Here is a 53989-nt window from a genome sequence, read left to right on the forward strand (position 1 = left end):
GATGCGGTCGGCGAACGGCGCCGTCGCCGTCCGCAAGGAGACGCTCCGCGAAGAGCGGATCATCGAGTTCGACCTCGACGCCGTCCGCCACGCGGCCGTCTACGACGGATCGCTCGACACCGGGTACGTGTACCGGGCCAGAGACGGCGCCGAGAGCGACGGGACCGACGGTGCCGACCTCGAAACCGCGACGCTCTCGTGGGAGGACGGAGACGTCGTCGTCGACGGTTCCGTTCACGCTCCCGACTCGCTGCCGTTCGAGCGGGAGATCGCCTTCGACGCCATGTGGTTCGCTTGGTACGGCTACTACCCCATGACCGACCTCCACCGATGACCGCTCGCGGCGCACGTGCGACGGTTTCCGGTGTCCTCGGGGACGTCGACGGGGCGGTGCGACTGGCTCTCGGCCGCCGCGATAGCGCGGCGGTCGTCGCCGCCGTGACGGTCGGCTACCTGCTGGCGTACCTCTGGGCGACGGGCGATCTGTCCCTTCGCACGGGGGTCGCTCCCGGCGTACTCGTGATCGACGACCCGCTCGGTCGCCTGTTCGCCCGGACCGGGCCGGCGTCGTTCGGCGCGATCGCCACGGTCGACACCGGCGTCGTTCGGCTACTGCTCTCACCGGTCGACGTCGCGATCGGCGCCGTCGTCGCCGGGCTCGTCGGGATCAACCTCGGGACGACGTATCTCGCGGTTCGGCGGCCCGCGGAATGCGGGATCGGAGCCGTTTCGGGCCTGCTCGCGTCCGTTCCCGCCCTCCTCTCCGGGACGGTCTGTTGCGGCCCGGTCGTGCTGCTCGCGGTCGGCGTCCAGGCGACCGCCGTCGTCCTGACGGCGTTCGTCTGGCTGTTACCGATCGGGATCGCGCTGCTCCTCGCCAGCCTCGCGTACGTCGCGACGAAGATCGATCCGGGGCGGCCGATCGAACCTTGATCACCGATCGGGTCCGGGACGACCGAGAGAGTCGCTCATGGACGGGGTAGACGAGGCCACGGCATAACGCCGGGTCGGTCTGGCGCCTCGCGCACCAGACCGCGTCACCTATTCGCACGGGGTGATCGATGTCCGTTCATGGTCGCTCCAGAGTCGACGCCCGCACCGGACTCCGACCGGTCGCCACCTGACGACTCCGACTCTGCGTCCGCCGCCGCCCCCGCTCTCGTCGCGGACTCGCAGCGGTTCCTCCGCGCGGTCCGAACTCCCGACGACCGCGGGCCCGCGCTCGATACCGTCAGAAACCGGATCGCGGACGCCTCGCCCGACGAACTGGACGCGCTCGCACCCGACGAGCGGATCGCGTTCTGGCTCAACGTCTACAACGCCGCGACGGGGGCCGCGCTGCTCGCTGACCCGGACCGCTTCGAGGAGCTTCGTCGGCTCTTCGGCGAGCCGATCGTCACCGTCGCCGGGACTGAGCTGAGCCTCGATCAGATAGAACACGGGATTCTCCGCGGCTCGCAGTGGAAGTACGGGCTGGGCTACGTCCCGAATCCCTTCCCCTCGGCGTTCGTCCGGCGGCACCGGGTCGCCGACCCCGACGCGCGCGTCCACTTCGCGCTCAACTGCGGCGCGGCCTCCTGTCCCGCGGTCGCCGCGTACGACGCGACCGACGTAGACGACCAGCTCGACCGCGCCGCCGGCTCGTATCTGCGAAGCGAGACGGTCGTCGAGGAGGGGACCGCCCGCGTGCCGCGCCTCCTCCTGTGGTACCGCGGCGACTTCGGCGGACGGTCGGGCATCCGCGCGCTCCTCCGCGAGCACGACGCGATCGACCCCGACGCGGTCTCACGGATACGCTACCGCGAGTACGACTGGTCGCTCGCGCTCGACGCGTTCCGGACCGAGGAGGAAGGCCGATGAGCGACGACGGCCTGCTGGAGTCGCTGTCGGTCGTCGGCCTCTTGAGCCTCTGTTGTATCGGGTTCGGCGGGGTCGCGGGCGGTGCGCTCCTCGCCGGGGGCGGCGCCTCCGCGACCGTCCTCACCACGGGCGCGTCCAGCGCTCGCGGCGCGTTGATCTCGGGCGGCGTCACGTTCGCGGCCGTGTTCGTCGCGGCCGTCGCGATCCGCTGGCGGCTTGATCGGTGAGGGGATGGAAGGCGCGGTATCGCTACCGGCGGTCAGAGGACTCCCGCGCCGCCGAGGATCAGCCGGACGCCGATGACCGTCAACAGCCCCAGGACGACCCCGCGCCGGAGGCGTTCGCTCACGCGCTCGCGGAGGCGTTTTCCGACCGCGACGCCGGCCACGGCGGGGACCGCGGCGGCGACCGACGCGAGGACGAGCCCGAGATCCGGGTACAGCCCCAGTGCCGCGGCAGCGCCGACTCGCAGGCCGTTGATGCCGACGAACACGAGCGCGACGACGCCGACGAACAGCCCGTGCGAGAGGTCGAAGCTCCGCACGTACGCGACGAGCTGGACCCCGACGTTCGTCGCGCCGAACAGGACGCCGGAGACGGCGCCGACGGTCGCCATGACGAGCGGCGTCTCGGCGACATCCGGGTCGCTCACGACCGGGAGGGACGGGAGAGCGAAGAGACGCTGATTCGCCGCGACGAACCCGAGCGAGACGAGCCCGAGCAGGACCCGGAGCGGGGCGCCCGGGATCCGGTCGAGGAGCGCCATCCCGACGACCGTTCCGACGAGCGCGGCGACGAGCAGGGGTGCGAACCGAGTTCCACACGTTCGCAGCTCCTCGCGGGTGAGGTCGCCCACGAGCGCGACGTTCACGGCGAACATCGGGACGATCATGAACGCGACGGCGGTCGCGGGATCGAGCGTCGCGGCGAGCACCATCGTCCCGACGACGGCGAAGCCGAACCCCGCGACCCCGTTGACGGCGCCCGCGACCGCGACGACGACGGCGATCGCCGCCGCCAGTTCGACCGAGAGCGCGAGCGTCATACCGCCGCGACGCGGCGAGCGGTCATAAATGACCGCTGCGCGTGCGGGACGAAAACACAGTCGGGCGGTCGGCCCGGCCCGCGCGGCCTCGGGCGGGGTCGTTTTCGGACGTGGTCGATCGCCGAGGCCGGAGCGGTGATATCCCGTCGCCGAACGGCTCGGAACCGCGAACCCGCCGCCCCGCCTCTCCCGCTGGCCTGCCCCGCGGTCGTGTGCGGCGCGTGCCACGGCGGACGGGACTTGATGACCGCGGGTCCCGTCGACCGGGACATGCAGGAGTTCGACTTCCTCGTGATCGGGTCGGGGTCGGGACTGGACGTGGCGAACGCGATGGCCGGCCGGGGGAACTCGGTCGCGGTCGTCGAGGAGGGGCGGCTCGGCGGGACGTGTCTCAACCGCGGGTGTATCCCTTCGAAACACCTGCTGTACCACGCCGACGTGATGGAGACGATCGAGGGCGCGGACGCGTTCGAGATCGACGCCGAGGTGACCGACGTCGACTTCGCGGAGATCGTCCGGAAGGTGAACGAGGACGTTTCGGGGAGCTCGGAGTCGATCCGTCGCGGGTTGGAGTCCTCGAACAGCCACGACCTGTTCTCGGGGACCGGGCGGTTCGTCGACGACCGCACGGTCGAGATCGTCGACGGCGACGACGCGGGCGCCACGCTGCGGGCCGACACCGTCCTCGTCGCGACCGGCACGCGCCCGTCGATTCCCCCGATCGACGGGATCGACGGCGTGGACTACCTCACGAGCACGGAGGCGCTGCGTCTCGAATCACCCCCGGACCGCCTCGTGATCGTCGGCGGCGGGTATATCGCGGCCGAGCTCGGTCACTTCTTCGAGACGTTCGGCACCGACGTGACGATCGTCGGCCGGCGCGAGCACCTGCTGCCGGAGGCCGACGCGCAGGTCGGGGAGGCGTTCACCGACCGCTACGCCGACCGGTTCGACGTGTACACGGGCTACGAGGCCGTCGCAGCCGAGGAAGCGGGCGGCGAGGTGACGGTCGAGGCCCGCCCGTACCCGGAGGCGGACTCGGTCCGCGCGGGCGGCGAGCCGGTCGGCGCGCCCGACGAGGCCGACGCGGTGACCGTCACCGGCGACGAACTGCTCGTCGCGGCGGGCCGCCGCCCGAACACCGACTCGCTGAACCTCGAGGCGACGGGCGTCGCGACCGACGCGGACGGCTTCGTCGAGACCGACGAGTACCTGCGGACCGACGCCGAGGGCGTGTGGGCGCTCGGCGACGTGGTCGGCGAGTACCTGTTGAAACACAGCGCGAACCACGAGGCGAAGGCCGTGATCCGGAACCTCCTCGGCGACGAGCCGGAGCCGGTCGACTACTCGGCGATGCCGTTCGCGGTGTTCGCCTCGCCCGAAGTGGCCGGCGTCGGCGCGCGCGAGCAAGACCTCCGCGAGGCCGACGTCGAGTACGCCACCAACACGTACGCGTACGACGAGACGGCCCGCGGGAGCGCGATGGGCGCCGAGGGCTTCGTGAAGGTACTCATCGACCTGGACGGCAACATCGAGGGGTGTCACGTAATCGGTCCCGAGGCGTCGAACCTGATCGAGGAGGTCGTCGTCGCGATGACCGCCGGCTCGGGGACCGTGGCGGACATCCGCGACGCGGTCCACATCCATCCCGCGCTCTCAGAAGTCGTCGATCGCGCCTTTTCCGGCCAGTTCTCCCGCGGCGACCACGACCATCACCACCACGGCTAACCGTCACGGCGACGCTGCGCCCGACCACGGCGGCTTTCCGGGCGGCCGAGGGGTTTTGTCGCTCTCCACCGAGATCCCGGTATGAGCGACCGCGGTCACCTCCTTCGGCGCCGGTTCTTAGCGGGTCTGTCGAGCGGCGGCGCGATAGCGCTGGCCGGCTGCGCCGAGAGCGACACCGGTTCCGAATCCGACACCCGGTCCGGGAACAACACCGAGAGCGACGCCGACGGCGGCGCGAGCGTCGGATCCGAATCGGAACCGCCGGCTACCGACGACCTCGACCTCGAAGAGGCGAACGTCGTCGATGTCGCGTTCGAGGCGACGGGCGGCGGCTACGCGCTCGACGTGACGCTCCATCACGACGACGAGGGCGAAGAGGGGTACGCGAACTGGTGGCAGGTCGAGCGGCTCGACGGGTCACGGCTCGGCCGCCGAGAGCTGCTCCACGCGCACTCCGAGCAACCGTTCACGCGGTCCGAGACCGTCGGTGTCCCGGCCGACGTCGACTGCGTTGTCGTTCGTGGCCACGATGCGACGCACGGCTACGGGGGTGTCGCCGCTCTCGTCTCCCTCAGCGATGGCGCGACGCGGTTCGCTGACCAAGGAGCTGCGCCGCGGTCGTTCAGCGAAGCGGACTGCCCGTAGCGCGCCCCGACGAGCCTGACAGGCTATCGCGTGTCGAGATGGCGTTCCGGATACACACCCGCGGACGGGTTTTGTACGAGTGTGTTATATAAGGGCGTACGATGGCAAAAGCAGCAATCGTGATTCTCGCCGGCAACGAATCGCACTCCGACTACGGTCGCCTCGCGAACGCGCTCGAAGCGGCCAAGGAGTTCGCCGAGAACGACGACGACGAGCTGGAACTGATCTTCGACGGCGCCGGGACCCAGTGGATCCCGGAACTGGAAGACGAGGAGAGCGACTACCACGAGCTCTACCAGGCGGTCCGCGACGACGCGGCGGTCTGTGACTACTGTTCCGGGGCGTTCGGCGTCGAGGACGCCGTGGCCGACTCCGGGCTCGTCACGCTCGACGAGTACGACGGCCACCCGAGCATCCGCTCGCTCGTCGACGACGACTACGAGATCATCACGTTCTAAGGCGCCGAAGGGACATCACACCTCCCGGACGACCTCCGTTTTTTGAATCCTGCCTCGAACGACGACGTATGGACGCGTCTGCCTTCGTCGCTCCCGACGATCGGCCCGTCACGGCGGTCACGGTCGCAGAGATGCGGGACGTCGACCGGGTCGCCGTGGAGGAGATCGGCCTCGACCTCCCCCGGATGATGGAACACGCCGGTCGAGGGCTCGTCGACGCCGTTCTCGCCGCTCGACCGACCGATCTCCCCGTCACGGTGCTCGCCGGCAACGGCGGAAACGGCGGCGGCGGACTGGCGTGTGCTCGACATCTGGCGAACCGGGACCGCCCCGTCCGGGTCGTTCTCGACCGCGCGCCGACCGGAGTCGACGGCGTCACCGCGGAACAGCTACGAATACTGAAAGCGATGGACGTACCGATCGAATGGGTCGACGCCGACGCAGACATCGACGCGGCGCTCGACGGTCTCGTCGTCGACGCGCTGATCGGCTACGGACTGACCGGGGCGCCCCGCGGCGCCGCGGCGGAACTGATCGAGGCCGTCGACGGCGCGGCGGAGACGATCGTGTCGCTCGACGTCCCCTCCGGCACAAACGCGACGACCGGAGAGGCGCCCGGGGTCGCGGTCGAACCGGACCGCACGGTCACGCTCGCGCTGCCGAAGACCGGGCTCGCGGCCGTCGGCGGTGACCTCCTACTCGTCGACCTCTCGATTCCGGCGATGGTGTACGACCGCCTCGATATTGAGTACGACAACCCGTTCGGCGACGAATTCGCCGTCCCGTTGTCGCGGACGGACGCCGAGTAGAACGGCCCGTCGGTTCACGCGGGTTACCTCGGACTCACCGGAGCGTTATACGGTTCGGTGTAGTGTGTCCGTTTATCAATGACGCCAGCGACCGGTGACGCGGCTGAACTGACGGACGCGGACGCGGGGCTAGAGGCGAGGAGAGAGCGACCCGAACCGACGAGACGGCGAACGGGCCGATGAGCGCCGAGAGCGCACGCGACCCCGAGCGGGTCGCGACGTGGAGCGACCTCGGAGACCGGGAGCCGACGCACGCCCGGGCGGCCGGCGTCGACCTCGTCGTGGTCCGGTACGACGACGAGGTGTCGGTGCTGTACGGCCGGTGTCTCCACCGCGGCGTGCTCCTCGGCGACGGCCACGTCGAAGGCGAGGACCTCATCTGCGGGGTCCACGGCTGGGACTACCGGTACGACACCGGCGTGAGCGAGTACGACAACTCGGAGCGGTTAGAGAAGTTCCCGGCATGGATCGAAGCCGACGGCGACGGCGAGGAGGCGGTGTACGTCGACGCGGCGGCGGTCGCCGAGTGGGCCGACGACCACCCGGAGCCGTACGACCTACCGGAGAACGCCGACGAGGCAGACGACGTGGACGCCGCGGTGAACCCCGAGTTCTACGGCGAACCGGAGGTCGAGACCGAGCCGCACACCCACTACATCCAGACGCTCGCCCGCGAGGGTCCGGAAGGGATCGGCGAGCACGGGAGCGTCTCCGCGATGGGCGTCCCGCGGACGGAGCTGCCGAGCTGGGACGACCTCCAGATCCTCACCGCCCAGCTCGACCGGACGCCCCTCGACGACGAGGCGCCGGTCGATTCCGGGCTCGTGATCGGCCCGAACGCCGAGAACCCGCTCGAACTGGAGATCCCGGTGTTCGTCAGCGACATGAGCTTCGGCGCGTTGAGCGAGGAGGCGAAGGTCGCGATCTCGAAGGGCGCGGACGCGGCCGGGACGGGGGTCTGCTCCGGCGAGGGGGGCATGCTCCCCGAGGAGCAGGCGGTTAATTCGCGGTACTTCTACGAGTACGCCACCGGGAAGTTCGGCTGGGACATCGAGAAGGTCGCTGACGTCCAGGCGTTCCACTTCAAGGCGGGCCAGGGCGCCAAGACCGGCACCGGCGGCCACCTCCCGGGCGAGAAGGTCCAGGGGAAGATCGCGGAGGTCCGGGACCTCGAACCGGGCACCGACGCCGTCAGCCCCGCGCGGTTCGACGACTTAGAAGCCCCAGACGACTTCGCGGCGATGGCCGACCGCGTCCGCGAGGTCGGCGGCGGCATCCCGGTCGGGTTCAAGCTCTCCGCCCAGCACATCGAGGACGACATCGATTTTGCGCTGGAGGCCGGGGCGGACTACCTGATCTTAGACGGCCGCGGCGGGGGGACGGGCGCCGCGCCGGACGTGTTCAAAGACAACATCTCGGTGCCGACGATCGCGGCGATCCCCCGGGCGCGTCGCCACCTCGACGCCCGCGGCGCCGACGACGTGACGCTGATCGCGACCGGAGGGCTTCGCACCGAGTCGGACTTCATCAAGGCGCTGGCGCTCGGCGCCGACGGCGTCGCGGTCGCGAACGCCGCGATGCAGGCGATCGGCTGTCTCGGGATGCGCGCCTGCGACTCGAACAACTGCCCGGTCGGGATCGCGACGCAGAAGGAGGGACTTCGCGACCGGCTCGTGGTCGACTCGGCCGCCGAGGGGCTCGCGAACTACTTCGCCGCGACGGTGAAGCTGATGAAGGTGATGGCCCGCGCCTGCGGCCACGACGCGCTGACCGAGTTCGAGCGCCGCGACCTGACGACGTGGAAACGGGACGTCGCCGACCTCACCGGCGTCGAGTACGGGGGCGTGGGCGCGGAGGGGCGTCGGCGGTGAACGGTCGGCTCGGCCGAGGGAGTCGGCTCGGCGAAGACCGGCGGCTCAGTCGAGCGAGTCGGGTCGGTGGAACGCGTCTGGACCGTGGTCGTCCAGCCAAGTGAACGCGTACAGTCGTCGCGCCGGAACCCAGTCGAGCCGGCGCCCGTCCGTCGCGGCGCCTGTGTGTGGATTCCACGTCGTCCCGTCGCTGACAACGCCGGCGTCGGTCATCTCGAATTCGTGACCGGGGTCCGCGTACGCGTGAATACCGTCGTCCGTCGCGAAGGCGACGACATCCCGGTGGCCGACCGTCGTCCGCGCGACGCCGCCGGCCGCCCGCACCCGCGAAAAGGCGAAGCCGACCGCGTCCTCGTCGAACTCGACGCCGACAACGACGGTTTTGGGGTCGAGGTCCGCGGGTCCGTCCCACTCCCGAGTGTCGGCCGCGCCGCGGTGTGCTGCGAGCCCGAACCCCTCGCCCGCGGCGTACGCCTCGTACGGCGACTCGGCGTAGTCGATCGGGGCGGGCTCATTGTCGTCGCTCGCGGCCTCGCTCTCTCCCCCCGGCGGGTCGAGGACGACGCCGTCCGGGTACGACTCGCGGAACTCTCGGGCAGAGAGCATTGCCGCCGGGCGGACGGACAGCGAGTCGCCCTCGAACGCACCGTCGATACACTCGCCGGTGGACTGCTTCCACTCGCTGCCGGTCTCTCGATCGTACATCACGAGGTCGTCGTCCGCGAGCTTCCCGGAGACCCCGAACTCGAGCGTCCGCCCCGCGTGGCTCCGGTCGTATAGGACCGCGCTCCCGCAGAGGGGACACCACGTCACGGCGATCGGAATGCTGCCGGACGCGCCGTCAAGGGCGTCGTTGACGATCTCGTGGAACTGGAGGTACCGCACCGGATACGCGCGCGGCGGATCTGCGTCGGTCACGGCGATGACCGCGTCGTTGGCGTCTCCGTCGTACGCGCCGCTGAACCGAGGCTCGTCGACGCTCGGAATCGCGTCTCGGGGAAGGACTCGTCGGACGTTCACGTCGGCGACTGGCGCTCGCTAGACATAACTCGGTCGTCCGCGGGTTGGGGCCGCCACCGCACAGCGCCGCGTCGCTTATTCGACTGGCCGCGCACTGGCGGGTATGAAACGCGTCCGCGTCGACGACGTGGAGAACTCGCTTCAGCCGGCCGCGGTGATGCGACCGCTCACTGACGCGCTCGGGCTGACGGACATGGCCGTGAACTACTACGAGCTCGAACCGGGCGACAGCTTCGCGTTCGCGTACCACAGCCACGAGGTCCAAGAGGAGGCGTTCTACGTCATCTCCGGCACCGCGACGTTCGAGACCGAGGAGGGGCCGGTCGAGGTGGGGAAAAACGAGATCGTGCGGTTCGACCGCGGCGAACTCCAGCGCGGCTGGAACCGCGGCGACGAGCCGGTCCGTGCGCTCGCGCTCGGCGCCCCCCTAGAGTACGGCGAGATGCCGCGGCTCCGGTACTGTCCCGACTGCGACGCCGAGCGGGACAGCGAGTTCGACCGCGTCACCGAACCGGGCGCCGACGGCGCGGCGTCGGGTCGCGAGGCTGTCGTCACCCGCTGCGCAGAGTGCGGGACCGAGACGGGGCGCTGGTACCGCGGGTCGATGGACGGAGAGGTGCCGTGAGGCGATGACGCAGCAACGCCTCCCGGACTCGGTCGAGCGATTCCTCGCCGAGAACCGGACGAACCTCGTCTCGACCGCAGAGACCCTTCTGAGCCACGACACGGCCAACCCGCCGGGTCACACCGCGACGGCGGTCTCGTGGATCGCGTCGCGGCTGGAGACGGCGGGTGTCGACTTCGAGCGGATTGCGGTCGACCCGGAGAAGCCCAATCTCGTCGCGACGCTGCCCGGAGCGTCGGACCGGACGCTGTGTTTCGTCGGCCACGTCGACACGGTCCCGTTCGACGGGACCGAGTGGTCGCGCGACCCGCTCGGCGAGCGCGAGGGCGACCGGCTCTACGGCCGCGGCGCGACGGACATGAAGGGGGCCGTCGCCGCGATGCTCCAGGTCGCGCTCGCGTACGCGGAGTCCGACGCGGCGCCGCCGGTCGACCTACGGTTCGCGTTCGTGAGCGACGAGGAGACCGGCGGCGACGCCGGCCTCCCGAGCGTCAGGGAGGCGATCGAGTTCGCTCCCGACGCCTGCGTCATCGGGGAGACGATCTCCCGGAACGGTCGCTTCGCGGTGTCGATCGCGGACCGCGGCGCTATTTGGCTGACGCTAGAGGCGACCGGCGAGGCCGCACACGGCTCGCGACCGATGCTCGGCGTCAACGCAATCGACCGACTGACGGCCGCGGTCGGCCGACTGAAACAGGAATTCGGGACGCGTGAGCTGGACGTCGCCCCGGAGATGGGGCCGATCGTCGAGGAGTCGGTCGGCTTCCACGAGGGGGAACTCGACGCCGAGACCGTCCGCGATCTGTTCCGGTACCCGACGGTCAACCTCGGCGTGATCGAGGGCGGGAGCGCGGTCAACGCCGTCCCGGCGTCGGCGCGGGCGGAGGTCGACGTGCGGCTGACCGCGACCGTCGAGACTCGTGACGCGCTCGGATCGATCCGGCGCTGTCTCGGCGGGATCGAGGGGATATCTGTCGCGGACGCCTCGTGGAGTCGCGGGAGCTACGAGCCGATCGACTCGCCGCTGGTCGAGGCGAGCGCGGCCGCGGCGGGGGCCGCCGTCGACGAGCGGATCTACCGTCGGAGCGCGACCGGCGGCGGCGACGCGAAGGACCTGCGCCACGACGGCATTCCGACCGTGGAGTTCGGCTTCGGAACGGACACCGCCCACGCGGTCGACGAGTACACGACCGTCGACGCGCTCGCGCGGAACGCCGAGGCGTACGCGCGGCTGGTGGGGGAATACGCCGCGCGGGTGGGAGACGGCGACAGTACCGACCGCTGATCGGTCCTACTCGTCGCCGTACGTGTGGAAGTCGACCGCCTGTTCGAGCAGCTCGTCCGGAATTCCCGGGACCTCCTCGTCGCGAACGGGGCCGGCCTCCCGCAGCGCCTCTGGGGTCCGCGGGAACTCCCGGAGCGCGAAGTGGATCGAGATGCCCGCCTTCGCGCCGTCGGCGAGCGCGATCGGGAGCTGATTGTGGCCCGGCGTCACGTCGCCGACCGCGTAGACGCCGTCGACCGACGTCTCGCCGTGGTCGCCGACGTCGACGGTCCCGTCGTCGTTGAGGTCGCAGCCTAGCTCGCGGGCGAGCCCGTTGTTGTACTCGGAGCCGTACATCGCGAACCCGCCCTTGTACTCGCGGGTCGTCCCGTCCTCGAACTCCAGCGCCTTCAGCCAGCCGTCCTCGCCGTTCTGGACGCCGGAGACGTCCGCGTGAATCACGTCGATCGGGTGGTCGTCGAGCATCGTGGCGGTGTCGTCGCTCCACTCCGGCTCGTGGCCTCGCGTGAGGATGTCGACGTCGTCGGTGAAGTTGAGCATGATCCCGGCGACGTGAGCGGTGCTCTCGGCGTGCCCCATCACGTACACCGGCTTGTCGACGAACATGTGCGCGTCGCAGTGCAGGCAGTAGTGGAGCCCGCGTCCCGTCCGCGGCAGCGGCGGATCGGGGCGCACGTCGTTGAAGCCCGTCGCGAGGACGACGGCGTCGGTCTCGTACACCGCACTGTTCCCCTCTAGCGCGATGCGGTCGTCGTCGTCGCCTGCCCGATTACACGACGCGATCACGTCGCGGTGGAGGTCGCAGCCGTACTCTTCTAGCTGTTCCTTCCCGACCCCGAGCAGCTCGTTCCCGCTCGTCTCCTCTCGCGTGCCGATCAGGTTGTGGACCTCCTGCATCATCGCTGCGCGACCGCCGCCGCGGTCGACCAAAGCGGTCCGGTGACCTAATCGGGTGCTGTACAAAGCCGCGGTCTGGCCGGCGGGACCGCCGCCCACGACGACCACGTCGTACGACTCCGTCGGTAAATCCGCTGACATACGGCTCTCGTCGCGCGGGAGGAACAAAAGCGTGCGTTGTTGCCGAACCGCACAGACGCCGATCAATTATAACCGGCCGACGCTTCCGCCGTCCGGTCGCCCGCCCCGCTATTCCCGGTACGCGCAGTGGAACCCGGCGGCATGCCGGTAGAACGTCGGGATCACCGTCCCGCGTAGGTCTGCGTCGGGTTCGTCCGCGAACTCCGCTCCAACCCAGGCGCGGGCGTCGTCGACCGCGGCCGCGACGTGCGGCGGGAGCTCGTAGGCGTCGGTTGCGGTGAGGTATGCCCGCGTGAACGCGTCCGCGAGGCGGTCGAGGAACCGCTCCGTCGGCTCGAACGCGTCCCGGTCGTCGGCGACCAGTCGGTAGTAGGTGCGCCGGATCAGTTCTGACCCGTCATCGATTCCGTGGTCGTCAAATGACCCCGTCGTCGTACAGTCGTCGGTCCCGTCGTCTCTGTTCGCGTGGTCTATGCTCTCGTCCATACGAATGAAGACGTGCGGTTACTATAAGTAACCATAACGGGCGTGTGCCTCTGTCGCACACGCGAGTCGATCTCATTCACGAAGCGTGTCACACACCGCTGGAAAAGCCGTCGTCCCCGCCGTAATCCCGTGATCGATACGAGAAACTCGCTCGCACCGAGAGCGACGTCGACGAGCCGTCGCAGTTCACCGCCTCTCAGTCAAAAGAAACCCGGTGAGAACGCGAGGTATTGTCGAGAATTGCTAACTTTTGTGTAGGAGCCGTCCCGAGCCTGAACAATGAGGCTTCGTGGCCGTCCGACCTCGTTCTGACTCCTACTTCTACTGCTTGGACAGCTATCGGTTCGCGCGCTCGCCGGTGGCACAGCGCTACTCGTGACCCCGTCCGGCGAACTCGTGGGACCGCCGACCGGACCGCTCGACAACGCACCGATCGAGAACTTTCTCCTTCCCGGTTTCGTGTTGCGTCTGGTGTTCGGTCTGGTGTCATCGATCGTCTGTTACAAGCTCTACACGCGGCGACGGTGGGCCCGGCCGGGAGCGATCGGCGTCGCGCTGGCGCTCCTCGTCTGGGTGGCCGTCGAGGTCTCCGTCGGGTTCACCCGACCGACAGTCTCCCTGAACGTTGCGACTGCGATCGGTGTCGCGGGGGCCGCTCTATCCTCGGCAGTTCGTGCCGATCAATGGAACGAGAGCGCGTAGGCCTTTGCGGTCTCTCCGCTGCCGTCCAGCACGGTCGGTCCGGTGACCTCCAGTCCTCACTCCAACGCGGCCCGGATCTCGTCGGCGCCCGTGACGCCGACGAACCGCTCGACCTCCTCGCCGCCGCGGTAGACCGCGACCGTGGGGATCGACCGGACGCCCGCCTCCGCGGCGAGCCCGTTGTATTCGTCAGTGTCGACGCCGAGGACCGGGGCGTCGATCGTCCCGGACAACTCCTCGAGGATGGGCGTTTGCTGCTTACAGGGGCCGCACCAGTCCGCGAAGTAGTCGACGACGACCTGATCGTTCTCCGCGATCGCCTCGTCGAACGACTCGGTGCTCTCCACGTCGATGATCCCGCCGACCTGTGCGTCGTCGCTGGAAGCCGCGTCGGATGACATACCCGAACGGAGGGCTCGAAACGGGATATTCTTTCCCGAACCGCGCGGTAAGCGGGTTACCCTCGGCTCACCGCGAGACGCGCTCGCCCTTCCGTGTCGAATGGTAACGCGGACACATTTTCGCCTCGTCCTTATCCGCTCGTCGGCCGTCTATCGGCCATGCCAGTCGAGTCGAACGCGCCATCGGTACCGAGCGACAAGGACGCGATCCTCAGCGCGCCGCGCGAGGAGGGTGCGAACGTGCTGCTGACCGCGAACCGATACGACGACCCCGACCGCGGCCGTCACGGGGCGATCATCGAGGAGACCTCGGCGTTCCGTTCGGACATCGAGCTGTTCTACGACCTCCACGCGCTCGCGTGGAACGCCGACGAGGGGCACACGCTGGACGCCCGCGACGACGCCGTCGAGAGTGACGTCTCGTACGCTTCGAGCAAAGTCCCGGAGATCACTCTCGAGAATCGCTTCGACGAGGAGGGATCGACCGGGACGCTCACGCAGCGCGTCGTCGCGAGCGTCGACACCTGCGGCCTGCTGATCGAGACCGACGCCGAGTTCGAAACCGTCGCGGAGCGGACGTTCTACACCGTCGCCGACCTCGGGATCCACGGCCACGATCACGAGGACCCGAACGCGGTCCAGGAGGCGTACGTCACGGAGCGCGACGGCGCGGAGCTGGTGGTCGCGACCGACGGCGACCGGTGGCTGGCGTTCGCACAGGACCGCGACGGGGATCGCGAGTTTGACGGCCGCCGGATCGGCCACACGGGCGTCGCGGCGGGGCCGGACCGGAGCGCATGGGCCGATATCTACGAGGGCAACGACGGGTTCGTCGACGATGCCGAGCGCGGCGAAGGGAACCTCGACGCGGGCGTCGGGCTGTACGTCGGCGAGACGGACGCCGCGTCGTGGCTCACGGGCGTCGGCTTCGGCTACGGCGAAGACGCTGCGGTCGAGCACGCCCTCCGACTCCTCGACCGCGGCTACGAGTCGGAGCGGGAATCGTTCGCGACGGCGTGGAAGGAGTGGCACGAGACGGTCTCGGACGGCCCGACCGACGACCCCGCGGTCAACGGCCTGTACGAGCGGTCGCTGACGGCGATGAAGTGCGCTCAGGACGGCTGTTGCGGGGTCATCGCGGGCGCGTTCAAGCCGAGCGACATGACGTACAAGTTCATCTGGCCGCGCGATCAGGTGATCATCACCCAGGCGCTGATCGCGGCCGGAGCCGAGCGCGAGGCGCGACTCGCGCTCCGGTGGTTCGACGAGAACCAGATCACCGGCGACGTCGTCGACGACCGGGGGATCGACCGACACGGGACGTGGTGGCAGAACTACTACGTGACGGGCGAGGCCCACTGGCGGGCGCTCCAGCTCGACCAGGTCGGCGGCCCGATATACGCACACTGGCTCGTCTGGCGGGAGACGGGCGACGACGACCTCCTCGACGAGCATTACGACATGTCACGCCGCGCCGCCGAGTTCCTGCTCTCGTACGACAACGGCTACGGCTTCCCGGAGAAGCACCAAGACCCGTGGGAGGAAATTTGGGGCCACAGCACGGAGGGCACCGCGGCCGCGATCGCGGGGCTGCGCGCCATGAGCGAACTCGCCGACGCGCGCGACGACGAGGCATTCGCAGCGGAGTGTAGCGAGCAGGCGGCGGTGTGGGCGGATAACTTCGAAAAGTACTGTTTCAAATCCACGCCGTACGGCGACGCCCTCGTCACGGCGGACAGCCCGGAGACGCCGTCCGACCCGTCGGCGGACGCTCGGCCCGACGCGGCGGCGTTCATGGCCGTCTGGCCCTGGAACGTCGTCGATGGGGACGGCGACGCCGTCGCCGCGACGCTCGCCGCCGCTGACGACGAGGCGTGGGTCGCAGGCGATTCCCCCTGTCTCGGCCGGTACCCCGGGGACCGTTACACTCCGACTGGCACCGTCGAGGACGGCGGCTGGCCGCTCTGTGAGGCGTACGCCGATACCGCGCGCTGGCTCGGCGGGAGCGATCCCGACGCGGTCGCGGACCACGTGTTCGAGGACGCCCGCGAGTGGACGACGACCGCCGGGCTCCTGCCCGAGCGCGTCGACGGAAGCGGCCGGGTCAGGTGGAACTCGAACCTCCAATGGAGTCAGGCGACGTACCTGCTCCTCGTCGAGAACCACGTCCGCGACGAGGCGTTCGGACTGGCGCCCGACGGTGGAACTGACTGAGTGATAGCAGGCGTCGGAACGCTCCGAGGAGACCGCGAGCTACTCCGGCGCGACGGCGTCGAGCGCCGCGGAGCGCCATCGATCGATCGCGTGAGCGACGGGGTCCTCGGACCTCTCCTTGTCGACGTAGTACTGGTAGACGTGACCACCCTCGTCGAGCAGCCGGCGGCCCCGCGTCACGAGACCGGTCTCGCGGAGCCGCTTCAACGAACGGTTCACGTTGCTGCGGTCGCGGTCGAGGCGGTCGCTCAGTTCGCTGGTCGTCGCTCCCGTGACCTCGACGACGGCGTCGTAGGTGCGAACGTCCTGTTCGCCGAGGTCGAACACCGTCTGGAACACCTCCTCGCGTGTGGGATTTTTCACCGAAAGCGCGCTCTCGTCGGCTCTCGTTCCCCGGTGGCTGACTCCGCGCTCGGCCCGCGCATCCGACGAGACGTCCGTCGACAAGTCCGTTCGACTACTCATCGTCCGGCACCTCCCCGCCGGCGCGACCCGGAAGACGCGGGCCGGTCGGCTTCTGCGTCCCCTCGACTCCGTCGACGGACAGGTGTTCCCGACCCCACCTGAGCATCGGATCGAGGACCGCCTCTAATTCTCGCCCCTGCTGAGTTAGCGTGTACTTGACTCGGACCGGCTTTTCGCTCACCACCTCGCGGTCGACGAGCCCCTCCGCTTCGAGCGTCGAGAGGCTGTCCGAGAGCATCTTGTTCGACACGTCGTCGATGGCCGCGCCGAGTTCGCTGAACGTGTGCTCTCCGTTCAGTAACTGCGTGAGGATGATCGGGTGCCACTTGTGGCCCAGCACGTCTGCGACCTCGATGAGGAGGCGCTGCGTGCGCTCGTGCGAGCCGTCGAGTCGGGACAGCGGGATCGGTTCGGTGCTCATACACTATGCGTCACGCGCCGCCGGTATGATCACCCACGCTACGTGTCTCGGGCGAGAGATACCGAGACACGTAGGTACCCGGTTCGGTCCGCGGCCCTCACTCGTCGTCGACGAACGACGAGACGAGCGCGTGCTCCGCCGCCCGGAGGTGTTGATGGAGCGTCGCCGAGGCGATATCGAGGCTCTCGGCGATCTCCTCGGCAGTGTGGTCGCGAGGCCAGTCGTAGTACCCCTTCTCGTAGGCCGTCTCCAAGACCGACCGTTGCCTGTCGGTGAGCCCCGCCGCGCCGTCCGTCGGGACAGGGAGGTCCGCCCCGCGGGTCGGGGTCTGGCGCTTGGCGACCAGCTCGACGTCGTCCCAGTACTCCGAGAGCGCGTCGAGCACGCGCGTGACGTCTTCGTCGTTCGGAACCTCGGCGATCAGCCTCGTGTCGCCGTCGCTCGCGTGGAGCGACACCAGTCCGAACCCGGCCTCGGCGAGCAGCCCCGGGGGCGCGCCCGCGACCGTGATTTCGACGGTACACGTCTCGCCGCGACATTCGACGAGTCGACACTCGCGAATTTCGGGGTACTCGTCGAGGAAGGCTCGGATCTCGTCGAAGTCCCCGTGCGTAATCCGCGTCTCGTACGCGTGCGTGTCGTCGCCGTCGGCGACGCTCCCGAGGTGATCACACCGGCAGTCGAACGCCGCGGAGAGGTCGCCAAGCGGGCTCGCGAAGGAGAACTCCAACTCGACCGCGTCGCTCTCGATCAGCGTGTTCCGGCGTTGGTCGGCGATGATCGCGAACCCAAGCGTCTCTCCGAGCAATTCGAGCCCGCTCTGTGTCGTCTCGGCGAACCCGCTCTCCTCGGTCCCGGCCACGGCGAGCACGCCGAACCGCTGTCGGCCGCAGGCCACGGGGACTGCGGCGGCGATAGGATCGGCTTCAGCGTCTGTATCGGTATCGTTCTCGGATTCGAACCGTCGCCGCTGGACGACCGCGGCGTCCAGTTCGTTGGCTTGCCGAACCAGTTGCCGCGCGAACGGCGACGTGAGGAACGACTCCGCGTCGGTCTCGCTGAACGGGTCCGTCGCGACCGCGCTGGAATCGATCGTCACGGCGTCGGCGTCGCCTCCCGTCCCGACGGTCGCGATCCACGCAGTCTCGTACAGCGACGAGTCGGCGAGCTCGTCACAGACTGATTGTCTGACCGCCGCTCCGCTGGTCGCCCGTAGTACCGACCGAATCACTTCGGTGACGAGGGTGTTGAACCGGTCGGCCGCCGCCAGCTCCTCTCGGCGGCGCTCCAGTTCGTCCTGCCGGGACCGGAGCCGCTCGTCGCGCTCGGCGCGGGTCAACGCCGAGCGGACGACGCCGGCGAACAGTTCGATCAGCCGAATGTCCTCCTCCGTCAGCGGTGCCTCGCGGTCGAAGACGCTCAGCACGCCGAACTCGCCGAGCGGAACGTGGACCTCGGCTCGACACGGGTCGTCGGTGTACGCGTCGTCAACCCTCGTTTCGTTTTGGACCGTTTCCCCGCTCCGGTACGCCGCACCGGCGTTCGACGACTTGAGGTCGTACGCGACCGCCTCTCGGACGAGCGCTGCGGCCGCGTCCGACGTCGCAGTCCGCACCAGCTCATTCGCATCGGGGTCGTACAGTCGAACGCAGGCGAGCTCGTGGCCCAAGGCGTCGACGACGGTCCGGATCGCGATTCGGCTTACATCATCACGGTCGGCGGCGGCGAGGAGCTCGCGGCTCGCCTCGGTTACCCCGGTAAGGCGCCGTTCCCGCCGACGCTCTTCGCTCACGTCGCGGGCGACGCAGACGAACTCGCCGCCTTCGAGGCCGGTCACCGACGCGCGGACGGGCAGGTCGTCGCCGTCCGTTCGGGAGATCGTCAGTTCGCCGCGCCACTCTCCCGAGTCGAGGACCGTCGGTCGACAGTCGAGTTCGAATCGGTCCGGGGTCGCGTACAGCTCGCCCCAGCTCGCGCCGGCGATCGCGTCCGGGTCGTCGTACCCGAACAGCGAGGCGTACGCGGCGTTCGCGTGGACGACGACGCCGTCCGCGTCGAGCACGGCGATCCCGTCGTCGGCCGCGGCCATCGCCGCCGACCGGCGGCGCAGCTCGCGCTCGCGCTCCGTGCGCGCCGACGCGTCCCGCACGATCGCGAGTATCCGGTCGGCCCCTCCGAACCGGGCGGTCGTCGCGGTGACGTCGACGGGGACGACCTCGCCGCCGCGCGTGTGACACGACAGCTCCGCGGTGAACCCGCTCCCCCTGTCGCGGACGCGCTCGACGAACGCCTCGAAGACCTCGTAGTCGTGAGGGTGGATGTCCGGTGGGCCGAGCGAGAGGAGGCGCTCTCGGTCGTACCCGAGCAGCTCGCACGCCCGCTCGTTACACCGCAGGATGCGGTTCGCCTCTGAGTCGATGACGAGGACTGCGTCGGGGGTGTGCTCGAACAGCCGTTCGAAGACCGTCGACTCCGGGTCGTCGCCCGTCACAGAGTCGGATTCGGGCGCGTCGCTCATGACGCCAGGGGAAGCGGGGAGTGTCCGTCGATCATTCGGCGTTCTTCTCAACTGGCCCGTTCGGCACGCACGCTTAAGAAACCAATCGCGGAGCGGGCAGTCCGACCGATTTGCCCCCGACCACGCGGTTATCAGGACACCGTAAGCAGTTCGTAGCCGTCGTCGACGAGGGCCGCGACGTCCGGACCGTGCTCTTCGCCGGCCGTTCCGAGAAGCGGGATTCCTTCCCTTCGACAGCCCGCGGTCGCGTCGAACGCGGCCGCGCAGAAGGCGCAGGCGGCGACCTCGACCCCGCCGCCCACGGCCCGGTCGAGCCCGTCGCGGAGCGGGTGGTCGGCCCGCGTCGCCAGCTCTTCCGGCCATCGGGTCGCCTCCCCGTCGAGAAACACCCGTACGTCGTGGCCGCCGTCGGCGAGCCGGAGCGCGTACTCAACCCCGTTGAGCGCGCTCCCGGTCCTGTCCGGGCCCGCGCTGAGCAACACCGCGTACTTTCCCATACGGACTGGCGGTGGGAGCCGATATAAACGCTATCGGGGAGCCCGGTTACGTCGTTACCCGTCAGTTACCAGGGGAGGGGACGCGATTGCGAGGGTGACGCAGTTGCGAACCGACGCCACGTCAGTCGTCGGCGGTCGGGACGGTGCCGTCGGCGCCGTCGCCGACCCCGGCCGTTCCCGCGCCGTCGCGCGTCCGGAACGTCTCCAGCGACTCCCGGAGGCGGGTCGTCCGCTCTGCTAGGCCCTCCACCTTCTCGGAGACACGGTCCGAGGAGGCGGCCTGCTCCTCCGCGGCGGCCGCGACCGACGAGGCGTTCGTCGAGGTCCGCTGGCTGATCTCGGCGACGTCGTCGACCGATGTCGTTACGTCGTTGACCGCGCGGGCCTGCTCGTCCATCGCGTCGGATATCTCTTTGACACCGTCGTCCGCCTCAGTGATGCGGTCATCGATGTCGGCGAGCGCGGCCTCCGCAGCCTCCACGGTGTCGACGCCCGCGTCGATCCGCTCGCGAATCGCCGTCATCTCCGTCACACTCTCGTCGGTCCGGTCTTCGAGCTCCGCGATGAGCGACTCGACCTCAGCGGCGGCCTCGCTCGTCTCCTCGGCGAGGCTCTTCACCTCGTCGGCGACGACGCCGAATCCGGAGCCCGCCTCACCCGCCCGCGCCGCCTCGATCGAGGCGTTCAGCGCCAGCAGATTCGTCTGGTCGGCGATCTCGGTGATCGTGTCGACGATGACGCCGATACGCTCCATCCCGGCTTCGAGCTGACTGACTGCCTCCGTCGCGGACCGAGAGCGCTCTTCAACGGCGTGGAGCTCCTCGACGGCGCGCCGCGTCGCCGCCCGCCCCTCGTCGCTGAGCTCGGTCGCCCGCTCGGAGGTCGCCGCGACCTGTTCAGCCGAGACGGCGACCTCCTCGGTCGTCGAGGACATCGTCTCCATCTCGCCAGCGATCTCGACGAGCCGGTCGTTCTGTTTCTCCGCGCCAGCGGAGATCTCGTCTATCGACCCGCTCGTCTCGCGGGCGGCCGCGGCGACCTCCTCCGCGCTCGTCGTCATCGCGTCGGTCGCGTCCGCCACCTCGTCGGCAAAACGGCGCACGTCGGAGACAGTAGTCTCGAGCTCCGACAGCGCTTCATTGTATGCGTCCGCGATCTCGCGGAGCGCCTCCGGGTCGTCGCGTTCGACTGAGAGCCGAGCGGTAAGGTCTCCCTCGGCAGCCTCGCCCATCGTTCCTGCGAAGGCCTCGGCACGGGTTTCGAGTGTATCCGCGAACCGTTCCGTCTCGCGTTTGGCCTCGCGGGCGCGCTCCCGCTCTGCCTCCACGTCCTCGATGCGACTCTTCAGCGCGGTCCGCATCGCGTCGAACGACTCGTAAAGCCGGCCGATCTCGTCGTTCGTCTTCGGCTCGAGGTCGACATCGAGATCGCCGTCTTCCAGTGCTTCCGCCCGTCGGCCGAGTTCGTCGAGTTCACGGATCGTCGGACGTGCGAGTCCCACCCCGACGGCCCCGAGGCCGACGATCGCGACGCCGATAATCAACAGAATGTTTCGCGTCACGGCAGCGTGGGCGGCCGGATCGACGACCCCGGCCGTCTGTCGGATAGTGAAGAGGCCCGTCACCGCGATCGCGGCGATGACGAAGGCGATCGAGAGTCCGAACTTGACGAGCCGATTCTGTTCCACCACTGCGGGGACGAGTCGACTTCGAACCCTTTCGCGGCGGCTTCGATCGGACGTCACGCTCTCCACCTCCAGCGACGGCCAAGCGGGACGCAGACCGTGATCTGTCGCGAATCCATGTGAGCGACTGTGACGGTCTCCGATTTAATTCGTCGGTACCGATTATCACGCATGGCTCTCACGGGTAACGCGGACGTAACAGGGTTTCTCTCGGCTCACGTCGGTGTTCTTCGCCCTCCGTCGCTCCCCACGTCTGCCCGAATCGCGCGCCCTCACGACCGAGGTTTATCCGTCGCGGCCGACGAGCGAGAATCGCATGATCGTGTTACACGCAGTCTTTCCGCTCGATCCCGAGAAGCGCGACGAGGCGCTCGATCTGATCGCCGACCTCGCTGAGAAATCCCGCGCCGAGCCGGGGATGATCGACTACCGGCCGGCGACGGACGTGGACGATCCGAACGTGGTCCGGTTCTTCGAACAATACGAGGACGAGGCCGCGTTCGAGGCGCACTCGCAGACCGAACACTTCCAGGAGTTCGAGGCGGCGCTACCCGACCTGCTCGCCGGCGAGCCGGAAGTCACCCGGTTTGAAGTCGACTCGGCAGCCGAAATGGATCTCTAAGCGGGGGTTGTGAGTCCGGCGGCTTCGACGCGACTTACTGCTCCGCGGGGGAGTCCGTCCGTTCGTCGATCTCGTTGGCCTGACTGATCGCGTCGATCACGTCCCTGGCGATGTGGTCGAGGTCGTCCGCGTACGCCTGCGTCGTCTCGCTCACCTCGTCGACGTTCTCGGAAGTTCGAACTGCGCTGTCGGCAATGCCGTCGAGGTCGTCGACCGCGTCCGTGATCGACGCCGCGGCGGTGTCCGTGCGCGTGTCGACCGTCTCGATTTGTGCTATCGTCTCGTCCGCGGTCGAACGCACCTCCTCGACGGTCGCCTCGATCTCCGTCGCGCGCTCCTGAGCCTGTTCGGCGAGGTCTTTGACTTCGTCTGCGACGACGGCGAAACCGGAGCCCGCCTCGCCGACTCGGGCGGCCTCGATAGAGGCGTTCAACGCGAGCATGTTCGTCTGGTCGGCAATTTCGTTCAGCATCGCGACGATGTCGTCGATCTCGGTGACTGTCTCACGGAGCGTCTCCAGTTTCTCCTCGGCTGCGGCGGCAGCGGCCTTCGCTTCGTCGACGTCGGCGTTCGCCTCACGGGCCGACCCTCGGGCCGTCTCCGCGAGCGAGGCCGTGTCGGAACTTGATTCGTTCGCCTCCGCGGCACCGCGAGACAGCGACTCGATCGCGTCGCTCGACTCGCTCAGTTCCGTCCCGATCTCCGAGAGGAGCTTCGCGTGCTCGGCCGTGAGCGTCGAGAGGGGCGCCTTCCCCTCCGAATCGGCCGTTCCGTCCGACCCTCCGCTTCCGTTGCGATCGCGTGATTGTCGACTCATGAGTGTGCTCCCGCCGAGGCGGTTAGCGTACACTTCCGCGGGGGCTATTTAATCGTGGTCCGCATATTATCAGAGACGATGTCAGACCACGATCACGACCACGACGACGGCGATATCCACGCGTGTGACTGCGGCGCGACGTTCGACACGCTCGACGAACTGAAAGACCACGCCAAGGAGAATCACCCCGACGCCTACGAAGAGAACTTCGGGGACGAAGCGTAAACCCATTCAGATCGAGTTATGAGCGGGGACGCTACCTGTCCGACCTGCGGCGACGAGACGGAAAGCAGGCTCGCGATCATCGAGCCCTCGGAACTGAAAGCGGAGCGCGAGTACTGCCTCACCTGTGAGACGTTCGTCGACGCGGACGCGCGGAAGCCAGAGTAACCTGTCGTGTCTGCGTCGCCGCGGCGCGCGCCGAGGAAGACCGGCCCATCGCCGAGCGCACCGGCACACGAGAGCCGTCCGATGTCCCCTGCGTCCGACCAGTGAAATATTATATCATCGGAGCAGTAACTAACCATAGAGAGGCGGAAACGGACTTCGGCCGCAACTGTCCGACCGCCGTTTGGGTCCGACCGGTCGAACCGACCACCAGAATCGCAAACTGGACAGTCGACACATGGGCAACGAATCAACGGACGGTGGCGAAGGCATTGAGGCGAGCGGAACCGGTGGGGACCCCGCATCGGTCGAAGAGCGATATCAAAAGGTCTTCGAGTACAACAACGACGCCGTCATGATCGTCGACTTCGAGACCGAGTCGTTCGTCGACGTCAATCCACGCGCGTGCGAACTGTTGGGGTACTCCCGCGAGGAGCTGCTCTCGATGGATCCCGAGGACATCCACCCGGACGATATCGACCGGGTTCGAGAGGAGTTCATCTCGCAGGTCAAAAGCGAGGGAACCGGCTTCACAGACGATCTCACGTGTCTGACGAAGGACGGAGAGAAGGTCCCCACCGAAGTCTCCGGGGCGGCCTTGGAGTCGACGGCGGGTGCGGCGGACGCCGAACCGAGACGGATGATCGCGATGCTCCGAGACATCTCGGGACGCGTTCAAACCCGGCGCCGGCTGGAGCAGAAGGTCGAACGGCTCGACCGGTTCGCCGGTATCGTTTCACACGACCTCCAAAACCCCCTTTCAATCATTCAAGGGCACGCGGAACTCGCCAGACAGACCGGCGACTCAGAACATTTCGACGCGGTCGAGGACGCCGCCGACCGCATGGAAGAGATGCTGTCGGAGCTCCTCCAGCTCACCCGAGAAGGCGATCTGATTCACGAGCGGGAGGATGTCGATTTAGACGCGATCGCGCGTAACGTCTGGGCCGACTGTGACATGGCGCCGGCAAGCCTCGAGGTCGAATCGTCGACGACGCTCTGGGCCGACCGAGACCGCCTTCACGAACTGCTCGTGAACCTCTTCGAGAACGCCCGCGACCACGGCGGACCGTCGGTGACCGTTCGGGTCGGTGTACTCGACGGGCCGGAACTGAACGGCTTCTACGTCGCGGACGACGGGGCGGGAGTCCCGACTGACGACGAGGACGACGTCTTCGAATGGGGTCACACGACGACGGGGGACGGAACCGGGTTCGGGCTGGCCATCGTCGCCGAAATCGCGGAGGCACACGGCTGGGAGATCGGCGTCGAGGAGTCTGCGGACGGCGGCGCAAGGTTCGAGATCGACGGGATCGACCGCTAATGCGAGAGCTCGCACGGCTCGACGCGGACCGGCGAGGCCGTCAACGACGTGGCCGGCGCCATTCACGCGCTTCCGATGCCGAGCAAGGTGGCCGAGACGGCATCCAAGAACGCGGCCCGGGAACCGCTTCCAGTGACTGGTCGGCCATGGACTCAGAGACAGCGCCACAAAAACCGAGCGGGTGCCGACGGTGAGCGACGCCGACGCGTCGAGTCGAGCCGCTCGGTTCGTCGACATCGGGCGGCGGCTCCGCTCGAGTCTCGACGACCTCCTCTCACAGGAGTTCTCGTATTCCTCGGGGCACCTCGCCGCGATCTTACACGGGTGTCTGTTTGCGCCGTCGATCTTGACTTTCTGGTTCGTCAACGGCGTGCTCGACTTCTCGACCGCGGCCGCCGTCGGCGCAGTCGCTACGACGGCCGGACTCCAGATTCGTCTCTTCGCGTACGTGCTTCTCGTGCCGGTGTTCTTGCTTACGAGACTGACCGTTCACCTCGCTCATCCCGTCCATCGGGCACAGGTGCTTTCGGGATCGTGTCCGACAACGGAGCTGATGAGTCTCGACTGGGTCAGTCTGGGTATCCTCGCGACTGGGCTTCCACTCGCGATTCAGAACTTCGGGCCGTGGGTCGGGATGAACGCCGTCCTCCTCGTCGGGATTTTCGTGCTTCCGCGCGTACTGTCGCCGCGGTACCGCTCAGCCGCCAAACTCCTCGCGATCGCCGCCGGCGGGGCCGTGTTCATTTACGCGACTTACGGGGGCGCGATCTCCTTCCTCCCGGCCCCGGCATCGGTCCTCGGCCCCGTCGCGACGGTGTCGCTCACGGACGTGACCACTGAATGGCTGCTCCGGCTCGCTAACAGCATCGCGTTCGGCCCGCCGCTGGTCGCCGCGTTCGGCGTCGCGATGAACCACATTCTGACCCGGCCGGAGCTCCGCGACCTGCCGGTCATCCGGCGGACGCTGCCACACCGCGACTCGGACCAGGTTGTCGCCGCAAGCGCGGCATTCGGGACGACGTTCTATCTTATAGTCGTCGCGGCCGCGACCGGTGAGGTTGTTTTACTTCCCTGAACCAGAGTCCTCCGGAAGCCCCGTACTGGCGGGAACGGCGGGAGGCGAATTAGAAACCTCCTCGGGGCGGTACGCCGCTGAAAACGACTTTTGTTCGGCCATTCGGCACATACAAATGATATACCGCGTGTGGATAATGGAACCGAACAGCCGCCGCACACTTAATTTACTGCGGCGCGCCGGATGACGTCATGAGTAGAGACTCGACTTCGACCGGGGCGGCAGGCGACACGAATTGGTACAAAGCGCTCGACCCGGACGAGCTGCCGGAGGGACGGGTGAAGGCGGTGAGCTGCGGCGACACGACAGTCGCGATGACGCACCAGAATGGTGAGTACGCCGCGCTCGACAATCGCTGTCCCCACCAAGGTGGGCCGTTGGGCGAAGGATCTATCGAGACTGGACTGCTCCGCTGTCCGTGGCACGGCTGGGACTTCGACCCGCTGACGGGGAAAACACCCGGATCCCACGACGACTGTGTCGAGACGTTCCCGGTAAAAGTGCGCGACGATGGGATCTACGTCGGATTCCCCGAAGAGGAGCCGCACGAGCGGACGGTGTCGGACGTGATCGCCGAGACGCTGGTCAACTGGGGGGTCCGGCAAGTGTGGGGGATCGTCGGACACTCGAATCTCGGGCTCGCCGACGCGCTCCGCCGCGAAGCGGCCGGGGGAAACCTCGCATATTATGGCGTACGCCACGAGGGGGCTGCCGCGTTCGCTGCCTCCGCGTACGGGAAGCTCACCGGCCGCCCGGCGGCGTGCTTCTCCATCGCCGGCCCCGGTGCGACGAACATGCTCACCGGACTGTGGGACGCGAACGTTGACCGCTCGCCGACGATCGCGCTCACCGGACAGGTCGAGTCGCAGGTGCTCGGCACAGGGAACTTCCAGGAAGTCGATCTGGAGGCGGCCTACGGCGACGTCGCTGAGTTCGAGGCGACCGTCCTCCCCGACAGCGACCACGCCGAACTCGCGACGCGGGCGGCCAAGACCGCGATTCTTGACCGTGGAGTCTCGCATCTGGTCTTCCCCGACGAGATCCAGACCCAGTCGGCCGAGGGCGTCGATCCCGGGGACCCGGAGGGACGGATCACGGACCGCGACATCACGCCACCGGAAAGCGCGCTCGCTGACGCGACCGATCTCCTCGCGAACGCCGAGCGGCCGGTGATTGTCGTCGGTCACGGGGCCCGATTCGAGATGGACGGGATCGTCGACCTGGCCGAGCGGCTACAGTGTCCCGTGCTGACGACGTTCAAAGCGAAGGGACAGATCCCCGACTCACATCCGCTTGCGGGGGGCGTCCTTGGCCGGAGTGGGACACCTATTGCGAGCCACTTCATGAACGAGGCGGATTTACTGGCCGTCTTCGGCGCGAGCTTTTCGAACCACACCGGCATCGCGGAGTACAAGCCGACGATCCACGTCGACTACGACGCGATGACGCTCGGGAAGTTCCACAGTATCGACGTGCCGGTGTGGGGCGAGATCGGTGTCACCGTCGACGAACTCCACGAGCGACTTGACGAAGTTGAGGCGGAGAGCCAGCGCGAAGAGATCACCGACCGCTGGGCAATTTGGCGTGAGGAGAAGGCCAGCCGGCGAGCGGGGATACCGGAACGCGGCGTCAACTACGCCACGGCCTTCGAGGCGATGACCCGGCTCGTTCCCGACGACGCAATCATCCCCGTTGACGTGGGGAACAACACCTACGCGTTCGGCCGGTACTTCGAGCCGGAACACCAGTCCGTGCTCATGTCGGGGTACCTCGGATCGATCGGATTCGCGTTCCCAGCGGCCCTAGGCGCGTGGGCAGCCACCCAGGAGCCGGAGTCGGAGTTCAGCGGTCGTAAGGTGGTCTCGGTGTCCAGCGACGGCGGCTTCGGCCAGTACATGAGCGAGTTCACGACCGCGGTGAAGTACGATATGGACGTTACCCACGTCTTGTTGAACGACGACGAACTCGGGAAAATCAGTAAGGAGCAGCGGACCGGGGGCTGGGACGTCTGGCAGACCGACCTCGTCAACCCCGAGTTCGCGGCGTTCGCGGAGAACTGCGGGGGCCTCGGTCTCTTCGTCGACGACCCCGCCGATCTCGACGACGCACTCGAAACCGCAATCGCCCACGACGGTCCCGCGCTCGTCGAGATCCTCACCGATGCCGATCCGGTGTGAACGCCCGTCTCGATACGTAGCTGCGGTCTCCGAGACGCCTGAATTCGATAAATAAATCCACCGCTCGCGTGTTCGGCCGGTGACCGGACGCGATACGTATTAATTTTTAGTGAGAGAGTATCGGGCATGGGAACTGACACTGCTCGGGAGAGGCCCGTCCCGAACCGCGACACCGCCGTCCCCGATTCCTACGCGATCCACGTCGACGCTCGAGGCGTCGACGTGTGGCAGTATCGCGTCGATCTCGAGGAACCGGACGGCGCTTGGCGGTTCGTCGAGACGCACGACGCCCCGGACGACCTCCGGGTGTCGCTCGATCTCGCGGCCCTGACGCCTCCGTCCGAGAGCGGATACTGGGTGTACAGCAGGACCTACGACTGCGAAACCGACTGTAAATAGGGCGCGGCCGAATCGCTCAGGCCTCCAGTTCGAGCGAGTAGATCCGCTTTCGGGCGTCGGCAAACGAGATTCGTGACGAAACGATTTCGGCCTCTTCGAGCTGATCGAGCGCATACCGAACGGTCCGCGGGGGGAGAAGCGTCGACTCGGCAAGGGCCGACTGCGTGCTCTCGCCCTCGTACTCGAGGGTCTTCGCGACCAGCTTGGCGCTGGGCGAGAGGTCGAGGAGTTCCGGGGGCGCCGACCGCGCCGAAATCGTGGTGTCGTCCGGCATCACAGGTGGAGATAGCCGGACGAACATCTTAATCTTCGAGCGTTTGTGCGATCAATTCACACAGGTGAGCACCGCGACCGACGCGGTTTGTCTCACTCCGTCGACGCTGCCCACTCCAGGAGCGGTTCAAGCCGCGCCCGTAGCTCGTCACCGTCCTCAGTGAGGGCATACTCGACGCGAGGCGGGATCTCGTTATACTGGGTTCGAGAGACGAGACCAGCCTCCTCGAATTCGTCGAGTCGTTTCGAGATGGTTGAAGTACTCGCCGTCGGAAGGTGTGCTTCGATCTCCGCGAAGCGAAGCGAATCGTGCGCCCCGATGATGCTGACGAGCTGTATCGCGTATTTCTGACTCAGTGTGCTGATAACACCCGTGAGCGGACAGTAGCACGTGCCGTCAACATCACAGGCGGGAGCGTCTGCGGTGGTATCTGCCATAGCTTTGTAGCCTCCAACTCACTCCATAGCTTTGGACTCCGAAGTATAAACGCTTCCTGGTGTAAAGTAACGGTACACGTGACTAGCGACCCCAACTACGACCTCGTGATTCTCGGCGGTGGCGCCGCAGCCTTCGCTGCGATCACCGAAGCGAGCCGACGGGACCTCACGACGGCAATGGTGAACACCGGCCTGCCTATCGGCGGGACCTGCGTGAACGTCGGCTGTGTCCCGAGTAAGCATCTGCTTGCCGTCGCTGAGAACGGTGCTGCCGCGGCAGAGAATCCCTTCGACGCCGTTCGATACCTTGAGGAGCCGACCGTCGACTGGGCCGACGCACTCGACGGCACCGACGCACTTGTCGAACGGTTCCGGCAGGAGAACTACGTCGATGTCGCCGAGCACTTCGAGACCGACATCTACGAGGGGTACGGCCAGTTAGTCGACAGCGAGGGACGCAGTCCCTCGGGCAACCGGACGCAGTCCGGTGACGACACGACTATCGAGGTCGTCGACGGCGCCGACGAGGGCGCACGCATCACCGGAAAAAAGGCCCTCGTCGCGACCGGAAGCTCACCGTGGGCACCGCCCATCGATGGCCTCGACGATGTCGACTACTACACGAGCGAGACGATTCTCGAAGAGCGCGATCTCCCCGAGAGTATCGTAATACTCGGCGGCGGCTACATCGCGCTGGAGTGGGGCCAGATCCTCCACCGTGTCGGCGTCTGCGTGACCATCCTCCAGCGCTCCGAGCACGTCCTCTCCGGGATGGAAGGACAACTCGGGCGTGAGATGCTGCGCGCGTTCGAGGAGGAAGGCATCGAGGTAATTACTGGCAACGACTTCCAGCGCGTCCGGACGCCAGCAGCCGCCGGTGGAATCAAAACGAGACAGTCGGGCGTCGCCGTCGAGACGGCCGTCGACGGCACCGAACGAACGATCACTGGCGACGCGCTGTTCGTCGCGACCGGCGTCCAGCCCAACAGCGATGGGATCGGTCTCGCATCAGTAGGGGTGGAAACGGACAACAACGGAAGGATTCACGTCGACGAGCACTTCCAGACGACGAATTCCCACATCTACGCGGCCGGCGACGTGATCGGCGAGCCTGAACTCGAGACAGTTGCTGCCAAGGAGGGCAATCACTCCGTCAGGAACGCGTTCGGTAACGAGGCCGTCAGCATCGACTATGACGCGGTTCCCGCAGTCGTCTTCACCAGCCCCGAGGTCGCTGCTGTCGGCACGACCGAACTGGAGCACACGGAGGAGCACGGGACATATTCGTGCCGGACTGTTCAGATGGAGGATGTACCACGGGCGAAAGCCGTCAAGGACACCGATGGTCTCGTTCAAGTAGTCAAGCACCACGAGACCGACGAGATCGTCGGCGTCCACACGGTCGGCCCCCGTGCCGCCGACATGATCGTGGAAGCGACGCTGGCGGTGAAGTTCGGTCTCACCGTCGGCGACATCATCGACACCGTCCACCCGTTCCCGACGTTCAGCGAAGCGTTCAAACAGGCCTGTCAGGCGTTCCGGAGAGATACGTCGAAGATGAGCTGTTGTATCGAGTAGCGATCTCCAAAACAAACGTCGAACACACCGTTCTGAGCTGTTTGTTCTGACAGCCGGAGCGCTCGTGCGAACTCGTTTCACATCCGCCAAGACTGTTTAAAACGCTGCGATCACTCTATACCAAGATCGAATGTTGGAACTCTATCGGCTTCCCGGCTGTCCGTACTGTGCGAAGGTCGAAAACAAGCTCGACGAACTAGATCTGGAATACGAGCCGCATAACGTACTCCCCTTTCGGTTTCTCCGATTCGAGGTGAAATCGGTGAGCGGTCAGTCCGGGGTACCGGTGCTCGTCGACCCCGAACACGGAATCGAGGGGCTGGCAGAGAGCGACGACATCGTCGCCTATCTCGAGAACACGTACGCCTGAGGCGGTTTCAGCAGGCCGTCGGAAACGGTGTTCCTCCAGGCGCCGTTTTCGGACACCACTACGATGAGCGGTTCAATCGTCGCATTCGGGTAGGTAGGACAATGACCAAGCGAGGGTGGATTATTGGTCATGGGGGAGAGGAGGGAAGCGTGTGCCCCTGATTCCTCTATCAAAAACTACGATTTAACCGATATTACATATGGCGTGTAAATGCGCCACCCGCGACAGTCCGACGATTACGCATCGCGATACGCTCACAACGAGTAGAACGAACGCGGTCCATGGTCGTCCTGCCACGCAAACGCGTAGAGACGGCGGGTTTCGACGCGCCGGAGCCGGCGACCGTCGTTACTTTCGCCCGTTGTGAGTGCCCACGTCACGCCATCACCGCTGACCGAGCCGTCTTCAAGTCGGAGTTCGAATTCCGGCTGCTCGAAGGCGTGGAGGCCGTCGTCGGTCGCAAGGACAACGACAGCAGCTTCACCCACCGTTGCCTCCACGACGCCGCCGGCCGCCTCAACGATCGGACGCGGAAAGCCAAGCGCGCCGCCGTCGGCCGGCGTCACGCCGAGAACGACCGTCTTCGGGTCGAGGTCATCCCGATTCCATTCGCGCTCCGGGCCCTCGCCACGCATCCCGCGGAGGCCGAACGCCTCGCGCTCTTCGTACGTCTCGTATCCGGAGGTGTCATACCCGTTCGCGGCGGCCGATCCCTCAGACTCCGGTTGGAGTACGACCCCGTCCGGATGCGCCTCGCGGAAGGCCGCGTACGTCGTCATCGGCCCCGGCCGAACGCGGAGTCGATCGCCGGCAAGTTCGCCCGCGATACACTCGCCGGTGGACTGCTTCCACTCGGAGTCGGTCTCGCGGTCGTACAGCACGAGGTCGTCGTCGGCCAGCTTCCCCGAGACGCCGAAGGTGAGCCGGCGGCCGTCGACGGCCGCGTCGTAGACGACGCCGCTCCCGCAGATCGGGCACCAGGTGACGGCGATCGGATCGGCGTCGCCGTCGGCGGTCTCGACGGCGTCGTTGATGACCTCGTGGTAGTTGAGGATCCGAATCGGGTAGGCGCGGGCGGGCGCCCCCTTGTCGCCCGGCTCGACGACGAGTACCTCGTCGTCGGGCTCACCGAAGTACTCGTCGCCGAAGGTCGGGTCGTCGATGCTCGGGATCGCGTCCTTCGGAAGGACTGAAATCACGTTCATAACCGACTCGTTCGAGTCGTTCACTGGTCTTCCGGAGCGGAGAGGTGTTCTCGCCCCCAGTCGCGCATGGCGATGATCACGGGTTCGAGCGACCGCCCGCGGTCCGTCAGAGAATACTCCACGCGGAACGGCTTCTCGCTGACGACGGTCCGGTCGATGAACCCGTGTTCCTCGAGATCTTCGAGGACGTCCGACTGGACCTTCCCTGAGATCCCGTCTACCTCCTCTTTGAGCGCGTTGAATCCCAGCGGTCCATTCTCCAAGAGTCGGTGAATGACGACGGGATGCCACTTCTTACCGATCAGCGTCGCGGTCGTCGTGATCGGACACCACTCGCTGCCCGCACACCACACCTCTAACGGTTCGGAATCGGTACTCATACCGGGTCCACGGTCGCCACGAAAATAAAGATACGTTTGGTAAGTAGGTGAAAAAACGAAACCTGACATACCGACAGGTAACCCGGTTACCCCTCCGTTCGCGCGAGGTTATAAATTACCTATTCATATCGGGTTACTATAAGTAACTATATCCGAACTCGAAATCGACGCAGACAGCACGGCCGTCCTGATCGAATCGACTCCTCACGAGGTAGCGCGGTCGAGTCACACAACCAGTACAACTCTTTACAAACGGACAGTAATCGAACGTATGGACCGGCCGTCTCCGAACGACCGTCTCGCATTTAAATTCGAGGGCGTCGTGATAGCGGTCGTCGCGTTCGCGCTGACGCGGGGGACGGTCGCCGACCTGTTGGTGACAGAGCGGGGGTTCGCGATGGAGATGAGCGCGGTACTGGTGTTAGCGGTCGGATTCGGCGTCGTCCTGTACGGGATCAACCTCACCGTCAGCGCCCGAGACCGGACGTACACCCGGACCGTCCTCGGCTGGTTCCTCGGCGGCGCCGCTGCGGTCGGACTCGTGCTCGGACCGTTGCTGATCGCGTCGTCGTCGGGAGACGCCACCGCCACAGCTGCCGCCGTCGGGATCGTCGGCGGCGGCGCGGGACTGCTCGTCGGGGTCCGCAGCGCGGAGACGGACCGACGGCAGGCCACGGTCGACCGGCAGATCGAGCAGGCGCGGCTCCTCAATCGGATCCTCAGACACGAGGTCCGCAACTCCGTCACGATCCTCCGGGGCCACTCGGAGATCCTGTTCGAGAAGCGCGAAGGGACCGCCGATCGGAGCAAGACGGCGATCACCGACGCGATCGCGCGGATCGAACGGGCGGTAGACGAGACGCGCTTTCTCACGGTCGGCACCGTCGACGGCGGCAGCGGGCTAGAGCCGATACGGCTCGACGAAGCGATCCGGAGGCATGCGGAGCGCACCGATCGAGACGCGTCGGCGGTGGCGGTTCCGTCGGTGACGATCAGAGCGGACCGATACGTTGACCGGCTGCTCGACGAACTCGTCGCACTCCCTGACTGGGCGGACACCGGCGCCGATCCCCTCGCCGTCGACGTCGGGGACCGATACGTCGAACTGTCCGTCACGGCCCCCGGAGCGTGGCTCAGCGCTCGCGAGCGCGACGTGCTCGTCGAGGGGATTCCCGAACAGGAGCGGAACGACGTGGACTACGGCGTCCCGGTCCTCCGGCTTCTTGTCGCGAGATACGGCGGAGATATCGGCGTCGACGACACCGGCGAAGCGACGAGCCTCCGGGTGCGGCTCCCGCGGACCGGTCGAACCGGCACGGCCGGCGACACGCCGGGACTCGCGAGCGGGACGCTGTGGCGGACGCTCGGCATCGGGCTGGCGGCCGGCGTCGCGATGGGCGCGTTCTTTCAGGCGACCACCGGAACGCTGCCGGTGATCGGCGCGCTGTACGGGGCGTCCGTCTCGTCGGTAGGGTGGGTCGCGCACCTGTTCCACAGCGCCGTGTTCGCGACCGTGTTCACCGTGGTCCGCTCCGAGGTGCCCGGCAGGCTGCTCGGTGAATCCCTCGGAGCCAGCGTCGCCGCGGGGGTCGGGTACGGGCTCTTCCTGTGGTTCGTCATGGCAGGGGTGGTTATGAGCCTCTGGTTGAACGTCGTGGGGATCGCGACCCCGCTCCCGAACCTCAGCCCGGCCTCTCTTGTCGGTCACCTCCTCTGGGGCGGACTCGTCGGCGCGCTCTCGGCGACGCTTCCGCCGCTTCCCGACCGGCAAGCGGTCCGGGACCGGACGCTGGCCGCCCTGCGTAACTGAGTGCTCCGAGTCGCCTCCGCCGGAAGTCGGAGCGCCTCTCAGGCGATCCCCGCGCCGCCGAGGATCAGCCGGACACCGATGACCGTCAACAGTCCGAGGACGACCCCGCGCCGGAGGCGTTCGCTCACGCGCTCGCGGAGGCGTTTTCCGACCGCGACCCCCGCGACGGCGGGGACCGCGGCGGCGACCGACGCGAGGACGAGACCGAGATCCGGGTACAGTCCGAGCGCTCCAGCAGCGCCGACTCGGAGGCCGTTGATGCCGACGAACACGAGCGCGACGACCCCGACGAACAGCCCGTGTGAGAGGTCGAAGCTCCGCACGAACGCGACGAGCTGGACTCCGACGTTTGTCGCGCCGAACAGGACGCCGGAGACGACGCCGACGATCGCCATGACGAGCGGCGTGTCGGCGAGCTCCCGCTCGCTCACGACAGGGAGAGACGGTAACGGGACGGCGTGCTGATTCGTCGCGACGAAGCCGAGCGAGACGAACCCGAGCAGGATCCGAAGCGGGGCTTCCGGGAGCCGGTCGAGGAGTGCCATCCCGAGGAGAGTGCCGACCAGCGCGGCGACGAGCAGCGGCGCGAATCGGGTTCCACACGTTCGCAGCTCCTCGCGGGTGAGGTCGCCCACGAGTGCGACATTCACGGCGAACATCGGGACGATCATGAACGCGACGGCGGTCGCGGGATCGAGTGTCGCGGCGAGTACCATCGTCCCGACGACGGCGAATCCGAACCCTGCGACCCCGTTGACGGCGCCCGCGACCCCGACCACGACGGCGATCGTTGCCGCCAGTTCGACCGAGAGCGCGAGCGTCATACGCCTGAGATGACGCGGTTATTCATAAATAACCGCTGACTGTGTAGTGCCATGACACAGGCGCGAGGTCGGCCGTGTTCCGACGGCGGCGCTCGGGTGGTCGGACGCGTGATGTGGTGTGTGTAATCACTCCGCACGATCGGCCGAGGCTCATACCCGTCGGCCGTCGTTATTCAAGTATGCTCCAAACCGGACAGACGGCGCCGACGTTCGAACTCCCGGGTGCGGGCGGCGGACGGATCGACACGCATGGCCTCGCCGAGTACGCCGATAACGGGTGGGCGGTCGTGGTGGTGTTTTACCCGTTCGACTTCCACCCGGTGTGTACCAGCCAGATGTGTACGCTGCGGGACAGCGAGGCGCTGTCGCTGCTGGAGAACACCGTCGTCCTCGGGATCTCCACCGACACCGTCTACAGTCACCGTGCGTTCGCCGAACAGCATCGCATCGACTTCCCGCTGCTCTCAGACAGCGACGGCCGTGTCGCCGAGGCGTACGGCGTGCGCGCCGACGCGATCGACGACCACCGCGGGGTCGCGCGTTCGGCGGTCTTCGTGGTCGATCCGGACCGCACCGTCCAGTACGCGTGGCGAAGCGAGGAGACCGACGACGAACCGGATCTTGAAGCCGTCGAACACGCCGCGCGGTGTCACGGTGACGAGTGCGAACTGCCGGACGGGAAGTCGTACCTGTGAGCGCAACTGCTGACAGCCATTACCGACCAGTAACTCGGTTACCCGTCCGTTCGCGCGTCTTTATCCGATAGTCTCGCATCTGGGTTACTAGAGGTAACCTGCGTCGGCTCGCCGGCGCGTATTACACATCATGGTAAGCATACTCACCGGACTGATCGCTGGACTGATCGCGACCGTCGTCATGACGATGTTCATGATGACGATGGGAGACGACTCGCCGCCGCCGACCGCCGCCCTCTGGGCGAAGTACGTCGGCGACGAGGGGCCCGAGGCGTACATGAAACAGGGCATGCTGCTCCACATGCTGTACGGGGTCGGCGCGGGGGCCGCCTTCGCGGTCGGTGCGACCGCACTCGGGCTCGCCGTCGGCGCCGGCGTCCTCGTCGGGAGCGTCCTGTGGGGACTCGCCTTCGGGCTCGTCCTGATGGTCGGCGGAATGACGTTCTGGATGCGGATCGTCCTCGCGATGGAACCCGACCCGAAGACGATGGCTGCGTTCGGCTTCTTCCACGTCGTCTACGGCGTCGTACTGGGCGCGGGAATCGCGCTACTCCCGGTGTAAGACGTGGGCACGAACACGAACGCGGACGGTCCTCGCCCGGGATGCCTGCGCGACGACCGCCCGGTCCGCAGCTGTACCGCGGCGGCCGGATCGGCGGTCGGTCGCGGAATAGAAGCGACCGTTCGACGCGCCGCGTTCTGGACGGCGATCGCGTTTCCGACGGCGTACGTCGTCGGAGCGGTCGATCCCGTCGCGGCGGCGCTGCCGGTCGGCTGGCTCCCGCTCGCGATCGCGACGCATCTGCTGTTGCTGTGGGTCGGACACGGCGCTCACCACCCGGAGTAAGCGATGCCAGGCGCACTCGCACTAGCGACCGGGGTCGACCCGCTGCCGCTGCTCTCGACGGTGTCGCTCGATCGAATCCTCGATCACTGGTGGGTGTTCCCCGCGTCGATACTGTTCTCGATGGTCGCCATCGCAGCCGGCGTCTCGGGCGCGCTCTTCTTCAGCCCGTTCTTCCTGCTGGCCGTCGGGCTCGGTCCCGCGCAGGCGGTCGGCGCGGGCCTGATGACTGAAGTGTTCGGGATGGGGAACGGTCTCCGGTCGTACGTCAAGCAGGGCGTCGTCGACTACGCGACCGCGAAGTGGCTGTTGGTCGGCGCGCTGCCGGCGATCGTGATCGGCTCGTTCGCGGCCCATTACGTCCCCGACACGCTGTTGCGCGGCGGGTTCGGCGTCGGGCTGTTCGTGCTCGGCGGGTTCCTGTTGTACTCCGACTCCCCCGAGGAGACCGAACCCGGCGAGCGCGAAGGCGAGTTCCTCGAAAAGAAGAACGCGGAGTGCGGTACCACCGTTGTCAACGCCAGCGACGGCGGCCGGTTCGTCTACCCGACGTGCTGGCGCCCGCCGGGCGTCGCGCTCGCGGCGCTCGGCGGGGCGATCACTGGGTTGATCAGCGCCGGTCTCCCCGAGATCGTGACGACCCAGCTCGTGGCGCGGTGTCGGATGCCGCCCCGAGTCGCCGTCGCCACGTCGGTGTTCGTGCTCGCGATCGCCGCGGTCGCCGGGGCCGCCGTCCACGCGCTGGCCGCGACGCCGGTCTGGTACGTGGTGGTCTGGTCGATTCCCGGCGTAATCGTCGGCGGAACGATAGGCGCCCGCGTCGGCAAGCACGTCCCAAGCGGGCTCATGGAGCGCGGGCTCGGCGTCGTCTTCGGGATCGTCGGGGCGATCGTCCTCGTGACGACGTTCGGCGTTTGAGAGTACGTCCGGCGCGTCGCTCCTCGGGCGCCATCCCCTTCTCGACGAGTTCCGCGAGTGCGGCCGGCGACTTCCCGAGGTCGGACAGCCCCATCCCCCGCGAACGTGGTCGGCTTTCGTGAACTGAACCTCCTCGTACGCGACTATCTGTAGCCTGTTTCGCACGGGTCGCGGAAATCGAGCCCGTTCGTGGGGAGCGTCTCGATCCCGCGCTCGTCGGGGGGACGCTCGACGGCCGCCCGGTCGTCGACGACTACGAGATCATCACGTTCTAACCCGGACGATCGGCGCGGCGGTGCCCGTTACTTTCGACCGTCTTCTTCGATGTTCGCCCGAACGACGGCTATCGGCTCGCCTGTCTTCGCGACCAAGTCCCTTACCGCCTCGTCCGAGTCGGCTGGCGCGCAGCCCAAGTCCCGGATCGCCTCCGTCGTCGAGGCGTGCTTGACGTGGACGCGGTCGTCCGTGTCTGATCGCACCCCCGACAACTGCCGTTACCTCCGACGCGCCGTGCCCGTTGCCGGTCCGGACGGACTTATGACGGCGTCGCGCCATCTCCCGACATGATCGAACTCACGCGGGCGGCGTACGACGAGGTCGTGTACCGGGCGTACGAGGGCGGCGAAGCGGAGATCTGCGGCGTGCTCGCCGGCGAACACGGCGACGACGGTGACCCGAGCGTCGTGACGGAGACGTACGCGGCCGAGAACGTGGCGGAGACACCCGAGATCCGGTACCTGATCGACCCCGAAGAGCAGTTCGAGCTGATCGAGACCGTCGAGGAGGCCGGCCTCGACGTGGTCGGCTTCTACCACTCGCACCCGACCGGCCCGACCCACCCGAGCGAGACGGACGCCGCGCGGGCGACGTGGCCCGACCGCTCGTACGTCATCTGCGCGCTCGACGGCTACCCGTTCGTCGGGTCGTGGCGCTGGCGCGACGACGCGGACGCGTTCGAACAGGAGACGGTGTCGGTCCGGAGCGAGCGATAGGACGGGGTCGAGTGATAGGTCTATTTGTAAATCATCGACTCCGGATCGGTGGTGACCACCTCCAAAGCCCCGGCCGCGAGGACTCGCGCACCTCGTTGCGCTCCTCGCTCGTTCGCTCCGCTCACTCGCTGTGGTGCTTACGTCGGTGGGCTTCGCCCTCGCAGCTGCCCCTTTGAGTCCCGCCCCGCACAGCACCTCACACCTCCCCAGCCTCGTCGCCGGACTACGTCCGGCTGCAAGCGAGAGCTTCGCTCTCGCCCTGTCAGTCACCTCCGCTTCGCTCCGGCGACTGACTCCAGCGAGGGACCGAAGGTCCCTCTGGCAGTCGGGCGAAGCCCGACGACCTCGCGCGTGCTGACTCGCGGCCTCCGCTTCGCTCCGGCCGCTCGCAGGCACGCGCCACCGCATCGCCTGTTTACAAATTACCATCGCCGGCTCGCGCATTTTTAAATACGCACCGACGCACCGCGGTCAGCGGTCGAATTGAAAAGTGGAACCGCTCCGAGTGTCGGGCCTCAGTCGCTCGCTTCGATTTCCGGTTCGGCGTCGCCGCCGACGTCGATCGCACAGGAGGCGGTGTACTCCACGTCGTGGACGGAGTCGATGGCGGGGTCGTCGCCGCACACCGGGCAGTCGTCCTGCTTGGGGATCTCGACCTTGTCGAACTCCATGTCGAGCGCGTCGAAGAACAGCATCGAGCCGTCGAGGGTCTCGCCTTTGCCCATGATGTGTTTGACCGTCTCGGTCGCCTGGAGGCAGCCGACGGTGCCCGGGAGCACGCCGAGCACGCCGGCGGTCGCGCAGTTCGGGACCATCCCGGCCGGCGGCGCCTCGGGGAACAGGCAGCGGTAACACGGCGAGTCGTCGTCGCCCGCGAACGTCGTCACCTGGCCCTCGAACCGGAAGATGGACCCGTGCGAGAAGGGGATCCCGGCGAGAGTACAGGCGTCGTTGACGAGGTAGCGCGTCTCGAAGTTATCGGTGCCGTCGACGACGAAGTCGTACCCGTCGATCAGCTCCTCGATGTTGTCGGGTGTCACCCGCATCTCGTGTTTCCGGACGTCGACGTCGGGGTTGAGGTCGGCGACGAACTCCGCGGCCGAGTCGACCTTCTTCCGGCCCACGTCGTCGTCGCCGTGGATCACCTGTCGCTGGAGGTTCGACAGCTCGACCTCGTCGTCGTCCGCGATCCCGAGCGTGCCGACGCCGGCGGCGGCGAGGTACTGGATGATCGGCGCGCCGAGCCCGCCGGCGCCGAGGACCAGCACCTCCGCGTCCAGCAGGTCCTTCTGCCCCTCCGGCCCCACGTCGTCGAGGATGATGTGTCTGGAGTAGCGGTCGAGCTGCGTCGGATCGAGGTCGAGGTCACTCATTCGGCCGCACGTAACGTCCGCGGACGGTTAAGCCGGCCGTCCACCGGTGGGTGCTGCCGCCATCTCGGAGGTGCGTCGCGGACGCACGGGCGGCGCGTGACGCCTCGTCGCCGCGGCGGAACTCCCGTACCTGCCGGTGTCATCGCCGTCGAGAGGGTACCCGTCGGCCGGACACGCGGGAATCCATTCTGACGCCGCCGGCGACCGTGTCAGACCGTGGTCGACGTTGCCGTCGACACGCCCCTTTTGAGGACGAGCGTCGAAGGGAGGGTATGGCCACGATCAAACTCCCGGCCGCGCTGGTCGGCGGGTCGGCGACTTCGAAAGTCGAGGTCGCCGGCGAGACGGTGGCGGAACTGTTCGACAACCACGCCGCGGAACACGGCGACGAGCTGCGCGACAGCGTGATCGAGGACGGCGAGATCAAGGAGTTCATCAACGTCTACGTGGACGGGACACCGGTGGACGGACTCGACGCCGAAGTCCCGGACGACGCGCAGGTGCGGGTCATCCCCGCGGCGAGCGGCGGGCGGTAACGCGGTCGACGCTTCTCGGCTCTTCTCCGGCGCTTATAGGTACTCTTCCCACAGCGGGATGTCCGCGTACTTGTCGCCGCGGTCGCACAGCATGAACACGACCGCGTCGTCGTCCGCGAGGTCGCCGGCCTCGTCGAGGGCCGCGACGGCGGCCGCGCCCGCGCCGGCCGAGGTCCCCACGACGAACTGCCCGTCGACGCGGAGGTGCTCGCGTACCGTCTCCGGGTCGTACTGCCCGGCGTCCGCGATCGGGACGGGCTCGTCGGCGTACCGCTCGCGGAGCGCCCGGGCCCGCTCGTAGGCGTCGTCGGTCGTGACGTACAGCTTCCGGTCGAGCACCGACTCGTCGTACGTCTCCGGGTGGTAGTGGTCGCCCGTGCGGAGGTATTTCAGCCCGTCGATGGCGTGGAGCGGCTCCTCCGGCTCGAACCCGACGATCTCGACGGCCCCGTCGCTCAGGTCGGTCAGCCCCCGGCCCGTTCCGGTGATCGTGCCGCCCGTCCCGGCGCCGGCGACGAAGTGGGTCACCCCGCCGTCCGTGGCCTCGTATATCTCGCGCGCGGTCGTCCGCTCGTGGGTCCCGGGGTTGTCCGGGTTCTCGTACTGGTTCGGCCGGTAGTAAGCGTCGGGGTCCGCGGCGACGATCTCCTCGCAGCGCTCGATGACGGCGTCGTACCCGAGGTCGGCGTCGACGAAGTGGATCTCGGCGCCGGCGTCGCGGACGGCCTCGACCTTCCCGCCGGCGGCGTTGTCGGGCATGACGATCTCCACGTCGTAGCCGCGTGCGGCCGCGAGGCGGGCGACCTCGCTGCCGGTGTTCCCCGAGGTCGGCTCGATCACGGTGACGCCGGGTTCGAGGTCCCCGCGCTCCTCCGCGCCGTCGAGCATCCCCTTCGCGATCCGCGATTTGATCGACCCGCCGCCGTGGGGCGCCTCGTAGAGGTTGAACCACTCGGCCTTCGCGTACACCGCCGCGTCGCTCTCCAGGTCGAGGTCGAGTTCGACGAGCGGCGTCTCGAAGATCGTCGACTCGTCGACGGCGTGTCCGGTCATACCTCCCGTTCGCCGCTCCCGAATAAGAGTCCGACGAAAACGGCGGTTTCGGGCCACGTCGCGGTCGTGCGCGGCAGACGCCCGTCCGTGATACGGGAGAAACCTGCCGGTCACGAAAGCCGTTCCACGACGGGAGACGTACGGGTGGCCATGAGTGAACTATCGTGGGACGACGTCGTCGAGATGCCCGACGAGCTCGACGACGAGACCGCCGAGGCGCTCTTCGAGGACGCGACCGAGGTACAGGACATGACCGGCGAGGTCTGTCCCTACCCGCAGGTCGAGGCGAAGAAGGCGATCGCGGGGCTCTCGCCCGGCGACGTGCTCGTTCAGGAGACGGACCACGTGCCCAGCACGGAGAACGTCCCGAAGGCGGTCGGCGAGGACGCGACCGCCAAGGTGTGGAAGTCCGGTAACGGCCGCTACCGAATCTTCATGCGGAAGGAGTAACCATGGTCGAGGAACTCACCCCCGAGGAAGTCAACGAGCGCGTCCAGCAGGGCGACATCCGCGTCATCGACACGCGACCGGCGTCCGAGTACGAGCAGGGCCACATTCCCGGCTCGATCAACGTCCCGCTCGGCGACCTCCCCTCTCGGGTCCCCGACATCGACTGGGACGACACCGACGTCGTCTGCGCCTGCCCCGTCGGCGAGTCCTCGAAGCAGGCCGCGATGCTGATCAGCAGCTACGAGGGCGTCGAGGACGACGTGGTCGTCGCGAGCATGGCCGGCGGCTATCAGGAGTGGACGTTCGAGCTGGAGACCGGCGCGTCGGCGGACGCCTGAGCGGACGGTCAGATTTCCTCGCAGTTCCCCTCGCCTCGGAGTGATTTCTCGGGCACGTAATGTCGATTTTTACATAATACTGGATACGGCGGGGCGGTGGCGCGTGCCGACGAGCGCCCACAGGGCGCGAAGTCGCACGCGCGAGGGAGTCGGCCGACCGGAGCGAAGCGGAGGGAGGCCGACGAGGCTGGGGAGGCGTGAGGCGCTGTGCGGAGCGGTACGGGGTGGGGCTTTGGAGGAGCTCCACGTCGATCTGGTGGTGGTCACTCCGCCGAATCCCGGTGAGTCACTAGCTCAGTCGAGGAGTCCGAACTGGACCGCGGATTCCACCTAAATCGCGCAGCCGACCTCGCGGTACATGTAGTGGGTCATCACGTAGACTCCGAGGATGATGCCCGCGCCGGCGAGGAAGGAGTGGACGGACAGCAGCGCGACCCCGGAGAAGAGGTTCGCGATGTTGCAGCCGGCGGCGAGCCGCGAGCCGACGCCCATCAGCAGGCCGCCGACCGCGTAGTTCGGCACGCGGTTCAGCTTCGGCTTCCGGATCCGGAAGTCGCCGGAGGCGTACGCGGCGACGAAGGAGCCGACGATCAGCGACGCGATCATCAGCATGTCGATGGTGAGCGAGATGTTCCCGTCGCGGAACAGGATCGACCCCCAGTACTCGACGCTCGCGACGTCGAACCCCGCCCCGGCGAGGAGGTAGCCGGCCCAGCGCGCCTCGCTGCCGGTGATCGCCCAGTGGCCGTGGACCGAGAACCAGAGGCTCGCGACGAGCGCCATCGCGACGCCCGCGGTCCGGGCGTCCCACGAGTCGCGGAGGCGGACCGTCACCGGGCGGTCGTCGTCGCGGAGGCCGCGCACGTACTCGACGGTGCCGTCGGCGATGCCGCGCAGGCCGATCGCCACCGACGAGAGCAGCCGCGAGCCGCCGAGCGCGGCCTGCGCCCGTGCGTCGGCGGCGACGCCGGTCCCGCCGGACGGGTCGTCCGGGAGCTGGCTACGCCCCTTCACGAACGCGTAGGCGACCGTCCCCACGGCGACCGCGAGCGCGCCCGTGACCGCCGGCGAGAAGGGGAGCGCGAGGTACAGCGTCTGCCCCTCGAACGGGTTCAGCGTCTGGAAGTAGTACGTCTCCGCGACCGGGAACGCGAACGCGAAGAGGACGTAGCCGACGAACATGAACAGGAGGACGAGCCAGAACTGGAGGTACCCCTGTCCCGCGCGGTACAGCGTCCCCGACGCGCAGCCGCCGGCCAGCGTCATCCCGAGCCCGAAGACGAAGCCGCCGAACACCGACCCAAGCCCCCACGCGGGGGTCCAGAAGCCGCGGAAGTAGCCGAACGTCGCCTGGAGGCTCCAGAAGACGGTCATCACGGCGATCCCGGCGAGCAGTCCCTTCAGCACGCGAGTGTCCTTGAACGCGACGAAGTCGCGGAAGGCGCTGACGAAACAGAAGCGCGCCTTCTGAAGCAGAATTCCGAAGGCGAGACCGACCGCGATCGAGACGCCGATGTAGCCGCTCGGCGAGAGTATCATTGCTCCTCGGTACCCGCTTCACGGGTAAAACGACGCCGGACACGGTAACGACGCCCCTCGATCACGGGACGACGCAATTATTGCCGCGAAGACGGACACGGGGCAACGACCCGGCAGGCCGGCGAGGCTTTTGCCGCGAAGCCGTTGAGGTGTGGCATGAGCGATGACTGCGGCTGCGGGACGACCGACACCGCCGAGGAGGGGACGGCGCAGTCCCCGCGACCCGCCAAAGGCGAGGAGCTGGCGAACGACGCCCGTCGGAACCCCTTCGCGGACGGCGTCGACCGGCGGCGCCTGCTTCAGGCCTCCGGGACCGTCGGCGCGACGGCCGCCCTCGCCGGGTGTTCCGGCGGTGGCGGCGGCGACGGCGGCGGCGAGGCCGTCCCGACGATGTTCGTGTTCAACAACGGGGACCGGACGCTGAGCGTCATCGACGCCGAGTCCGACGAGCTGGTCACCTCGGCGTTCCTCGGGACCACCGCCTCGTTCCCGGCCAACCAGTACACCACCGGCGTCGACTCCGACCACGACGTGCTCTGGCTCAACGTCGCCGGCGGCGTCCGCGCGGTCGACCAGCGCACCCTCGAGGAGCTGGCGTACATTGAGACCGGGTTCGGTCCGAACTACCCGAACCTGACGCCCGACGGCGAACACCTGCTTATCGCCTCCGGCGGCACGACCGGGATGGCGCCCGAAGGGGACGCGAACCACGCGATCTTCCGCGTCGACGCGAACCGCGAGAGCGACACCTTCGGCGAGGTGACCGCCGAGATCGAGACCGGCTACGTCGGCCCCTGCGACATGACGCTCGGCCCGAACGGCGACTACGCGTTCGTCGTCGACGTCGCCGACGAGGCGATCCGCGTGCTGAGCGTCGACCCGTTCGAGACGGTGACTCGGGTCGACGCCGGCGAGCCGGTCACCGAGGGGAACGTCCTCCCGTTCATGTGCACGGCCTCCTTCGACGGCGAGCTGCTCCTCGTCGAGAACGGCGAGGGGACGCTCGGCGGCGACCCCGAGGTGCCGCGCGAGGGCTCCGAGAGCGTCTGGGACATCTCCGACCCGGAGAACCCCGAGGAGATCGCGAAGATCACCCGCGACGAGGGGCTCCCGGGCGCGCCGATCACGAGCGAGGTCGCCCCGGACAACTCGGCGGCGTACCTGTTCATCCCGGGCGAGGGCGTCGGCGTGATCGACCTCGAGGCGAACGAGTACGCGACGACGCTCGACGTCGGCGGGAGCAGCATCGCCGGCGCGTGGGGACCGAACCGCGAGAAGCTGTACGTCCCGGTCCAGGACGCCAATCAGGTCGCGGTGATCGACCACGCGAACCGCGAGGTCGCGACGACGATCGGCGTCGGTGAGGCGCCGACGGGCGCCGCCGCGGGGACCGTTCGCCCCGAGAGCGACGCGGTGTCGAGCCTCCAGGCGTCGCTCGCCTCGCTCGGCGTCACGTTCGGCGACATGGAGGCGTCGTGGTGTATGGACGACCACTGTTACTGCGGCTAATGGTCGAAAAAACCCCGGAGACCGACGACGACGGAAACGGCGACGCGACGCGTCGCGGGCTGCTCCGCGCCGCGGCCGGCGCGACGGTCGCCGGCGCGGCGAGCACGGCCGGCTGCCTGAGCGTCACGACGCCGGCCGACGTGGCGGCGGAGTACGCGGTGACGGGCAACGTCGCCCACTTCGTCGGCCCGAGCTGGCCGGCCGAGCACCGCGACGACGCCGTCGTCCTCGACGCGCGGAACGCCGAGCGGTTCCGCGAGGAGCGCATCTACGGCGCCCGCCGCGTCCCCTTCGACGCGATCACGAGTCAGCGTAGCACCGACGACGGCGCGGTTCCGGACGCCGACGCCGTCGCGGCCGCGTTCGGGTCGGTCGGCGTCGCGCCGGACGACGACGTGCTCGTGTACGGGGCGAGCGTCGGCTCCCGGGTCACCCGGACCGCGTTCGCCCTCGCGGCGATCGGGCACTCCGGCGCGATCAAGGCGTTGAACGGCGGGCTCGACGGCTGGAACGGTCGGCTCGGGACGGGGACGAGGCGCGAGGTCTCGACGACTGACTACGAGGCCGACCCCGCGCCGTCGGCGTGGGTCACTCGCGAGTGGCTCGCCGAGCGGGTCGGCTCGTTCAACGACGGCGGCCCCGGGCTGGTCGACGTACGGGTGCCAGAGGCGTACCTGGCCGCGGCCGGCTCCGCCGCGCTGAACGACGACCACGAGCGCCACGGCCACATCCCGGGCGCGATCGATGTCCACTGGGTGGGGAACGTCTCCGGCCGCCGGATGACGGAGCCGGGACGGCTCGTCCAGCTGTACGAGGGCGAGGCGGGGCTCGACCGGAGCGAGACGGTCGTCGTGTACGGCGACGACAACGTGGACCCGACCTCGACGTGGCTCACGCTGCGGGCGATCGGCTTCGAGGACGTCCGCGTCTACGACGGCGGTTTCAGCGAGTGGGCGAACGCGGACGACCGGGGGCGACACCCGGTCGAGACGGCGACGAACGTCGTGGTCGAGACCGAGGGGAGCGTCGGCGGCGACGACAACAGCGGCGACTTCTCCTGTACTGGATGAGATGAGCCGCGACGGCCCGATCGACGGGGACGCGGGCGACGCACCCGGTCGCGTCGTCGCGGTCCCCTGCGAGGGCGCGGACGTCTTGGCGCTGTTCGCGCTCGCCACGGGCGAGCCGCTCGGTTCGGTCCCGGTCGGCAGCCACCCGGTCCACGCGATGACGACTGCCGACCGGACGCTCGTCGCGACCATGGGCGAGCGATCGGTGACGGCGGTCGACCCCGGCGGCGAGGTGACCCGCGTCGACACCGGCGTCTTGGGCCCCTCGCACTTCGCGAGCGCGAACGGCGACCTGTACGTCTCCTGTTCGGCCGGCGACGCGCTCGCGGTGATCGACCCGGTGGAACTGACACTCACTGGCCGGGTCGGCGTCGGCGCGGAACCGCACGAACTCGCCGTCGGTCCCGACGAACGACGTCTCTACAGCGGCAGCCGCCGCGACGGCGTCGTCGACGTCGTCGATACCGCGACTCGCGAGCGGCTCGGGACGGTCGACGCGGGTCCGGAGGCGAGGGTACAAGGCGTCGCGCTCGCGCCCGACGGGCACCGCGGGTACGCCGTCGACCAGGACGGGAGCCGGATCGTCGTCTTCGAGCCGGCCGGTCACGGAGGCGAAGAGCCGGACGCGCCCGCGACCCGAGTCGGCCACGTTCGCAACGCGGCCGCGGTCGGCGCGGACCCGTACGACCTCGTCGTCACCGCCGATCGCGTGTTCGTCCCGGGGAGAGCCGACGGGACGGTCCACGAGTTCTCGCCGGACCTGACGCTCGAAGCGGTTCACGAGGGGTTCTCCCGCCCGGTCGACCTGTTCAAGACGAACGGTCGGTGGTGGGTGCTCGACGCCGAGGCCGCCCGGCTGCGGTCGCTCGACGGCGCGGTCGTCGACACGAGCGCACCGGGGCTCGTCGCGGCCCCGGTGGGCGGCGGCCGGCTCCTCGTGTCTCACTACGACGACGACCGGATCTCGCTCGTCGACGTCGCGGACGGGACCGTCTGGACCGCCGACACGCCGGCGTACCCGTTCGGCGCGGTCGTGGTCTGACGCGTCACAGACCGCGGGGAACCCTGCCGGAGTCGCCGCCGTAATCTCCCCGTTCGCCGTCCCCGCTGTATGAAGGTCGCATACGTCTTCGCGACGGCCGGACAGACCATCGACTACGTGCTCGGGGACATGATCCTGCCGCAGCTGGAGGCCGGCGCGCACGGCGCAGACGTGGTCGGCATGTTCTTCTTCCACGACAACACGTACGCGCTCCGCGAGGACGACCCGCTCGGTCAGCGCCTGGCGGACGTCGCCGCCGAGCAGGAGATCCTGCTCATGCTCTGTGACCAGTGTGCGACCCGCCGCGGGCTCGCGGAGTACGACCGCACCGACGAACACGGCCGCGACCGCTACGAGCCGACGAACACCGTCGAAGGCGCCACGGTCGGCTGCTTCCCCGACCTCTACGAGGCGCTCGGCGAGGTCGGCGTCGACCAGGTCATCACGCTGTAGCTGGCTTGTACTGGGGGATTTGAACAGTCTCGCACCGTTTTTATATCGGCTTCGAACGACAGCGCGGGTCACGTCCACGCCGAGCCCGTCTTCGAACTGCTGTTCGGCGGACGGGAGCGGGGGGCGCGAGCGACCCCGCGTGGAAGACAGTCATCGAGTTTTTGCTCGTTGCCCATCTTGCCTCGGTACGGACGCGAGCTTCGACGCACAGCTCCGGGCAGAGAGCGTGGAAGTCACACGGACAGACGCGTCGCTTCCCGAAGCTGTAGACGAGATCGGTTCGATTCACAAAGCCGCTGACCACCTTCGGCCGGTCGCTCCGCAACCACTAAACGCGGCTCGCTCCTTGCTCCGGTAATGGCCGACTGGACGGAGAAGTACCGCCCGAGCACGCTCTCGGAGGTGCGCGGCAACGACAAGGCCCGCGACGCGTTCGCGGAGTGGGCCCGCTCGTGGGACGACCACCGCGAGGCGGTCGTCCTCCACGGGAGCCCGGGCGTCGGGAAGACGAGCGCGGCGCACGCGCTCGCGAACGACATGGGATGGGAGACCGTCGAGCTCAACGCCTCCGACCAGCGCACCGCCGACGTCATCGAACGGTCCGCGGGGCGGGCCGCGCGCAACGCCACCCTCGGCGGGAGCGCGGCCGGCGGCGGGGCGGCCGGCGGCGACACCGCCTCGCGCCAGCTCGTCATCCTCGACGAGGCGGACAACATCCACGGCAACTACGACCGCGGCGGCGCGAGCGCGATCACGGAGCTGGTCAAGGAGTCGGGCCAGCCCATCGTGCTCATCGCCAACGACTACTACGACATGTCGCGGGGGCTCCGGAACGCGACCCAGGAGATCGAGTTCCGCGACGTCTCCGCGCGCTCGATCGTCCCCGTCCTCCGCGACGTCTGTCGCAAGGAGGGGATCGAGTTCGAACCCGACGCGCTCCAGCGGATCGCGGAGGGGAACCGCGGTGACCTGCGGGGCGCGATCAACGATCTTCAGGCCGCGACGCAGGGCCGCGACTCGATCGCGGTCGAGGACGTGGTCACCGGCGACCGCGACAAGGCGCTGGGGCTGTTCCCGTTCCTCGACGCCGTGTTGAAAGAGGAGTCCGCGGAGGAGGCGCTCCAGTCGGCGTACGCCGTCGACGAGACGCCGGACGACCTGACGCGGTGGATCGAGAACAACCTCCTCGACGTGTACGAACCGGCGGAGGCGGTCCGCGCGTACGACTTCCTCGCCAACGCGGACGTGTGGCTCGGCCGGGTCCGCGCCACGCAGAACTACACCTACTGGCGGTACGCGACCGACAACGCGGCCGCGGGCGTCGCGGCGGCCCGCGACGGCGAGAAGGGCGGCTGGACGCGGTACGGCCGGCCGCAGTTCTGGTCGTCGTCGGACGCGACGGCGGACGAGGTCGTCGACAAGGTCGCGGCCGCGAGCGGCTGTAGCGTCGCGACCGCCCGCCGCGAGGTATTGCCGTTCCTCCAAGCGGTCACCCACCACTGTAAGCCCCGCGAGCTGACCGTCGCGATGGCGGCCGCCTACGACCTCGACGAGGCCGCCGTCGCCTTCGTCACCGGCTCCGGCGAGTCGACGAACAAGGTGGCGTCGATCGTCGAGGACGCGCAGGCACGGCGCGACGAGCTGATCGAGGAACACGCGGACGGCGCCTTCGCGTTCGACGGCGCGGCTCGGGAAGGCGAGGAAGGCGACGCGGCCGCGACCGACGAGACGGACCGGGGCGGATCCGAGGCGACTTCTGCCGGAAGCGACGGAGGCGACTCGGACGCGGAATCCGACGCCGAGACCGGCGCGTCGAACGAGGAGGACGACGACGACCAGGCCGGACTCACCGACTTCATGTGAGTCGGGCGCGGCCGCCGGCTACCGCTCTCCGCCGCCGCTGACCGGAGCCGAGTTCGGGTCAGAGTCGCGTTCGCTCGCCTCGGGGGCGTCGAGCGAATCGCCGACGACGAACTCGAACCGCGCGCCGCCCTCGCGGCCCTCCGCCACCGACACCGTCCAGTCGTGCGCCTCCGCGATCCGCTCGACGATCGCCAGTCCGAAGCCGGTGCCGTCGGGCGCCGTCGTGTGGCCCGGCTCGAAGACGGCCTCCCGCTGCTCGGGGTCGATCCCCGGGCCGTCGTCCGCGACGTAGAACCCGTCGTCCGTCCGCCCGACCCGGACGCGGACCGCGGCGTCGTCGGGTTCCGTCGGGGCGCCGTCCGCGTCCGGTCCCGCACGCGGCGCGAACGTGCCGGGCGCGACGCCGTCTCCGGGCGCCGACTCGTCGTCGATACCGGCGTCCGCCGGTTCGTCCCCGTCGGGCACGCCGTGTTCGATCGCGTTCCGGAAGAGGTTCTTGAGGGCCTGTCGGAGCCTGTCGGCGTCGCACGGGACCGTCGGGAGCGCCCCGTCGACGACGAGCGCGGCGTCGGCCGGTTCGCCGGCGGTCCCCCACGCGCTCTCGACGACCGATCGCAGGTCGGTCGGCTCCGTCGACTGGACCGTCTGCCCCTCCCGGGCCAGCGTCAGGAGGTCGCCGACGAGGTCGTCCATGCGGTCGAGCGCGTCGAGGGCGCGGTCCAACCGCTCGCTCGACGCCTCGCCGTCGAGCTCGTCGGCCAGCTCGACGTTCCCGACCGCGACGGAGAGCGGGTTCCGGAGGTCGTGGCTCACGACGCTCGCGAACTCCTCGAGCCGTTCCCGCTGTCGCTCCAGCCCCCGCCGTCGCTCCACGCGGTCGTCCGCGAGGAAGAGGTATCCGACCACGTCGCCGCCCTCGGTCGTCCGCCCGCGCTCGTGGACCCACTGCGGCTCCCCGTGGGGCCCGACCCGATACACGACGTCGACCGGGCCCGCTTCCAGCGCCTCTCGGAGCCGGTCGCAGTCCTCGTCGACCACGCAGTCGAGCCACCCGCCGTCCGGCCGTTGCGGTGCGTCGAGCCCCGGCTCCCCGGACGCCTCGACCACCAACCGGGACGGGTCGCCCTCGGGGCGACGGTACGCTATCCCGGGGCGCCGTTCCATGGGTCGCGACACGTGTCACCGAGGCGACTCGGCCAGCATAAATCTTACTCGGCTATCACTTGTCAGACGCTGAGATAAAGTTCCCAGCTCGCGAAATAATCGATAGCGGGCGGGATCGCCGGGAGAACTTTGTCGCGTCCGCCGATCGATCGTCGCATGCGCGCAGCGATCCTGCGGGAGTACGGCGAACCGCTCGAGATTCGGACGGTTCCCGACCCCGAACCCGAGCCCGACGGCGCCGTCGTCCGCGTCGACGCCTGCGGCGTCTGCCGCAGCGACTGGCACGCCTGGGCCGGCCACGGCGAGTGGGCGGACGATCGGGTGTCGCGCGGACAGATACTCGGTCACGAGCCGGCCGGCGAGGTCGTCGCCGTCGGCCGCGAGGTCGAGCGATTCCGAGCGGGCGACCGGGTTGTCGTCCCCTTCTCGCTCGGCGACGGTACCTGCCAGTACTGCCGTCGCGGGGCCGGGAACGTGTGCGAGGACGGCCGCGCGTTGGGGTTCGAGCCGGAGGCGCCGGGCGGGTTCGCGGAGCGCGTGCCCGTCCCGACGGCCGACTACAACCTCGTCGAGCGCCCCGAGTGGCTCGACGCGACCGCGGCGGCGGCGCTCGGCTGCCGGTACATGACCGCGTATCACGCGCTCGCGGAGCGCGCGACCGTCGGCGGCGGCGACGCCGTCGCGGTCCACGGCTGCGGGGGCGTCGGGCTCTCCGCGGTCCAGATCGCCGCGGCGCTCGGCGCGCGCGTCGTCGCGGTCGACGTCGACGACGACGCCCTCGCGCTCGCGACCGAGTTCGGCGCGGACGCCGCCGTGAACCCGGCGTCGCTCCCGGAAGAGAGCTCCGTCCCCGAGCGCGTCCGCGCGCTCACCGACGGCGGCGCAGACGTCTCGCTCGACGCCCTGGGGATCGCGGAGACCTGCCGTAACTCCGTCCGGTCGCTGCGGCCGCGCGGCACGCACGTCCAGGTCGGGCTCACGACGGACGCCGAGCGCGGCGAGGTGTCGCTGCCGACGGACTGGATGACGCGGTGGGAGATCTCCTTCCTCGGGTCGCGGGGGATGCCGCCGACGAGCTACCCGGACCTGTTCGCGCTGATCGAGGCGACGGGGATCGACCCCGGCGCGCTCGTCGCCCGCGAACTGTCGCTGTCGGAGGTCTCGGACCGGATAGCCGCCATGGACGAGTACGACGTGCGGGGCGTCGAGGTCGTCACCGACTTCGGCGGCTAACCGTCAGCGCTCCCGATCCGCGCCGAGCCCGGGGATCGCGACCCGGTCGTCGACGCGCTCCATGAACTTCGACGCCGTGAGCACGAGCGCGAGGTACATCGCGCCGAGCACGAGGAAGACGGTGGTGTACCGGAAGGTCTCCGTCGCGACCCGGTTCGCCAAGTAGTACAGCTCCGGGACCGTGATAAAGCCCGCGAGCGACGAGTACTTAATCAGGTAGACGAACTCGTTCGTCCACGAGGGGATCGCGTACCGGAGCGCCTGCGGAAGCACCACGTAGTATATCGACTCGAGCTTCGAGAGCCCGATCGCCCGCCCCGCGGTGATCTGTCCCTCGTCGACGCTCTCGACCGCCCCGCGGATGTACTCGGCCTGGTAGGCGGCCCCGTTGAGGGTGAACCCGAGGATCGCGACCCAGACCACGTCGCGGGGAAACACGCCCGACAACGCCGCGGGCACGGACGCCGCGAGGTTCAGCCCGTAGTAGAGCACGAACAGCTGCGCGAGCAGCGGCGTCCCGCGCAACAGCTCGGTGTACCCCAGCGAGAGCCACGCCGAGAACCGGCCGTACACCCGCGCGACCGCCAGCGGCACGGCGATGAAGAAGCCGCAGACGAGGCTCGCGCCGGTGATGACCACCGTGAGCCACGTCCCCTGTGCGAGGGTCGGCGTGAGCCCGACCACGAACGCGACGTCGGGCGCAACCGCGGCGAGCCCCGGCACCGCGGCGAGCGCGCCCTCGACGGCGTCCGGCGCGACGAGCGGCTCGCCGATCGGGGCGATCACGCCGCCGAGCCATCGGTTGACCCAGCTGACGACGAGCCAGCCCCAGAACAGCGCCCCGGCGGCGACGAGGAGGATTCGACCGACAGACGGGTCCGTATCGGCCACGCGCTCGCCGACCGTCCGCAGTCGCGTCGCCCCCGCCATCAGTCGTGGCTCGCGATGCGTTCGAGGAAGCGACCGGTTCGCTCCTTCTCGGGGCGTTCGAACAGCTGCTCCGGCGGGCCGCGCTCGACGACCCGCCCGTCGTCCAAGAACACGACCTCGTCGGCGACCGCCCGCGCGAAGCTCATCTCGTGGGTGACGACGAGCATCGTCATCCCCTCGTCGACCAACGCGCGCATCACCTCCAACACCTCGCCGATGAGCTCGGGGTCGAGCGCGCTCGTCGGTTCGTCGAACAGCATGAGCTTCGGCTCCATCGCCAACGCGCGGGCGATCCCGACGCGCTGCTGTTGGCCGCCCGACAGCTCCGCCGGGTACGACTCGAGCTGGTCGGCGAGGCCGACGCGCTCGAGCTGCGAGGTCGCACGCTCGCGGGCCTCGGCCGCTGAGAGTCCGAGCACGCGGCGCGGCCCGAGCGCGACGTTCCCGAGCGCGCTCAGGTGCGCGAACAGGTTGAAACTCTGGAACACCATGCCGACCTCGCGCCGGAGCCTGTCGACGTCGGTGTCGGGCGAGAG

Annotated in this window: 60 protein-coding genes (2 of these 60 cut by a window edge); 37 read left to right on the plus strand and 23 right to left on the minus strand. The window is 68.3% G+C overall.

Annotated features, from left to right (window positions below):
* The 4 genes from EXE42_RS03285 to EXE42_RS03300 all read left to right on the plus strand — a co-directional run.
* A protein-coding gene (locus EXE42_RS03285) for a DUF3179 domain-containing protein (RefSeq protein WP_137705883.1) crosses the window boundary here: on the plus strand, positions 1–334 show its end. 806 nt of this gene lie to the left of the window's left edge; 334 of the gene's 1140 nt are visible here — the last part of the coding sequence; its start codon lies beyond the left edge, outside the window; it ends in the stop codon at positions 332–334.
* Complete coding sequence (locus tag EXE42_RS03290; protein WP_137705884.1) at positions 331–933, plus strand: hypothetical protein; 603 nt, start codon at positions 331–333, stop codon at positions 931–933. Before EXE42_RS03285 ends, EXE42_RS03290 begins: the two co-directional genes overlap by 4 nt.
* A 138-nt stretch (positions 934–1071) precedes the next feature.
* On the plus strand, positions 1072–1860 hold the full coding sequence (locus tag EXE42_RS03295) for a DUF547 domain-containing protein (protein ID WP_137705885.1): 789 nt from the start codon (positions 1072–1074) through the stop codon (positions 1858–1860).
* Positions 1857–2087 carry a hypothetical protein gene (locus tag EXE42_RS03300; protein ID WP_092923402.1) on the plus strand — a complete coding sequence of 77 codons (231 nt, stop codon included), beginning with the start codon at positions 1857–1859 and terminating at the stop codon, positions 2085–2087. The genes EXE42_RS03295 and EXE42_RS03300 overlap by 4 nt, the downstream gene beginning before the upstream one ends.
* A gap of 32 nt (positions 2088–2119) precedes the next feature.
* Here EXE42_RS03300 and EXE42_RS03305 read toward each other — a convergent pair whose 3' ends face one another.
* A complete protein-coding gene (locus EXE42_RS03305) occupies positions 2120–2905 on the minus strand; it encodes a TSUP family transporter (RefSeq protein ID WP_092923405.1) in 786 nt (261 codons plus the stop codon).
* Between the two features lie 270 nt (positions 2906–3175).
* On the opposite strand from EXE42_RS03305, the gene EXE42_RS03310 reads away from it, so the two are divergent.
* From EXE42_RS03310 to EXE42_RS03330, 5 genes are all read left to right on the plus strand, one after another.
* Entirely contained in the window at positions 3176–4633 is a 1458-nt protein-coding gene (locus EXE42_RS03310; RefSeq protein WP_137705935.1) for a dihydrolipoyl dehydrogenase, read from the plus strand.
* 81 nt (positions 4634–4714) lie between these two features.
* Entirely contained in the window at positions 4715–5278 is a 564-nt protein-coding gene (locus tag EXE42_RS03315) for a hypothetical protein (protein WP_137705886.1), read from the plus strand.
* A gap of 101 nt (positions 5279–5379) precedes the next feature.
* Positions 5380–5736, plus strand: coding sequence for a DsrE family protein (locus EXE42_RS03320; protein WP_137705887.1), 357 nt, complete (start codon positions 5380–5382; stop codon positions 5734–5736).
* A 68-nt stretch (positions 5737–5804) separates the two neighbouring features.
* Entirely contained in the window at positions 5805–6545 is a 741-nt protein-coding gene (locus EXE42_RS03325) for an NAD(P)H-hydrate epimerase (RefSeq protein ID WP_137694756.1), read from the plus strand.
* Between the two features lie 179 nt (positions 6546–6724).
* Positions 6725–8416: a glutamate synthase-related protein gene (locus EXE42_RS03330; RefSeq protein WP_137705888.1), complete on the plus strand. Its 1692-nt coding sequence runs from the start codon at positions 6725–6727 to the stop codon at positions 8414–8416.
* A 45-nt stretch (positions 8417–8461) separates the two neighbouring features.
* On the opposite strand, the gene EXE42_RS03335 is transcribed toward EXE42_RS03330, so the two are convergent.
* On the minus strand, positions 8462–9436 hold the full coding sequence (locus EXE42_RS03335) for a DUF3179 domain-containing (seleno)protein (RefSeq protein ID WP_092923420.1): 975 nt from the start codon (positions 9434–9436) through the stop codon (positions 8462–8464).
* Positions 9437–9539: 103 nt separating this feature from the next.
* Here EXE42_RS03335 and EXE42_RS03340 point away from each other — a divergent pair, with 103 nt between their 5' ends.
* Together EXE42_RS03340 and EXE42_RS03345 are read left to right on the plus strand one after the other, a co-directional pair.
* Positions 9540–10061: a cupin domain-containing protein gene (locus tag EXE42_RS03340; protein ID WP_092923423.1), complete on the plus strand. Its 522-nt coding sequence runs from the start codon at positions 9540–9542 to the stop codon at positions 10059–10061.
* Between the two features lie 4 nt (positions 10062–10065).
* Positions 10066–11346 carry a M20 family metallopeptidase gene (locus EXE42_RS03345; protein ID WP_137705889.1) on the plus strand — a complete coding sequence of 427 codons (1281 nt, stop codon included), beginning with the start codon at positions 10066–10068 and terminating at the stop codon, positions 11344–11346.
* Positions 11347–11352: 6 nt separating this feature from the next.
* Here the strand turns inward: EXE42_RS03345 and EXE42_RS03350 are convergent, their stop codons facing one another.
* Positions 11353–12384 (minus strand): NAD(P)/FAD-dependent oxidoreductase, encoded by a 1032-nt coding sequence (locus EXE42_RS03350; RefSeq protein ID WP_092923431.1) that lies wholly within the window; start codon positions 12382–12384, stop codon positions 11353–11355.
* Positions 12385–12492: 108 nt separating this feature from the next.
* A complete protein-coding gene (locus EXE42_RS03355) occupies positions 12493–12870 on the minus strand; it encodes a hypothetical protein (RefSeq protein ID WP_137694754.1) in 378 nt (125 codons plus the stop codon).
* A 375-nt stretch (positions 12871–13245) separates the two neighbouring features.
* On the opposite strand from EXE42_RS03355, the gene EXE42_RS03360 reads away from it, so the two are divergent.
* A complete protein-coding gene (locus tag EXE42_RS03360; protein WP_092923437.1) occupies positions 13246–13572 on the plus strand; it encodes a hypothetical protein in 327 nt (108 codons plus the stop codon).
* Between the two features lie 56 nt (positions 13573–13628).
* Here the strand turns inward: EXE42_RS03360 and EXE42_RS03365 are convergent, their stop codons facing one another.
* The gene (locus tag EXE42_RS03365) at positions 13629–13973 is read right to left on the minus strand and encodes a co-chaperone YbbN (RefSeq protein WP_092923440.1); all 345 of its coding nucleotides are present in this window, start codon (positions 13971–13973) and stop codon (positions 13629–13631) included.
* 159 nt (positions 13974–14132) lie between these two features.
* Here EXE42_RS03365 and EXE42_RS03370 point away from each other — a divergent pair, with 159 nt between their 5' ends.
* Positions 14133–16187 (plus strand): glycoside hydrolase family 15 protein, encoded by a 2055-nt coding sequence (locus tag EXE42_RS03370; protein ID WP_137705890.1) that lies wholly within the window; start codon positions 14133–14135, stop codon positions 16185–16187.
* A gap of 39 nt (positions 16188–16226) precedes the next feature.
* Here the strand turns inward: EXE42_RS03370 and EXE42_RS03375 are convergent, their stop codons facing one another.
* The 5 genes from EXE42_RS03375 to EXE42_RS03395 all read right to left on the minus strand — a co-directional run bounded on the left by EXE42_RS03375 (position 16227) and on the right by EXE42_RS03395 (position 21778).
* Entirely contained in the window at positions 16227–16652 is a 426-nt protein-coding gene (locus tag EXE42_RS03375) for a helix-turn-helix domain-containing protein (protein WP_092923445.1), read from the minus strand.
* Positions 16645–17073 (minus strand): helix-turn-helix domain-containing protein, encoded by a 429-nt coding sequence (locus tag EXE42_RS03380; RefSeq protein ID WP_092923448.1) that lies wholly within the window; start codon positions 17071–17073, stop codon positions 16645–16647. Before EXE42_RS03380 ends, EXE42_RS03375 begins: the two co-directional genes overlap by 8 nt.
* Positions 17074–17170: 97 nt before the next feature.
* On the minus strand, positions 17171–19591 hold the full coding sequence (locus EXE42_RS03385; RefSeq protein WP_137705891.1) for a PAS domain S-box protein: 2421 nt from the start codon (positions 19589–19591) through the stop codon (positions 17171–17173).
* Positions 19592–19722: 131 nt separating this feature from the next.
* Positions 19723–20088, minus strand: coding sequence for a DsrE family protein (locus EXE42_RS03390; protein ID WP_137705892.1), 366 nt, complete (start codon positions 20086–20088; stop codon positions 19723–19725).
* Between the two features lie 121 nt (positions 20089–20209).
* A complete protein-coding gene (locus tag EXE42_RS03395; RefSeq protein WP_241988317.1) occupies positions 20210–21778 on the minus strand; it encodes a methyl-accepting chemotaxis protein in 1569 nt (522 codons plus the stop codon).
* 310 nt (positions 21779–22088) lie between these two features.
* Here EXE42_RS03395 and EXE42_RS03400 point away from each other — a divergent pair, with 310 nt between their 5' ends.
* Positions 22089–22394, plus strand: a complete 306-nt coding sequence (locus EXE42_RS03400; protein ID WP_137705936.1) for a putative quinol monooxygenase — start codon at positions 22089–22091, stop codon at positions 22392–22394.
* A gap of 34 nt (positions 22395–22428) precedes the next feature.
* Here EXE42_RS03400 and EXE42_RS03405 read toward each other — a convergent pair whose 3' ends face one another.
* Positions 22429–23211: a methyl-accepting chemotaxis protein gene (locus EXE42_RS03405; RefSeq protein ID WP_241988319.1), complete on the minus strand. Its 783-nt coding sequence runs from the start codon at positions 23209–23211 to the stop codon at positions 22429–22431.
* 78 nt (positions 23212–23289) lie between these two features.
* Here EXE42_RS03405 and EXE42_RS18480 point away from each other — a divergent pair, with 78 nt between their 5' ends.
* The 6 genes from EXE42_RS18480 (at position 23290) to EXE42_RS03425 (ending at position 28573) form a co-directional block, all read left to right on the plus strand.
* Complete coding sequence (locus tag EXE42_RS18480) at positions 23290–23436, plus strand: hypothetical protein (protein WP_158293594.1); 147 nt, start codon at positions 23290–23292, stop codon at positions 23434–23436.
* Positions 23437–23454: 18 nt separating this feature from the next.
* Positions 23455–23601 carry a hypothetical protein gene (locus EXE42_RS18485; RefSeq protein WP_158293488.1) on the plus strand — a complete coding sequence of 49 codons (147 nt, stop codon included), beginning with the start codon at positions 23455–23457 and terminating at the stop codon, positions 23599–23601.
* Between the two features lie 235 nt (positions 23602–23836).
* On the plus strand, positions 23837–24922 hold the full coding sequence (locus tag EXE42_RS03410) for a PAS domain S-box protein (protein ID WP_137705894.1): 1086 nt from the start codon (positions 23837–23839) through the stop codon (positions 24920–24922).
* Between the two features lie 190 nt (positions 24923–25112).
* Entirely contained in the window at positions 25113–25997 is an 885-nt protein-coding gene (locus EXE42_RS03415; protein ID WP_137705895.1) for a hypothetical protein, read from the plus strand.
* A gap of 191 nt (positions 25998–26188) precedes the next feature.
* A complete protein-coding gene (locus EXE42_RS03420) occupies positions 26189–28174 on the plus strand; it encodes a thiamine pyrophosphate-binding protein (RefSeq protein ID WP_137705896.1) in 1986 nt (661 codons plus the stop codon).
* 126 nt (positions 28175–28300) lie between these two features.
* The gene (locus tag EXE42_RS03425; protein WP_092923469.1) at positions 28301–28573 is read left to right on the plus strand and encodes a hypothetical protein; all 273 of its coding nucleotides are present in this window, start codon (positions 28301–28303) and stop codon (positions 28571–28573) included.
* A 16-nt stretch (positions 28574–28589) separates the two neighbouring features.
* On the opposite strand, the gene EXE42_RS03430 is transcribed toward EXE42_RS03425, so the two are convergent.
* Entirely contained in the window at positions 28590–28847 is a 258-nt protein-coding gene (locus tag EXE42_RS03430; protein ID WP_137705897.1) for a helix-turn-helix domain-containing protein, read from the minus strand.
* Positions 28848–28939: 92 nt separating this feature from the next.
* A complete protein-coding gene (locus EXE42_RS03435; RefSeq protein WP_137705898.1) occupies positions 28940–29284 on the minus strand; it encodes a helix-turn-helix domain-containing protein in 345 nt (114 codons plus the stop codon).
* Positions 29285–29362: 78 nt separating this feature from the next.
* Between EXE42_RS03435 and merA the strand changes: the two genes are divergently transcribed.
* Complete coding sequence (gene merA, locus EXE42_RS03440) at positions 29363–30862, plus strand: mercury(II) reductase (protein WP_137705899.1); 1500 nt, start codon at positions 29363–29365, stop codon at positions 30860–30862.
* A gap of 130 nt (positions 30863–30992) precedes the next feature.
* On the plus strand, positions 30993–31232 hold the full coding sequence (locus EXE42_RS03445) for a glutathione S-transferase N-terminal domain-containing protein (protein WP_092923481.1): 240 nt from the start codon (positions 30993–30995) through the stop codon (positions 31230–31232).
* A gap of 254 nt (positions 31233–31486) precedes the next feature.
* On the opposite strand, the gene EXE42_RS03450 is transcribed toward EXE42_RS03445, so the two are convergent.
* Positions 31487–32437 (minus strand): DUF3179 domain-containing (seleno)protein, encoded by a 951-nt coding sequence (locus EXE42_RS03450; RefSeq protein ID WP_092923855.1) that lies wholly within the window; start codon positions 32435–32437, stop codon positions 31487–31489.
* A gap of 20 nt (positions 32438–32457) precedes the next feature.
* A complete protein-coding gene (locus EXE42_RS03455; protein ID WP_092923483.1) occupies positions 32458–32817 on the minus strand; it encodes a helix-turn-helix domain-containing protein in 360 nt (119 codons plus the stop codon).
* Positions 32818–33088: 271 nt separating this feature from the next.
* Here EXE42_RS03455 and EXE42_RS03460 point away from each other — a divergent pair, with 271 nt between their 5' ends.
* Entirely contained in the window at positions 33089–34627 is a 1539-nt protein-coding gene (locus tag EXE42_RS03460) for a histidine kinase (RefSeq protein WP_137694695.1), read from the plus strand.
* A gap of 38 nt (positions 34628–34665) precedes the next feature.
* On the opposite strand, the gene EXE42_RS03465 is transcribed toward EXE42_RS03460, so the two are convergent.
* Positions 34666–35451 (minus strand): TSUP family transporter, encoded by a 786-nt coding sequence (locus EXE42_RS03465; protein WP_137705900.1) that lies wholly within the window; start codon positions 35449–35451, stop codon positions 34666–34668.
* 179 nt (positions 35452–35630) lie between these two features.
* On the opposite strand from EXE42_RS03465, the gene EXE42_RS03470 reads away from it, so the two are divergent.
* The 4 genes from EXE42_RS03470 (at position 35631) to EXE42_RS03485 (ending at position 37908) form a co-directional block, all read left to right on the plus strand.
* Positions 35631–36146 carry a redoxin domain-containing protein gene (locus tag EXE42_RS03470; RefSeq protein WP_137694693.1) on the plus strand — a complete coding sequence of 172 codons (516 nt, stop codon included), beginning with the start codon at positions 35631–35633 and terminating at the stop codon, positions 36144–36146.
* A gap of 130 nt (positions 36147–36276) precedes the next feature.
* Positions 36277–36708 (plus strand): hypothetical protein, encoded by a 432-nt coding sequence (locus EXE42_RS03475; protein ID WP_241988320.1) that lies wholly within the window; start codon positions 36277–36279, stop codon positions 36706–36708.
* Between the two features lie 3 nt (positions 36709–36711).
* Positions 36712–36993, plus strand: a complete 282-nt coding sequence (locus EXE42_RS03480; protein ID WP_092923499.1) for a hypothetical protein — start codon at positions 36712–36714, stop codon at positions 36991–36993.
* A 3-nt stretch (positions 36994–36996) separates the two neighbouring features.
* A complete protein-coding gene (locus tag EXE42_RS03485; protein WP_137705901.1) occupies positions 36997–37908 on the plus strand; it encodes a sulfite exporter TauE/SafE family protein in 912 nt (303 codons plus the stop codon).
* Between the two features lie 302 nt (positions 37909–38210).
* Here the strand turns inward: EXE42_RS03485 and EXE42_RS18490 are convergent, their stop codons facing one another.
* A complete protein-coding gene (locus EXE42_RS18490) occupies positions 38211–38387 on the minus strand; it encodes a hypothetical protein (protein ID WP_158293689.1) in 177 nt (58 codons plus the stop codon).
* A gap of 84 nt (positions 38388–38471) precedes the next feature.
* Between EXE42_RS18490 and EXE42_RS03490 the strand changes: the two genes are divergently transcribed.
* The gene (locus EXE42_RS03490) at positions 38472–38900 is read left to right on the plus strand and encodes a desampylase (protein WP_092923507.1); all 429 of its coding nucleotides are present in this window, start codon (positions 38472–38474) and stop codon (positions 38898–38900) included.
* Positions 38901–39415: 515 nt separating this feature from the next.
* On the opposite strand, the gene EXE42_RS03495 is transcribed toward EXE42_RS03490, so the two are convergent.
* Positions 39416–40273, minus strand: a complete 858-nt coding sequence (locus tag EXE42_RS03495; RefSeq protein WP_092923510.1) for a molybdopterin-synthase adenylyltransferase MoeB — start codon at positions 40271–40273, stop codon at positions 39416–39418.
* A gap of 272 nt (positions 40274–40545) precedes the next feature.
* Between EXE42_RS03495 and EXE42_RS03500 the strand changes: the two genes are divergently transcribed.
* Positions 40546–40809 (plus strand): MoaD/ThiS family protein, encoded by a 264-nt coding sequence (locus tag EXE42_RS03500; RefSeq protein ID WP_137694690.1) that lies wholly within the window; start codon positions 40546–40548, stop codon positions 40807–40809.
* 33 nt (positions 40810–40842) lie between these two features.
* On the opposite strand, the gene EXE42_RS03505 is transcribed toward EXE42_RS03500, so the two are convergent.
* Positions 40843–41862, minus strand: coding sequence for a PLP-dependent cysteine synthase family protein (locus EXE42_RS03505; RefSeq protein WP_092923516.1), 1020 nt, complete (start codon positions 41860–41862; stop codon positions 40843–40845).
* A gap of 150 nt (positions 41863–42012) precedes the next feature.
* On the opposite strand from EXE42_RS03505, the gene EXE42_RS03510 reads away from it, so the two are divergent.
* Both EXE42_RS03510 and EXE42_RS03515 read left to right on the plus strand, forming a co-directional pair.
* The gene (locus tag EXE42_RS03510) at positions 42013–42312 is read left to right on the plus strand and encodes a sulfurtransferase TusA family protein (RefSeq protein ID WP_092923519.1); all 300 of its coding nucleotides are present in this window, start codon (positions 42013–42015) and stop codon (positions 42310–42312) included.
* Positions 42313–42314: 2 nt separating this feature from the next.
* Positions 42315–42650, plus strand: coding sequence for a rhodanese-like domain-containing protein (locus tag EXE42_RS03515; RefSeq protein ID WP_137705902.1), 336 nt, complete (start codon positions 42315–42317; stop codon positions 42648–42650).
* Between the two features lie 330 nt (positions 42651–42980).
* On the opposite strand, the gene EXE42_RS03520 is transcribed toward EXE42_RS03515, so the two are convergent.
* On the minus strand, positions 42981–44189 hold the full coding sequence (locus EXE42_RS03520; RefSeq protein ID WP_137694625.1) for a YeeE/YedE family protein: 1209 nt from the start codon (positions 44187–44189) through the stop codon (positions 42981–42983).
* A gap of 156 nt (positions 44190–44345) precedes the next feature.
* On the opposite strand from EXE42_RS03520, the gene EXE42_RS03525 reads away from it, so the two are divergent.
* From EXE42_RS03525 to EXE42_RS03545, 5 genes are all read left to right on the plus strand, one after another.
* A complete protein-coding gene (locus tag EXE42_RS03525; RefSeq protein ID WP_092923528.1) occupies positions 44346–45698 on the plus strand; it encodes a hypothetical protein in 1353 nt (450 codons plus the stop codon).
* Complete coding sequence (locus EXE42_RS03530; protein ID WP_137705903.1) at positions 45698–46768, plus strand: sulfurtransferase; 1071 nt, start codon at positions 45698–45700, stop codon at positions 46766–46768. Before EXE42_RS03525 ends, EXE42_RS03530 begins: the two co-directional genes overlap by 1 nt.
* A gap of 1 nt (position 46769) precedes the next feature.
* On the plus strand, positions 46770–47810 hold the full coding sequence (locus EXE42_RS03535; RefSeq protein WP_137705904.1) for a YncE family protein: 1041 nt from the start codon (positions 46770–46772) through the stop codon (positions 47808–47810).
* A 69-nt stretch (positions 47811–47879) separates the two neighbouring features.
* Positions 47880–48263, plus strand: coding sequence for a SaoD/DsrE family protein (locus tag EXE42_RS03540; protein WP_092923537.1), 384 nt, complete (start codon positions 47880–47882; stop codon positions 48261–48263).
* 357 nt (positions 48264–48620) lie between these two features.
* Positions 48621–50126 carry a replication factor C large subunit gene (locus EXE42_RS03545; RefSeq protein WP_137705905.1) on the plus strand — a complete coding sequence of 502 codons (1506 nt, stop codon included), beginning with the start codon at positions 48621–48623 and terminating at the stop codon, positions 50124–50126.
* 18 nt (positions 50127–50144) lie between these two features.
* On the opposite strand, the gene EXE42_RS03550 is transcribed toward EXE42_RS03545, so the two are convergent.
* Entirely contained in the window at positions 50145–51290 is a 1146-nt protein-coding gene (locus EXE42_RS03550) for a HAMP domain-containing sensor histidine kinase (RefSeq protein WP_241988321.1), read from the minus strand.
* Between the two features lie 156 nt (positions 51291–51446).
* On the opposite strand from EXE42_RS03550, the gene EXE42_RS03555 reads away from it, so the two are divergent.
* Positions 51447–52523 (plus strand): zinc-dependent alcohol dehydrogenase family protein, encoded by a 1077-nt coding sequence (locus EXE42_RS03555; RefSeq protein ID WP_137705907.1) that lies wholly within the window; start codon positions 51447–51449, stop codon positions 52521–52523.
* Positions 52524–52526: 3 nt separating this feature from the next.
* Here EXE42_RS03555 and EXE42_RS03560 read toward each other — a convergent pair whose 3' ends face one another.
* The gene (locus tag EXE42_RS03560; protein WP_137705908.1) at positions 52527–53453 is read right to left on the minus strand and encodes an amino acid ABC transporter permease; all 927 of its coding nucleotides are present in this window, start codon (positions 53451–53453) and stop codon (positions 52527–52529) included.
* A protein-coding gene (locus EXE42_RS03565) for an amino acid ABC transporter ATP-binding protein (RefSeq protein ID WP_092923551.1) crosses the window boundary here: on the minus strand, positions 53453–53989 show its 3' portion. 210 nt of this gene lie beyond the right edge of the window; the window shows 537 of its 747 coding nt (coding positions 211–747); its start codon lies off the right edge, out of view; the stop codon is at positions 53453–53455. Before EXE42_RS03565 ends, EXE42_RS03560 begins: the two co-directional genes overlap by 1 nt.

It is taken from the genome of Halorubrum sp. SP3, from assembly GCF_005435195.1.
GTDB lineage: Archaea > Halobacteriota > Halobacteria > Halobacteriales > Haloferacaceae > Halorubrum > Halorubrum sodomense.

What these genes read in the sequence shown, in the direction of transcription:
- EXE42_RS03345 (WP_137705889.1), top strand. Translation starts at nt 10,066, where the DNA reads ATGACGCAGCAACGCCTCCCGGACTCGGTCGAGCGATTCCTCGCCGAG.
- EXE42_RS03545 (WP_137705905.1), top strand. Translation starts at nt 48,621, where the DNA reads ATGGCCGACTGGACGGAGAAGTACCGCCCGAGCACGCTCTCGGAGGTG.
- EXE42_RS03550 (WP_241988321.1), bottom strand. Translation starts at nt 51,290, where the DNA reads ATGGAACGGCGCCCCGGGATAGCGTACCGTCGCCCCGAGGGCGACCCG.
- EXE42_RS03365 (WP_092923440.1), bottom strand. Translation starts at nt 13,973, where the DNA reads ATGTCATCCGACGCGGCTTCCAGCGACGACGCACAGGTCGGCGGGATC.
- EXE42_RS03350 (WP_092923431.1), bottom strand. Translation starts at nt 12,384, where the DNA reads ATGTCAGCGGATTTACCGACGGAGTCGTACGACGTGGTCGTCGTGGGC.
- EXE42_RS03460 (WP_137694695.1), top strand. Translation starts at nt 33,089, where the DNA reads ATGGACCGGCCGTCTCCGAACGACCGTCTCGCATTTAAATTCGAGGGC.
- EXE42_RS18480 (WP_158293594.1), top strand. Translation starts at nt 23,290, where the DNA reads ATGTCAGACCACGATCACGACCACGACGACGGCGATATCCACGCGTGT.
- EXE42_RS03510 (WP_092923519.1), top strand. Translation starts at nt 42,013, where the DNA reads ATGAGTGAACTATCGTGGGACGACGTCGTCGAGATGCCCGACGAGCTC.
- EXE42_RS03370 (WP_137705890.1), top strand. Translation starts at nt 14,133, where the DNA reads ATGCCAGTCGAGTCGAACGCGCCATCGGTACCGAGCGACAAGGACGCG.
- EXE42_RS03505 (WP_092923516.1), bottom strand. Translation starts at nt 41,862, where the DNA reads ATGACCGGACACGCCGTCGACGAGTCGACGATCTTCGAGACGCCGCTC.
- EXE42_RS03330 (WP_137705888.1), top strand. Translation starts at nt 6,725, where the DNA reads ATGAGCGCCGAGAGCGCACGCGACCCCGAGCGGGTCGCGACGTGGAGC.
- EXE42_RS03315 (WP_137705886.1), top strand. Translation starts at nt 4,715, where the DNA reads ATGAGCGACCGCGGTCACCTCCTTCGGCGCCGGTTCTTAGCGGGTCTG.
- EXE42_RS03485 (WP_137705901.1), top strand. Translation starts at nt 36,997, where the DNA reads ATGCCAGGCGCACTCGCACTAGCGACCGGGGTCGACCCGCTGCCGCTG.
- EXE42_RS03515 (WP_137705902.1), top strand. Translation starts at nt 42,315, where the DNA reads ATGGTCGAGGAACTCACCCCCGAGGAAGTCAACGAGCGCGTCCAGCAG.
- EXE42_RS03340 (WP_092923423.1), top strand. Translation starts at nt 9,540, where the DNA reads ATGAAACGCGTCCGCGTCGACGACGTGGAGAACTCGCTTCAGCCGGCC.
- EXE42_RS03520 (WP_137694625.1), bottom strand. Translation starts at nt 44,189, where the DNA reads ATGATACTCTCGCCGAGCGGCTACATCGGCGTCTCGATCGCGGTCGGT.
- EXE42_RS03560 (WP_137705908.1), bottom strand. Translation starts at nt 53,453, where the DNA reads ATGGCGGGGGCGACGCGACTGCGGACGGTCGGCGAGCGCGTGGCCGAT.
- EXE42_RS03410 (WP_137705894.1), top strand. Translation starts at nt 23,837, where the DNA reads ATGGGCAACGAATCAACGGACGGTGGCGAAGGCATTGAGGCGAGCGGA.
- EXE42_RS03290 (WP_137705884.1), top strand. Translation starts at nt 331, where the DNA reads ATGACCGCTCGCGGCGCACGTGCGACGGTTTCCGGTGTCCTCGGGGAC.
- EXE42_RS03445 (WP_092923481.1), top strand. Translation starts at nt 30,993, where the DNA reads ATGTTGGAACTCTATCGGCTTCCCGGCTGTCCGTACTGTGCGAAGGTC.
- EXE42_RS03375 (WP_092923445.1), bottom strand. Translation starts at nt 16,652, where the DNA reads ATGAGTAGTCGAACGGACTTGTCGACGGACGTCTCGTCGGATGCGCGG.
- EXE42_RS03295 (WP_137705885.1), top strand. Translation starts at nt 1,072, where the DNA reads ATGGTCGCTCCAGAGTCGACGCCCGCACCGGACTCCGACCGGTCGCCA.
- EXE42_RS03300 (WP_092923402.1), top strand. Translation starts at nt 1,857, where the DNA reads ATGAGCGACGACGGCCTGCTGGAGTCGCTGTCGGTCGTCGGCCTCTTG.
- EXE42_RS03540 (WP_092923537.1), top strand. Translation starts at nt 47,880, where the DNA reads ATGAAGGTCGCATACGTCTTCGCGACGGCCGGACAGACCATCGACTAC.
- EXE42_RS03530 (WP_137705903.1), top strand. Translation starts at nt 45,698, where the DNA reads ATGGTCGAAAAAACCCCGGAGACCGACGACGACGGAAACGGCGACGCG.
- EXE42_RS03490 (WP_092923507.1), top strand. Translation starts at nt 38,472, where the DNA reads ATGATCGAACTCACGCGGGCGGCGTACGACGAGGTCGTGTACCGGGCG.
- EXE42_RS03320 (WP_137705887.1), top strand. Translation starts at nt 5,380, where the DNA reads ATGGCAAAAGCAGCAATCGTGATTCTCGCCGGCAACGAATCGCACTCC.
- EXE42_RS03475 (WP_241988320.1), top strand. Translation starts at nt 36,277, where the DNA reads ATGGTAAGCATACTCACCGGACTGATCGCTGGACTGATCGCGACCGTC.
- EXE42_RS03555 (WP_137705907.1), top strand. Translation starts at nt 51,447, where the DNA reads ATGCGCGCAGCGATCCTGCGGGAGTACGGCGAACCGCTCGAGATTCGG.
- EXE42_RS03500 (WP_137694690.1), top strand. Translation starts at nt 40,546, where the DNA reads ATGGCCACGATCAAACTCCCGGCCGCGCTGGTCGGCGGGTCGGCGACT.
- EXE42_RS03325 (WP_137694756.1), top strand. Translation starts at nt 5,805, where the DNA reads ATGGACGCGTCTGCCTTCGTCGCTCCCGACGATCGGCCCGTCACGGCG.
- EXE42_RS03405 (WP_241988319.1), bottom strand. Translation starts at nt 23,211, where the DNA reads ATGAGTCGACAATCACGCGATCGCAACGGAAGCGGAGGGTCGGACGGA.
- EXE42_RS03535 (WP_137705904.1), top strand. Translation starts at nt 46,770, where the DNA reads ATGAGCCGCGACGGCCCGATCGACGGGGACGCGGGCGACGCACCCGGT.
- EXE42_RS03450 (WP_092923855.1), bottom strand. Translation starts at nt 32,437, where the DNA reads ATGAACGTGATTTCAGTCCTTCCGAAGGACGCGATCCCGAGCATCGAC.
- EXE42_RS03470 (WP_137694693.1), top strand. Translation starts at nt 35,631, where the DNA reads ATGCTCCAAACCGGACAGACGGCGCCGACGTTCGAACTCCCGGGTGCG.
- EXE42_RS03305 (WP_092923405.1), bottom strand. Translation starts at nt 2,905, where the DNA reads ATGACGCTCGCGCTCTCGGTCGAACTGGCGGCGGCGATCGCCGTCGTC.
- EXE42_RS18485 (WP_158293488.1), top strand. Translation starts at nt 23,455, where the DNA reads ATGAGCGGGGACGCTACCTGTCCGACCTGCGGCGACGAGACGGAAAGC.
- EXE42_RS03425 (WP_092923469.1), top strand. Translation starts at nt 28,301, where the DNA reads ATGGGAACTGACACTGCTCGGGAGAGGCCCGTCCCGAACCGCGACACC.
- EXE42_RS03455 (WP_092923483.1), bottom strand. Translation starts at nt 32,817, where the DNA reads ATGAGTACCGATTCCGAACCGTTAGAGGTGTGGTGTGCGGGCAGCGAG.
- EXE42_RS03435 (WP_137705898.1), bottom strand. Translation starts at nt 29,284, where the DNA reads ATGGCAGATACCACCGCAGACGCTCCCGCCTGTGATGTTGACGGCACG.
- EXE42_RS03525 (WP_092923528.1), top strand. Translation starts at nt 44,346, where the DNA reads ATGAGCGATGACTGCGGCTGCGGGACGACCGACACCGCCGAGGAGGGG.
- EXE42_RS03310 (WP_137705935.1), top strand. Translation starts at nt 3,176, where the DNA reads ATGCAGGAGTTCGACTTCCTCGTGATCGGGTCGGGGTCGGGACTGGAC.
- EXE42_RS03430 (WP_137705897.1), bottom strand. Translation starts at nt 28,847, where the DNA reads ATGCCGGACGACACCACGATTTCGGCGCGGTCGGCGCCCCCGGAACTC.
- EXE42_RS03385 (WP_137705891.1), bottom strand. Translation starts at nt 19,591, where the DNA reads ATGAGCGACGCGCCCGAATCCGACTCTGTGACGGGCGACGACCCGGAG.
- EXE42_RS03380 (WP_092923448.1), bottom strand. Translation starts at nt 17,073, where the DNA reads ATGAGCACCGAACCGATCCCGCTGTCCCGACTCGACGGCTCGCACGAG.
- EXE42_RS03390 (WP_137705892.1), bottom strand. Translation starts at nt 20,088, where the DNA reads ATGGGAAAGTACGCGGTGTTGCTCAGCGCGGGCCCGGACAGGACCGGG.
- EXE42_RS03420 (WP_137705896.1), top strand. Translation starts at nt 26,189, where the DNA reads ATGAGTAGAGACTCGACTTCGACCGGGGCGGCAGGCGACACGAATTGG.
- EXE42_RS03495 (WP_092923510.1), bottom strand. Translation starts at nt 40,273, where the DNA reads ATGAGTGACCTCGACCTCGATCCGACGCAGCTCGACCGCTACTCCAGA.
- EXE42_RS03355 (WP_137694754.1), bottom strand. Translation starts at nt 12,870, where the DNA reads ATGGACGAGAGCATAGACCACGCGAACAGAGACGACGGGACCGACGAC.
- EXE42_RS03465 (WP_137705900.1), bottom strand. Translation starts at nt 35,451, where the DNA reads ATGACGCTCGCGCTCTCGGTCGAACTGGCGGCAACGATCGCCGTCGTG.
- EXE42_RS03400 (WP_137705936.1), top strand. Translation starts at nt 22,089, where the DNA reads ATGATCGTGTTACACGCAGTCTTTCCGCTCGATCCCGAGAAGCGCGAC.